The organism is Corallococcus caeni (genome assembly GCF_036245865.1).
In the GTDB taxonomy this organism is placed as follows: Bacteria; Myxococcota; Myxococcia; order Myxococcales; family Myxococcaceae; genus Corallococcus; species Corallococcus caeni.
In genome coordinates this window covers 744,772-802,442 of sequence record NZ_BTTW01000004.1, presented here as the reverse complement: position 1 = coordinate 802,442, position 57,671 = coordinate 744,772, and the positions used below count along the sequence as shown (strand labels likewise).

General features: G+C 70.6%; 15 protein-coding genes and 1 tRNA gene (2 of these 16 only partly in view). 9 read left to right on the top strand and 7 right to left on the bottom strand.

The window, feature by feature from the left end:
• Positions 1–882, top strand: partial view of an NADP-dependent oxidoreductase gene (locus AABA78_RS21330; RefSeq protein ID WP_338265103.1) — the 3' portion only. The gene continues 93 nt to the left of window position 1, outside the view; only the last 882 of its 975 coding nucleotides appear in the window; its start codon lies off the left edge, out of view; its stop codon occupies positions 880–882.
• 3 nt (positions 883–885) lie between these two features.
• On the opposite strand, the gene AABA78_RS21325 is transcribed toward AABA78_RS21330, so the two are convergent.
• Positions 886–1,191, bottom strand: a complete 306-nt coding sequence (locus AABA78_RS21325) for a hypothetical protein (RefSeq protein ID WP_338265100.1) — start codon at positions 1,189–1,191, stop codon at positions 886–888.
• 213 nt (positions 1,192–1,404) lie between these two features.
• Here AABA78_RS21325 and AABA78_RS21320 point away from each other — a divergent pair, with 213 nt between their 5' ends.
• The 5 genes from AABA78_RS21320 to AABA78_RS21300 all read left to right on the top strand — a co-directional run bounded on the left by AABA78_RS21320 (position 1,405) and on the right by AABA78_RS21300 (position 39,207).
• Entirely contained in the window at positions 1,405–14,439 is a 13,035-nt protein-coding gene (locus AABA78_RS21320) for a non-ribosomal peptide synthase/polyketide synthase (RefSeq protein WP_338265098.1), read from the top strand.
• A gap of 49 nt (positions 14,440–14,488) precedes the next feature.
• Positions 14,489–26,128: a non-ribosomal peptide synthetase gene (locus tag AABA78_RS21315; RefSeq protein ID WP_338265096.1), complete on the top strand. Its 11,640-nt coding sequence runs from the start codon at positions 14,489–14,491 to the stop codon at positions 26,126–26,128.
• Positions 26,129–26,162: 34 nt separating this feature from the next.
• Positions 26,163–27,824: a class I adenylate-forming enzyme family protein gene (locus tag AABA78_RS21310; RefSeq protein ID WP_338265095.1), complete on the top strand. Its 1,662-nt coding sequence runs from the start codon at positions 26,163–26,165 to the stop codon at positions 27,822–27,824.
• A 62-nt stretch (positions 27,825–27,886) separates the two neighbouring features.
• A complete protein-coding gene (locus AABA78_RS21305; protein ID WP_338265093.1) occupies positions 27,887–28,597 on the top strand; it encodes a cupin domain-containing protein in 711 nt (236 codons plus the stop codon).
• Positions 28,598–28,620: 23 nt separating this feature from the next.
• A complete protein-coding gene (locus AABA78_RS21300; RefSeq protein WP_338265092.1) occupies positions 28,621–39,207 on the top strand; it encodes a non-ribosomal peptide synthetase in 10,587 nt (3,528 codons plus the stop codon).
• 17 nt (positions 39,208–39,224) lie between these two features.
• On the opposite strand, the gene AABA78_RS21295 is transcribed toward AABA78_RS21300, so the two are convergent.
• Positions 39,225–39,310, bottom strand: a tRNA-Leu gene (locus AABA78_RS21295).
• 158 nt (positions 39,311–39,468) lie between these two features.
• On the opposite strand from AABA78_RS21295, the gene pabB reads away from it, so the two are divergent.
• From pabB to AABA78_RS21280, 3 genes are all read left to right on the top strand, one after another.
• Positions 39,469–41,598, top strand: coding sequence for an aminodeoxychorismate synthase component I (gene pabB / locus AABA78_RS21290; RefSeq protein WP_338265090.1), 2,130 nt, complete (start codon positions 39,469–39,471; stop codon positions 41,596–41,598).
• A gap of 156 nt (positions 41,599–41,754) precedes the next feature.
• Entirely contained in the window at positions 41,755–43,401 is a 1,647-nt protein-coding gene (ffh, locus tag AABA78_RS21285; protein ID WP_171413653.1) for a signal recognition particle protein, read from the top strand.
• A 172-nt stretch (positions 43,402–43,573) separates the two neighbouring features.
• Positions 43,574–45,688, top strand: coding sequence for an Ig-like domain-containing protein (locus tag AABA78_RS21280; protein WP_338265089.1), 2,115 nt, complete (start codon positions 43,574–43,576; stop codon positions 45,686–45,688).
• 32 nt (positions 45,689–45,720) lie between these two features.
• On the opposite strand, the gene AABA78_RS21275 is transcribed toward AABA78_RS21280, so the two are convergent.
• The 5 genes from AABA78_RS21275 to AABA78_RS21255 all read right to left on the bottom strand — a co-directional run.
• A complete protein-coding gene (locus AABA78_RS21275; RefSeq protein ID WP_338265087.1) occupies positions 45,721–46,821 on the bottom strand; it encodes a TIGR04552 family protein in 1,101 nt (366 codons plus the stop codon).
• A gap of 138 nt (positions 46,822–46,959) precedes the next feature.
• A complete protein-coding gene (locus tag AABA78_RS21270) occupies positions 46,960–47,442 on the bottom strand; it encodes a toxin-antitoxin system YwqK family antitoxin (protein WP_171436414.1) in 483 nt (160 codons plus the stop codon).
• 204 nt (positions 47,443–47,646) lie between these two features.
• Positions 47,647–48,555: a hypothetical protein gene (locus AABA78_RS21265; RefSeq protein ID WP_338265086.1), complete on the bottom strand. Its 909-nt coding sequence runs from the start codon at positions 48,553–48,555 to the stop codon at positions 47,647–47,649.
• A 236-nt stretch (positions 48,556–48,791) separates the two neighbouring features.
• Positions 48,792–50,930 (bottom strand): adventurous gliding motility protein GltJ, encoded by a 2,139-nt coding sequence (gene gltJ / locus AABA78_RS21260; RefSeq protein WP_338265085.1) that lies wholly within the window; start codon positions 50,928–50,930, stop codon positions 48,792–48,794.
• Positions 50,931–51,066: 136 nt separating this feature from the next.
• Positions 51,067–57,671, bottom strand: partial view of a tetratricopeptide repeat protein gene (locus AABA78_RS21255; protein WP_338265084.1) — the 3' portion only. 5,671 nt of this gene lie beyond the right edge of the window; 6,605 of the gene's 12,276 nt are visible here — the last part of the coding sequence; its start codon lies beyond the right edge, outside the window — the gene reads right to left on this strand; the stop codon is at positions 51,067–51,069.

The following is a 57,671-nucleotide window of genomic DNA, read 5'->3' as shown; positions in this document are numbered from 1 at the left end:
ACCTGCGGAGATGATGAAGTCCTCGTCCGCGTCGCGGCGGCGGGGATCGGCGCCTGGGATTGGATGGAGCGAGAGGGCCAGATGGCCGAGATGCTCCCGGGAGGCCCGAAGTTCCCCTACGTCCCCGGAGCCGACGGTGCGGGAGAAGTCGTCGCCGTGGGCAAGGGCGTGAAGGACCTCCAGGTGGGCGACCAGGTCTACGGCTCCGCGTTCCTGAGCACCAAGGGAGGGTTCTACGCGGAATACGTCGCCGTGAAGGGAGACCAGGCTGCGCGGATTCCCAAGGGGCTGAAGGTGGAGCAGGCGGCGGCGCTCGCCGCGGATGGAATCACCGCGTTGCGGGGACTGGAGGACCATCTCCAGCTCAAGTCAGGGCAACGCCTGCTCATCTTCGGCGCCAACGGAGGCATTGGCCACATGGCATTGCAGTTCGCGAAGAGGATGGGCGCGAAGGTGCTGGCGGTGGCGTCGGGCGAGGACGGGGTGGATCTGGCCCGGAGGCTGGGAGCGGACGCGGTCGTGGATGGCCGCAAGGGAGACGTGGACAAGGTCTGCGATGAGTTCGCGAAGGAAGGCTTCGACGCGGCGCTGGTCCTGGCGAGTGGCGACGCCGCGGAGAAGGCGCTCCAGCACGTGCGAAAGGGAGGGCGCGTCGCCTGGCCGAACGGAGTGGAGCCCGCGCCCAAGGTCCCCGAAGGCATCCAGGGCATCCCCTACGACGGCATCCCCGGCGCGGACGTCCTGAAACGCATGAACGCGCTGATTGAAGCCGGGCCCTTCCACCTGGAGATCGGCCGCAGCTACGCCCTGGAGGAAGCCGCGAAGGCGCAGCAGGAGGTGCTCAAGCACCACCTGGGCAAGTACACGCTCCGGATCCAGTGACCCTCAGTGCGGGCCCGTGTCCTCCGTGGGGGTGCTGAGCATCCGCACCGCCACGGAGCGGCATTCAGAACAGACGACCCCGCTGCGCTCCCAGTGCACCTGAGCCTCCAGCTCACCGGGGTCCGCGGAACCCTCATCCAACCGCCGGACCAACGCCGCGAGCGCCTCCGCGGGATCGCCAGACAAGTCATCCGAGGGGTCGAGGATGTCCTGCTCCCCTTCCAACACCAGGCTGAAGCGATAGTAGACGGCATGGGCCGCGATGACGCGCCCGCACGTCGCACAGGTCTTCGCTCGCGGTCCGGTCATGGTGACCAGGATAGCGGCGAAGAACCCGGGCCGCCTGAACGAAAGACAAACTCCAAAGCCCAACCGTAGAGCGCCAAAACGAGTGGAATCCACCAACGTCCATTGGAGGTTGGAGGAAGGACACGACTTGCCTAAGGTCCGGATTGACAGCAACAGCTGAACTCCAAGGTGCTTGGCCAAATCGGTCCGGGCCACGCATGAGGAAGCCTGAGAATGAAGCCCTCCGTTGCTGCCGCTGGCATCTCGACACTGTCCACCCTGCTCGAGGAACGCACGGAACAGGGCCCCACCACGCCCCTGTTCACCTTTGTCGGGGACGAGGACGGCGAGCAGGAGTCGATGGACAGGGCCACGCTCCTGCGGCGGGCACGGGCCATCGGCGCGGACCTCCAGCAGCACGCAAGGCCCGGCGCGCGAGTGGTGCTCATCTACCCTCCAGGACTGGAGTACGTCACCGGCTTCTTCGGCTGCCTCGCGGCGGGCATGGTGGCGGTGCCTGCATATCCACCGGATCCGCTCCGGCTCGAGCGCACGCTGCCGCGACTGCAAGCCATTATTCAGGATGCCCAGGCCACGGTGGTGCTCACCACCGCATTCATCGCCTCCATGGCGGAGGCCCTCTGCGAGTTGGCGCCGGAGCTGAGGGCGCTGCGCTGGGTCGCCACCGACGCGCTACCGGAGGGAGCGGAGGCGGGCTGGCGAAGGCCGCCGCCGCGGGCGGCCTCGCTGGCCTTCCTGCAGTACACCTCCGGCTCCACCGGGACGCCCAAGGGGGTGGAGCTCACACACGCCAACCTCCTCCACAACCTCGGCCTCATCCACGGCGCGTTCCGCATGCGCGCGGACAGCGCGGGCGTCATCTGGCTGCCGCCCTACCATGACATGGGGCTCATCGGCGGCATCCTCGGCACGCTGTACGGAGGCTTCGCCACCACCCTCCTGTCGCCGCTGACCTTCCTGCGGCGGCCGATGCGCTGGCTGGAGGTGCTCTCCGCCACCCATGGCACCATCAGCGGCGGGCCCAACTTCGCCTTCGACCTGTGCGTGCGAAAGACGACCGAGGCCGAGCGCGCCTCCCTGGACCTGAGCCACTGGGAGGTGGCCTTCTGCGGCGCCGAGCCCATCCGCCCGGAGACCCTGGAGCGCTTCGCCCGGGCCTTCGCCCCCAGCGGCTTCCGCCGCGAGGCCTTCTACCCCTGCTATGGCCTGGCCGAGGCCACCCTCATCGTCTCTGGCGGTGAGGTGGGCGCGCTCCCCGTGCGGCAGTCCCTGGACACGCGCAGGCTGCGCGAGGGCCGTGCCGAGCCGGCCGGGCCCGGGCAACCGCACAGCCAGACCCTGGTGGGCTGCGGGCACTCGCTCCAGGACCAGGAAGTGCGCGTGGTGCACCCGGAGACGCTCGTGCCCTGCGCTTCCGGCGAAGTGGGCGAGGTGTGGGTGAAGGGCCCGAGCGTGGCCCAGGGCTATTGGGGCCGTCCCGAAGACACCGCGCGCGACTTCCAGGCGCGCACCTCCGACGGCGCCGGGCCGTTCCTGCGCACCGGGGACCAGGGCTTCCTCCAGGGCCAGGAGCTCTTCATCACCGGCCGCATCAAGGACCTCATCATCGTCCGCGGTCGCAACCACCACCCCCAGGACATCGAGCTGACGGCGGAGCAGGCTCACGCCGCGCTGAGGCCGGGGTGTGGTGTGGCCTTCTCGGTGGAGGTGGAGACAGAAGAGCGGCTCGTGCTGGTGTGCGAGGTGGACACGCGCCGGCAGCCCGTGGCGGTCGAGGAGGTCGCGCGCGCCCTCAGCCAGCAGGTGGCCACGGTGCATGAGCTGCGGCTGCACGCGCTCACCCTCATCGCTCCTGGCAGCCTGCCCAAGACCTCCAGCGGCAAGCTCCAGCGCCGGGCGTGCCGCGCGGCCTTCCTCTCGGGAGAGCTGCAGGAGGTGGCCTCCTGGCGCGAGCAGCAGGCCGACGTGCCCGAGGTGGCGCCCGCCACCCGCACGCGCGACGCCGCCGGGCCCGAGGCGCTACCGGCGACGCCAGAGGCCCTGGAGGAGTGGCTGCGGCTCCGGCTGGCCCGCCGGCTGAATGTGGCCCCACCGGCGGTGGCGCGGGATGAGCCGCTCACCCGCTACGGCCTGGATTCGCTGGCGGCGGTGGAGCTGACGTACGAGGTGGAGCAGGGCCTCGGCGTGGCGCTGCCCCTGCATGTCGTGCTGGGCGGGTCCACGCTGGCCGAGCTGGCGGGGCGGCTCGCCGGCGCGCGCCGGGACTCCACCGGCGCCCTGCCTCGTGCCTCCCGCGAGCAGTCCCTGCCCCTGTCCTTCGCCCAGCAGCGGCTGTGGTTCCTCGACGAGCTGGAGCCGGGCGGCGCGCTCTACAACATCCCCGCGGCGGTGCGGCTGCGCGGCGTGCTGGATACCTCCGCCCTGGAGCGCACCTTCGCCGAGCTGGTCCGCCGCCACGAGTCGCTTCGCACCACCCTCCACTCCGAGCACGGACTCGCCTCCCAGCGCATCCACCCCGAAGCCCACGTGGCGCTGGCCCGGGTGGACCTGGGCGCGCTTGCCCCCCAAGAGCGTGAGGCCGAGGTGCTGCGCCGGGCCTACGAGGAGGCCCTGCGCCCCTTCGAGCTGACGCGCGGCCCGCTGCTGCGCACCACCCTGCTGCGCCTGTCCGACACCGAGCACGTGCTGGTGCTGTGCATGCACCACATCGTCTCCGACGGCGGGTCCATGGGCGTGCTGGTGCGCGAGGTGGCCTCCCTCTATGCGGCCTTCCGCCAGGGCCTGCCCTCACCCCTTCCCCCGTTGCCCGTCCAGTACGCCGACTACGCCCTCTGGCAGCGCCAGTGGCTGCAGGGTGAGGAGCTGGAGCGACAGCTGTCCTGGTGGAGGAAGCAGCTGGCCGGCGCTCCCGCTCACCTGGACCTGCCCACCGACAAGCCGCGGCCGCCGGTGCGGGACCACCGCGGCGCCAGCGTCCCGGTGCGAGTGCCCGCCGCGACGTGGGAGGCGCTCAAGGCCCTGGCCTGGCAGGAGGGCGTCACCCCCTTCATGCTCCTGCTGGCCGCCTTCCAGGTGCTGCTGCACCGTCACTCAGGGGAGGAGGACCTCAGCGTCGGCGCCCCCATCGCGGGCCGCTCCCGCCCCGAGACGCAGGGCCTCATCGGCTTCTTCGTCAACACGCTCGTGCTGCGAACGCGACTGGAGGGCAACCCCTCCTTCCGCGAGCTGCTGCAGCGGGTGCGAGAGACCACACTGGGCGCGTTCGCCCACCAGGATGTGCCCTTCGAGAAGCTGGTGGAGCAGCTTCGGCCCGCGCGCGACCTGGGCCGCGGCCCCCTCTTCCAGGTCATGCTCGTGCTCCAGCCGGACCCCCTGCCGGCCCTCTCCCTCCCCGGGCTGACGCTGGACCCCGTGGAGCTGGAGAGCCGCACCGCGCAGTTCGACCTCAAGCTCTCCCTCGCCGAATCCGCGCGGGGACTGACGGGCTCACTGGAGTACGCCACCGACCTCTTCGAGCCCGCCACCGTGGCGCGCCTCGTGGGCCACCTGCGGCTGCTGCTGGAGGGCGTCCTCGCCCGGCCCGAGCAGCGCATCGCCGAGCTGCCCCTGCTCACCGAGGCCGAGCGCCACCAGGTGCTGGTGGCATGGAACGACACCCGCGCGTCCCTGGCCACCGACACCTGCATCCACCACCTCTTCGAGGCCCAGGTGGCGCGCACACCGGAAGCACCGGCCCTGGGCTTCGAGGGCGCATGGCTCTCCTACCGCGAGCTGGAGGAGCGCTCCAATCAACTGGCCTGGCACCTGCGCTCGTTCGGCGTCGGCCCCGAGGTGCGCGTCGGGCTGTGCGCGGAGCGCTCCCTCGAGTTGGTGGTGGGCCTCCTCGCCATCCTCAAGGCCGGCGGCGCCTACGTCCCCCTCGACCCCGCCTACCCCCGCCAGCGCCTGGAGTGGATGCTGGAGGATGCGCGTCCCGCGGTGCTGCTGGCGCAGCCCGCATTGATGGCCCACCTGCCGGAGGCGCCGGGGTCCTCCGTGGTGTCCCTGGCCCTCGGGGACGCGTCGCTGCGCGCCCTGCCCACGCACCCGCCCTCAGCCCTGGCCGCTCCCGACAACCTCGCCTACGTCATCTTCACCTCGGGCTCCACCGGCCGCCCCAAGGGCGCCATGAATGCCCACCGCGCCGTCTGCAACCGCCTGCTCTGGTTGCAGCAAGTCGATGGGCTGGGCCCCGACGACGTCGTGCTGCAGAAGACGCCCTACAGCTTCGACATCTCCGTCTGGGAGTTCTTCTGGCCGCTCATCGTGGGCGCGCGCCTCGTGATGGCCCGCCCCGGTGGCCACCAGGAGCCCGACTACCTGCTGCGCCTCATCCATGAGCAGCACATCACCACCACGCACTTCGTGCCCTCCATGCTCCATCCCTTCCTGGAGCAGCCCGGCCTGGAGCGCTGCTCCAGCCTGCGGCGGGTGGTGTCCGGCGGTGAGGCAATCTCCCCTGAGCTCGCCTGGCGTTGCCTGCGGCGGCTGCCCTCCGCCCAGCTGTACAACCTCTACGGCCCCACCGAGACCGCCATCGAGGTCACCGCCTTCCACTGCCAGCCCCAGCACGGCCGCCGCTCCATCCCCATTGGCCGCCCCATCTCCAATGCCCTCATGCGCATCCTCGACGCGCACCTGCGGCCGGTGCCCGCGGGCGTGCCCGGAGAGCTCTTCATCGGCGGCATCCCGGTGGGCCGCGGCTACATCTCCCGCCCGGAGCTCACCGCCGAGCGCTTCGTGCCGGACCCGTTCTCCTCCGAGCCGGGTGCCCGCCTCTACCGCACTGGAGACAAGGCGCGCTGGCTGGCCGATGGCGACATCGAGTACCTGGGCCGGCTCGACTTCCAGGTGAAGGTGCGCGGGCTGCGCATCGAGCTGGGGGAGCTCGAAGCGGCCCTGGAGCAGCACCCCCAGGTGCGCCAGGCCGTGGTGGTGGTGCATGAGGGCGCCTCGGGCGACAAGCGGCTGTTGGCCTACGGGGTGCCGCCCTCGGGTGGACAGCCACCCTCCTCCCCCGAGGTGCGTGAGTTCCTCAAGACGAAGCTGCCCGAGTCCATGCTCCCCTCGGCCTTCGTGCCCCTGGAGGCCCTCCCGCTGACGGCCAGCGGCAAGGTGAACAGGAAGGCGCTGCCCGCCCCGGACCTGTCCCGCTCCGAGCCGCGCTCCGCCTACGTCGCGCCCCGCGACGACGTGGAGCAGCGCCTGTGTGACAGCTGGGCCCAGGTGCTCGGGCTGAAGCAGGTGGGCATCCACGACAACTTCTTCGAGCTGGGTGGCGACTCCATCATCAGCCTCCAGGTCGTCGCGCGTGCGCGCCAGGCCGGCCTCGCCCTCTCCACCCGCCAGCTCTTCCAGCATCAGACGGTGGCGCAGCTCGCCCGGGTGGTGGAGTCCGCATCCCAGGCGCTCGGCGAGCAGGGCCCCGTCACCGGCCTGGTGCCACTCACCCCCGTCCAGCGCCAGTTGCTGGCGCACGACGCGGCCCACGTCCACCACTTCAACCAGGCCGTGCTCCTGGCCTCGCGTGAGCCGCTGGAGGCCGCGCTCCTGGAGAGGGCGCTCGCGCGCGTGGTGGCCCACCACGACGCCTTGCGCCTGCGCTTGCGCCGGCACGAGGGCGAGTGGATGCAGGACAACGCCAGCCCCGACGAGGCGTCCGTCCACCTGCTCCAGGTGGACCTCTCCTCCACACCCGCTTCCGAGCAGCCCGCCGCGCTCGAGGCCGAGGCCTCGCGCCTGCAGGCCCGCTTCGTCCTGGCGCAGCCGCCCCTGCTGCGCGCCGCCCTCTTCCTGCTCGGCAACGGCCAGCAGCGCCTGCTGCTCGTCGCGCATCACCTGGTGGTGGATGCTGTCTCCTGGCGCGTGATCCTCGAGGATCTCGAGTCCGCCTATCTCCAGGCGGTGCTCCCCCCCAAGAGCACCTCGTTCCAGTCCTGGGCTCGCCGCATGGAGGCCCATGCCCACTCCAAGGCCCTGCTGGCCGAGGCGCCGCTCTGGTTGGACGCGGCCCGCGCACAGGTGGCCCCGCTCCCCACCGACGCCTCCGGCCCCAACACCCACGCCTCCGAGCGCTCCGTCTCCGTCCGCCTGGATGCCGAGGAGACGAAGCTGCTGCTCCAGGAGGTGCCCGCCGCCTGGCGAGCCCACATCAACGACCTGCTGCTCTCCGCCCTGGCCCGCGCCCTGGGCGAGTGGACCGGCCAGTCCCACATCCTCGTCCACCTCGAGGGCCATGGCCGCGAGGAGCTCTTCGACGACGTGGACCTCTCACGGACCGTGGGCTGGTTCACCTCCTTCGTCCCCGTGCTGCTGCCCGTCCGCGCGAGCGGCTCTGTCGGTGAGGACCTGCGCGGCGTGCGCGACGGACTGCGCCGCCTGCCCCACCACGGCCTGGGCTTCGGTCTGCTGAAGTGGCTGGGGCCAACGGACATCGCCCAACGGCTCCGGGCGCTCCCCGCGCCGCAGGTTGCCTTCAACTACCTCGGCCAGCTCGATGGCACGGTCGCCGCCAGCCGTCTGTTCTCCATGAGCCCCGAGCCCACGGGACCTTCCGCCGCGCCTTCGGACTCACGCCCGCATGCACTGGAGATCAACGGCTCCGTGCTCGACGGGCAGCTCCAGTTCTCCTTCGGCTACAGCACCCACCTGCACCACGCGGCCACCATCGAGTCGCTGGCGCGGCGCTTCGTCCACCACCTGCGCGCCCTCATCTCCCTGCGCGCCTCCGAGGACGCCCGCCGCTTCTCCCCGGGCGACTTCCCCCTCGCGGGCCTCTCCCAGCAATCGCTCGAGTCGCTGCTGCGGCAGACCGGGCCCGACCTCGAGGACCTCTACCCGCTCTCCCCCACCCAGCAGGGCATGCTCTTCCACGCCCGGCTCGCGCCCCGCGGAGGCCACTACTTCGAGCAGCTCACCTGGGCCATCCGCCCACTGGATGTCGCGGCGCTGAGGCAGGCCTGGGAAGCCGTGGTGGCACACGAGGCCGTGTTGCGCACCCGCTTCGTGTGGGAGGGGTTGGAGCAGCCGCTGCAGGGGGTGTCCCCGAAGGTGGAGCTGCCCTGGCGGGAGCTGGACTGGCGGCAGGTGCCAGCCTCGGAGCAGCCGGCCCGGTGGGAGTCCTTCCTCCGCGAGGACCGGGAGCGTGGCTTCGACCTGGGACGGGCTCCGCTCGCGCGGCTGACCGTCATCCGGATGGCAGAGGAGGACTGGCACTGCGTCTGGAGCTTCCACCACCTGCTGCTGGACGGCTGGAGCGTGGGCGTCGTGCTGCGGCGGCTCCTCGGTTCCTACGAGGCCGCGGCGCGAGGACAGGCGCTCCGGCTGGAACCCGCGCCGGCCTTCCGCGACTACATCGCCTGGCTGGGGCAGCAGGACACGGCGAGCTCCGAGCCGTGGTGGCGCAAGGCGCTGGCGGGCTTCACCGCGCCGACGCCGCTGCCAGGGGCGAAGCCGGTCCCAGCGGGCGCGGCGGTCGCGGAGGGAGGAGAGCGGGTGCTGAAGCTGCCCGCGAACGTCACGGCGTCGCTGCAGGCCTTCGCGCGGCGGCACGAGCTGACGGTGAGCACGCTGGCGCAGGCCGCGTGGGCGCTGGTGCTCTCCCGCTACAGCGGCGAGGAGGACGTGCTCTTCGGCGTCACCGTCTCCGGCCGTCCGCCGGAACTGCCCGGTATCGAGGAGAGGGTGGGTCTGTTCATCAACTCGCTGCCCGCGCGCGTCCAGGTGGAGCCGGGGACGGAGGTGGTGCCCTGGCTCCAGCAACTCCAGGCCCGGCAGGTGGAGCTGCGGCAGCACGAGCACTGCCCGCTGGTGCAGGTGCAGTCGTGGAGCGACGTGCCACGCGGGACGCCGCTCTTCGAGTCGCTCTTCGTCTTCGAGAACTACCCGCTGGACGCGGCCCTGACGGAGCGCGCGTCCGGGGTGGCCATCACGGACGTGCGCATGCGGGAGCGCACCCACTATCCGCTCGTGCTCGCGGTGGTCCCGGGCGCGGAGCTCCGCCTCCAGCTGGCCTTCGACACCGCCCGTCATGACGAGGCGACGGCCGCGCGGCTGCTGGAGCACGTGCGTCTGGCGCTCGAGGGGCTTGCGTCGGGTGAGGCGCGCCGGTTGCGCGACCTCTCCTTCCTCCAGGAGCAGGAGCGCCAGCAGGTGCTGGTGGCGTGGAACGACACGCGCGCGCAGTACCCGCGCGACACGCCGCTCCCCCGCCTCTTCTCCCGTCAGGCCGAGCGCACTCCCGACGCGGTCGCCCTCGTCTTCGCCGACGAGCACCTGACGTACCGCCAGCTCGACTCCCTCTCCAACCAGCTCGCGGGCCACCTGCGCTCCCTCGGCGTCCGCCACGGTTCGCGCGTCGCCCTCTGCCTGGAGCGCTCCTTCGAGTTGGTCGTGGGCCTCCTCGCCATCCTCAAGGCCGGGGGCGCCTACGTCCCGCTCGACGCCTCCCACCCCCGTGAGCGTCTGGCGTTGATGCTCCAGGACGTCGGCGCCCACCTGCTGCTCACCCAGCCTCGCTTCGCCGACGCACTCTCGCCCCTCTTCCCCTCCTCCTTCGTCTTCGGTCCCGACTGGCGCGCGCGGCTCGCCGTCCAGCCGGACTCTTCCCTCGACGTGCCCGGTCTGGGCGGCGACAGCCTCGCCTACGTGACGTTCACCTCCGGCTCCACCGGCCGCCCCAAGGGCGTCTGCATTCCTCACCGCGCCGTTGCGCGGCTGGTGCTGGGCGCTTCCTACATGTGCTTCGGGCCCCAGGAGGTCTTCCTCCAGCTCGCACCCGTCGCCTTCGATGCCTCCACCCTGGAGCTCTGGGGCTCGCTGCTGCACGGCGCTCGCCTCGTGCTGCCGCCTCCCCACGCCCTGTCACTGGAGGAGGTCGCGGGCCTGTTGCGGCGCCACGGCGTCTCGGCGCTCTTCCTCACGACGGCCCTCTTCGCCCAGATGGTGCAGCACCACGGCGAAGCACTGGGGGGCGTGCCGCAGGTGCTGGCGGGTGGCGAGGCCATGCCCATGGCCCGTGCTCGCGAGCACCTGCTGCGCATGCGCCCGGGCACGCGCTTCTTCCACGTCTACGGCCCCACGGAGAACACGACGTTCTCCACGTCCCAGCCCCTGGCGCCCGCGACCCCTGTCGGCGCTTCGCTCCCCATTGGCGGCCCCATCTCCAACTCCACGGCCTACGTGCTGGACGAGTCCCTGCACCCGGTACCCGTGGGCATGCCCGGCGAGCTGTACGTTGGCGGCGAGGGCCTGGCCTGGGGCTACCTCCACCGCGCGGACCTCACCGCGGAGCGCTTCCTCCCCGACCCCTTCGGCACGGAGCCCGGAGCGCGCCTCTACCGCACGGGTGACAAGGTGCGCTGGCTGGCGGACGGGACCCTGGACTTCCTGGGCCGCACCGACTTCCAGGTGAAGCTGCGCGGCTTCCGCATCGAGCCGGGCGAAGTCGAGGCCGCGCTCCGCCAGTTGCCCGGAGTGCGCGACGCCCTCGTCCAGGTCCGCGAGGACGTGCCCGGAGACAAGCGCCTCGTCGCCTACGTCGTGCCGGGCACTCCTGCCGCGCTCACCGCGGCCGAGCTCCGTGCCGCCCTGCTCGAGCACCTGCCCGAGTACATGGTGCCCGCGGCCTTCGTGCGTCTCGAGTCCCTGCCCCTCAACGCCAACGGCAAGGTGGACCGCGAGGCCCTGCCCGCGCCCGACGCGTCCGCCGTGGCCCGCGCCCCCTCGCGCCCGCCTTCCACGGACACCGAGCACCGGCTCGCCGCGCTCTGGGCCGACGTCCTCAAGCTCGACACCTTCGGCGCGGAGGACGACTTCTTCGCCCTGGGGGGACACTCGCTGCTCGCGACCCAGGTCGTCTCCCGGGTCCGCGCGACGTTCGGCGTGGAGCTGCCGCTGGCGGAGCTCTTCGCCGCACCGACCGTCGCCGCGCTCGCGGAGCGTGTGGAGGCCCTGCGTCAGCGCGGAGCACCTTCCGCGCCGCCACTGGTGCCGGTGCCGCGCACCTGGCCGCTGCCGTTGTCCTTCGCCCAGCAGCGCCTGTGGTTCCTTGATCAGCTCCAGCCCGGGAGCGCTTTCTACAACGTGCCCGGAGTGGTGTGGCTGGAGGGCGAGCTGGACCTCCGTGCCTTCGAGCAGGGGCTCACCGCGCTGGTGGAGCGCCATGAGGTGTTGCGCACCACCTTCCCGCGCAACGGCGATGTGCCCGTCCAGGTCATCCATCCCACGGTGCCGCTGCCCCTGCCCCTCATCGACCTGACGCACCTCGGTCCCGAGGAGCGCGAGCGCGAGGCCCGGCGTCTGGCCCTCGATGAGGCTCAGCGCCCGTTCGATTTGACGAGCGGGCCCGTGGTGCGAGTCCGCCTGCTGCGGCTGGAGCACACACGGCATGCCCTGCTGGTCACGCTGCACCACATCGTCTCGGACGGCTGGTCCGTGGGCGTGATGGTGCGAGAGCTGGCGGCGCTCTACCGGGCCTTCATCTCCGGCCAGTCGGCCCCGCTTCCCCCGCTGCCCGTGCAGTACGCGGACTTCGCCGCCTGGCAACGCCAATGGCTCCAGGGCGAGGTCCTCCAGTCCCAGCTCGACTTCTGGCGCAAGCAGCTCGCCGACATGCCCGCCGCGCTGGAGCTGCCCACCGACAGGCCTCGTCCGGCCATCCAGTCCTTCCAAGGCAGCTCGCTCCCCGTCAGCCTGCCCCGGCCCCTCTCCGACTCCGTGCAGGCCCTGGCCTGGCAGGAGGGCGCCACGCCCTTCATGGTGCTGCTGGCTTCCTTCCAGCTCCTGCTCTCCCGCTACTCCGGACAGGACGACATCGTCGTTGGCTCCCCCATCGCCAACCGCAACCGCGCCGAGACGGAGGGCCTCATCGGCTTCTTCGTCAACTCGCTCGTCCTGCGTGCCCGCATCGACGCTCGCGCGTCCTTCCGCGCCCTGCTGCGTCAGGTGAAGCAGTCCACCCTGGCCGCCTACGAGCACCAGGACGTCCCCTTCGAGAAGCTCGTCGAACAGCTCCAGCCAAGGCGTGACCCGAGCCGCTCGCCGCTCTTCCAGGTCATCTTCGCGCTGCAGAACACGCCCACGGGCGCGATGGAGCTGTCAGGCCTGCGGCTGCGCCTCCAGGAGCTCGAAGCCACGACCGCGAAGTTCGACCTCGACTACAGCCTGACGGAGACGGCCGAGGGGCTCACCGGCACCCTCGGCTACAGCACCGACCTCTTCGACGCGGCCACCATCTCCCGGATGATGGAGCACCACCGCGTGCTCATCGAGTCGCTGTGCGCCGAGCCCGACGCGCCCCTCGACACCCTCTCACACCTGACGCCCGTGGAGCGCCAGCAGGTGCTGGTGGCGTGGAACGACACGCGCGCGCAGTACCCGCGCGACACGCCGCTGCACGTCCTCTTTTCTCGTCAGGCCGAGCGCACTCCCGACGCGGTCGCCCTCGTCCTCGGCGACGAGCACCTGACGTACCGCCAGCTCGACTCCCTCTCCAACCAGCTCGCGGGCCACCTGCGCTCCCTCGGCGTCCGCCACGGCTCGCGCGTCGCCCTCTGCCTGGAGCGCTCCTTCGAGCTCATCGTCTCCCTCCTCGCCATCCTCAAGGCGGGGGGTGCCTACGTCCCGCTCGACGCCTCCGACCCCCGCGAGCGTCTGGCCTTGATGCTCCAGGACGTCGGCGCCCACCTGCTGCTCACCCAGCCTTCCTTCGCCGACGCACTCTCGCCCCTCTTTCCTTCCTCGTTCGTCTTCGGCCCTGACTGGCGCGCGCGGCTCGCCGTCCAGCCGGACTCTTCCCTCGACGTGCCCGGTCTGGGCGGCGACAGCCTCGCCTACGTGATGTTCACCTCCGGCACCACCGGGCGTCCGAAGGCCGTTGCCATCGAGCACCGCTCCGTCCTGCGCCTCTTCCACGGCATCCACTACGCCCACCTCGGCCCCGAGGAGACCTTCCTCCTCATTGCCCCCATCTCCTTCGACGCCTCCACGCTCGAGGTCTGGGGTCCGCTGCTCTTCGGGGGCAGGCTCGTCGTCTTCCCGCCCCAGTCCCCGGGCGACCTGAAGCTGCTCGCCCACGTGCTGCGCCACCACGGCGTCACCACCCTGCACCTCACCGCGGGCCTCTTCGCGCAGATGGTGGACCTGGAGTTCGACAGCCTGCGGGGCCTGCGGCAGCTGCTCACCGGCGGCGACGTCGTCTCCGCCCCTCACGTCCGCCGCGCCATCCAGGAGCTGGGCATTCCCGTCACCGCCTGCTACGGCCCGACGGAGAGCACGCTCTTCACCTCCTGCCACCGCATGACGCGGCCGGAGCAGGTGGGCACCTCGGTGCCCATCGGCCACCCCATCGCCAACACCCGGGTGTACCTGCTCGACACGCGGCTGCGGCCGGTACCCGTGGGCGTGCCGGGGGAGCTCTTCATCGGCGGCGACGGCCTGGCGCGCGGCTACCTTTCGCGCCCGGAGCTGACCGCGGAGCGCTTCATCCCCGACCCCCTCTCCTCGCGGCCCGGAGAGCGCCTCTACCGCACGGGAGACCTGGCGCGCTGGCGGCCGGACGGGGTGCTCGAGTTCCTCGGCCGTATCGACAACCAGGTCAAGGTGCGCGGCTTCCGCATCGAGCTGGCCGAGGTGGAGGCCGCGCTGCGCGCCCACCCGGCGCTCCGCGAGGCGGTGGCCGTGGTGCGCGAGGACGCTCCGGGCGACAAGCGGCTGGTGGCCTACGGCGTGCCCTCCCCGGACCAGCCAGCCCCGGACGCGGATGCGCTGCGCGCCTTCCTCGCGCAGCGGCTGCCCGGCTTCATGGTGCCCTCGGCCTTCGTGGCGCTGGAGGCCCTGCCGCTCACCCCGAACGGCAAGGTGGACCGGAAGGCCTTGCCGGTGCCGCAGGCCCTTCGCAGCGAGGAAGGCTTTGTCGCCCCCCGGACGCCCCTGGAGCAGGAGCTCGCCGCGATCTGGGCGGAGGTCCTCGGCCTGGACAAGGTCGGCATCCACGACAACTTCTTCAGCCTTGGCGGCCACTCGCTGCTGGCGACGCAGGCCATCTCCAGGCTGCGCGCGCGCTTCGGGGAGGAGCTGCCCCTGCAGGCGCTGTTCGAGGACCCGACCGTGGCGAAGATGGGCCAGCGGCTTGAACAGCGGTCAGCCCCCAAGCCGCAACCCGATGAGCCGGCGCGGACGGAACAGGAGTGGGTCGAGGAGCTGCTCTAGCCCCCTTCCCGCCCCGCGCGCCCATCACCTCCTTACGAAGGAACCCGCCTTGTCACCGTCCGACACCGCCGTCCGCACCACGCTTGACGACATCCTGACCGAAATCGCCGCGGCCGGAGCAACGCTCGCGGTCGATGGGTCGAACCTCCGACTGGGCGCGCCCAAGGGCAACATCAGCAGTGAGCTGCGCGAGCGCATTCGCGCGAACCGCGAGGCGCTGATCGCCTTTCTTGCCGCGCGCAACGCGACGAACGAGGCGCGAGTACCGCTGGTACGCGTCGCGCGCGACAAGCCGCTTCCGCTCTCGTTCGCCCAGCAGCGGCTGTGGTTCTTGAACGAGCTGGAGCCAGGCAACCCGTTCTACAACGTCCCGGTGGCCGTGCGGATGCGCGGACGGCTCGACATCGCGGCCCTGCAAGCAAGCCTGAACGAAGTCGTGCGACGCCATGAAGCCCTGCGCACCCGCTTCGTCATGAGCGACGGCACGCCGTTCCAGCAGATCGTGCCGCACCTGACGCTGACACTGGCGCAGGAGGATCTGAGCGCGCTGCCCGGCGGCGAGCGGGAAACCCAGGCGCTGGCGCGGATGCAGGAGGAAGCGCGCACGCCATTCAATCTGGCCGAAGGACCACCGATCCGCTTCAGGCTGCTGCGGCTGGAGGCGGCGGAACACCTGATGCTGCTCACCCTGCATCACATCGTCGCCGACGGCTGGTCGATGGGTGTGCTGGTGCGTGAGCTTGGCGCGCTCTACGCGGCGTTCACCCAGAACCGTCCTTCGCCCCTTCCCGAGCTGCGGATCCAGTATGCGGACTTCGCCCAGTGGCAGCGCCAGGTGCTGTCCGGCGAGGAGCTGGACAAGCAGGTGGCGTACTGGAAGGCCCGGCTGGACGGGGCGCCGACGCTGCTGGCGCTGCCCACCGACCGGCCGCGGCCGGCGACCCAGAGCCACCGTGGCGCCACGCATTCCTTCGAGGTGCCGCCCGCGGTCACCGCGGGTTTGCGCGCGCTGGGCCTGCGCTCCGGGGGGACGCTCTTCATGCCGTTGGCCGCCGCCCTCAATGTCCTGCTGGCGCGCTACAGCGGTCAGCACGACGTCTGCATCGGAACGGCCATCGCGAACCGCACTCGCGGCGAGCTCGAGCCTTTGATTGGCTTCTTCGTCAACACCCTGGTGCTGCGCACGCGCCTGGAGGACGACCCGAGCTTCCTGGACCTCGTGGAGCAGCTGCGGCGCACGGCGCTGGAGGCCTATGCCCACCAGGACCTGCCCTTCGAGCAGCTGGTGGACGTCCTGGCGCCGGAGCGGCATCTGAGCCACACGCCGCTGTTCCAGGTGATGCTGGGCCTGCAGAACGCGCCCATGGGACGGCTGGCCCTGCCAGAGCTGGTGTTGGAGCCCGACGCGGCGCGCAGCCAGACCGCCAAGTTCGACCTCTTCTTCGACTTCGCGGAGGCGGGCGAGCGGCTGCGGGCCTTCATCGAATACAGCACCGACCTGTTCGACCGCTCGACCATCGAACGCATGGCGCGGCACTTCCTGGTGCTGGTGGAGGCCGCGGTCGCGCGGCCCCAGACGCGCATTTCACGGCTGCCGCTGCTGGAGGGAGCAGAGCGGAAGCAGCTGCTGGCGGCGTGCAACACGGCGTCGCGCTACGAGGTGGAGGGCACGCTGCACGGGCTGTTCGAGGCGCAGGCGGCCCGCCGGCCCCAGGCGGTGGCGCTCACCCACGAGGGCCACTCCCTGGCCTACGGCGAGCTCAACGCGCGCGCCAACCGGCTGGCGCACCACCTGCGCTCCCTGGGCGTCGGGCCCGACATGCTGGTGGGCCTGTGCGCCTCACGTGGCATCGACATGCTGGTGGCCCTGCTCGCCATCCTCAAGGCCGGCGGTGCCTACCTGCCGCTGGACCCGGACTACCCCGCGCAGCGGCTGCTGGGCATGCTGGAGGACGCACGGCCCGCCCTGGTGCTCACCCAGGAGTCCTTCGTGGAGCGACTGGCCGGCGCGCGCCAGCCGCTGTGGTGCCTGGACAGGGATTGGCCGGCGGTGGCGGGACTCCCCGACGTCAACCTCCCGCCGCTCAGCGGGCCCGGGCACCTCGCCTACGTCATCTACACCTCCGGCTCCACGGGCAAACCCAAGGGGGCACTGCTGCAGCACGGCAACGTGCTGCGGCTCTTCCAGGCGACGTCCCAGTTCGACTTCAGCGAGCGCGACGTGTGGAGCTTCTTCCACTCGCTCGCCTTCGACTTCTCGGTGTGGGAAATCTGGGGCGCGCTGCTGTATGGCGGACGCGTGGTGGTGGTGCCCGACGCGGTGAGGCGCTCGCCGCCCGCCTTCCTGGAGCTGCTCTCCAAGGAAGGCGTGACGGTGCTCAACCAGACGCCCTCGGCCTTCTACCAACTGCTGGAGGCGGACGGGCAGCTGAAGCTGCCGCTGGCACTGCGAAGCGTGGTGTTCGGCGGCGAGCGGCTGGACTTCCAGCGGCTGAAGCCCTGGTACGAGCGGCACGAAGCCGACGCGCCGCTGCTGGTGAACATGTACGGCATCACCGAGACCACGGTGCATGTGACGCACCATGCGCTGGGCCCGCGGGACGCGGAGAAGAGCGCGAGCCTGATTGGCGTGCCCATTGGAGACCTGCGCGCGTACGTGCTGGACGCGAGGCTGGAGCCGGTGCCGCCGGGAGTGGCGGGCGAGCTGTACGTGGCCGGGGCCGGGCTGGCGCGCGGGTACCTGAGGCGGCCGGAGCTGACGGCGGAGCGCTTCATCCCCAATCCGCACGGAGAAGCCGGCGAGCGGATGTACCGCACGGGGGATGCGGCGCGCAGGCTGGAGGACGGCAGGCTGGAGTACCTGGGGCGCCTGGACGAGCAGGTGAAGGTGCGTGGCTACCGCATCGAGCTGGGAGAGATTGAAGCGGCGCTGTCTTCCGTGGCCGGGGTCCGACACGCGCTGGTGATGGCGCGCGAGGACCGCCCCGGTGACAAGCGGCTCGTCGCCTACGTCGTGCCGAGCGCGCAGGAAGAGGACGCGCAGGACCGCTACGAGCTGCCCAACGGCATCCGCATCGCCCACCTCAACCAGCACGAGACGCGCGCCGTGTTCGAGGAGATCTTCGAGGAGGAGGTCTACCTGCAGAACGGCATCACGCTGGACGACGACTGCGTGGTGTTCGACGTCGGCGCCAACATCGGACTGTTCACACTGTTCGTGCACGACCGCTGTGCTCGCCCCCGCGTCTACTCCTTCGAGCCGGTGCCGCCTGTGTTCGACGTGATGGCCCGCAACGTGGCGCTCCACGCGCCGGGCGCCACCGCCATGCCGTTCGGCCTGTCCGACCGCGAGCAGACCACGCAGATCCACTACTACCGCAACATGTCCGTCAACTCGGGCCTGTACGCGGATGCCCGGACCGAACGGGCGCTCACCGAGCGGTTCCTGAGGAACCAGTCGGAGGAGTCGGGCTCCTTCCTGGACGAGCTGCTGGAAGGCAAGTTCGAGGCCGAGGTCCACCCCTGCCGCATCATCACGCTGTCGCAGGCCATCCGCGAGACGGGCGTGGAGTGCATCGACCTGCTGAAGCTCGATGTCGAGAAGAGCGAGCTCGACGTGCTGTCGGGCATCGAGCCCGGCGACTGGCCGAAGATCCGCCAGCTGGTCATCGAGACGCACGACATCGACGGCCGCGTCGACACCATCCGCCGTCTGCTGGCGGGCCACGGCTTCGGCTGCGTGGTGCACCAGAAGCGCGCCATGCAGGGCACGGGCGTCTACCAGATCTACGCCGTGCGCGAGCGCGACGCGCGGGCCCACGCCCACGGGCGTGCCGCGCCACACGTGGGCCTGCTCCAACGCCGCGCGGCGCCGTTGGCCGAAGCCGAGCAGGTCGCCGGCATGAACCAGGTGTTCGACCAGATCTACGGCCAGACGGCCACGCCGGACGACCTGACCTTCGACCTCTCGGGGTGGACCAGCAGCTATGACCGCCAACCCATCCCGGCCGCGCAGATGCACGAGTGGGTGGACCAGACGGTGGCGCGCATCCGCGCGCTCGAACCGGAGCGGGTGCTGGAGATTGGCTGCGGCACCGGCCTGCTGCTGCACCGCCTGACGCCGTCGTGCACGCGGTACTGCGGCACCGACCTCTCGGGCGTGGTGCTGGACAAGCTGCGCCGCGGCCTGGCCGCGCGCGAGCCCATGCCCTGCGAGCTCTCGCTGCTGCAGCGCCCGGCGGATGCGCTGCGCGACCTGCCCGGCGGGCCCTTCGACACCGTGGTCATCAACTCGGTGGCGCAGTACTTCCCGAGCCTGGCCTACCTGGACACCGTGCTGGAGGGCGCGCTCGGGCAGCTCGGCGCGTCCGGCCACGTGTTCGTGGGCGACCTCCGGCACGCAGGCCTGCTGGAGCTGCTGCACGCCTCCATGGCCCTGCACCAGGCCGAGCCGGACGCCCGCGTCGGCGAGCTGCGGCAGCTGGCGACGCAGAACGCGCGCCGCGAGGCCGAGCTGCTGGTCGACCCTGCCTGGTTCTTCGCGCTGCGCCGGCGCTTCCCGCGCATCAGCGGCATCAACGTCCTGCCCAAGCGCGGCCAGGTGGACAACGAGCTGACGCGCTTCCGCTACGACGTGGTCATCTCCGTGGGCCAGGCCGCGGCCGAGCTCGCGCCGGACTGGCAAGGCTGGGAGAGCGAGGAGGCCGTGCGCCAGCGGCTCACGCGCGAGGCGCCGCCATCCCTGGCCGTGCGCGACATCCCGCAGGCGCGGCTCGCCTCGATGCGCGCGGCGTACGGCCTGCTGCACCGGATGGCCGATGAGGCGACGGCGGCCGAGCTCGCGCGCGAGCTGGACGCCCAGCCCCTTCCGGGCGTGGACCCGGCGCGCCTGGAGGCGCTGGCCGCCGAGCGTGGCTACACCGTGCGTTTCGCGCTCGCCTCGGGCGGCGAGGGAGGGCTGCACGCGGTGTTCCTGCGTGCACCGCGCGCCATCGACTGGTCGGCCCTGTACCCGGCGGCGGGCGCGGACGACGCCTCGCTGCGCGCACTGGCGCACGAGCCGTACTCGGAGGAGCGGCAGGCCGGGTTGCAGCACACGGTGCTGGAGCGGCTGCGCGAGCAACTGCCGGCCTACATGGTGCCGGCGCACGTCGTCGTGCTGGACGCGCTGCCGCTCACGCCCAATGGCAAGGTGAACAAGAAGGCGCTGCCCGCCCCCGACCTCACGCGCGGCGAGGCAGGCTACGTCGCGCCGCGCACGCCCATGGAGGAGGCCACCGCGCGCATCTGGGCGGAAGTGCTGGGCCTGGACCGCGTGGGCATCCACGACAACTTCTTCCACCTGGGCGGCCATTCGCTGCTGGCCACGCGCGTGATTTCCAAGGTGCGCGCGCAGCTGGAGGTGGAGCTGCAGCTGCGTGCCCTGTTCGAGGCGCCCAGCGTGGCCGAGCTGGCCGCGCGCATCGAGGCCGGGCGCGGCACGCGCCAGCGTGTGACGGCGCGCATCGAACCGGTGCCGCGCCAGGGCACGGCGCCGTTGTCCTACGCGCAGAACCGCTTCTGGTTCCTGGAGCAGTACCAGCCCGGAGTCCTGTCCTACAGCATGCCGGTGGCGCTCACGCTGTCAGGTGCCTGGGACGCACAGCGCCTCGCGCGCGCCTTCGACATGCTGGTGGCGCGCCACGAGCCGCTGCGCACCACCTTCACCCACCGCTCCGGCGTGCCCGGACAGGTGATTGCGCCACCAGCGCCCCTGCGCCTGGCGGTGGAGGACTTCAGCGGGCTCGGCTCGACGCAGGCGAACGACGCCGTCGCGCGCAGGATTCGGGAGGAGGCGGCCACGCCCTTCCACCTGGAGCAGGGACCGCTGTTCCGCGTGCGTCTGCTCAAGGCCGCCGAGGGCGAGCTCGTGCTGCTGCTCACGCTGCACCACATCCTCTACGACGGCTGGTCGTTCCGGGTGCTGCTGGAGGAGGTGATGCGGCTTTACGACGGCCTGCCGCTCGCGCCGCTGCCCATCCAGTACGTCGACTACTGCGATTGGGAGCGTCGGCAATTCAGCGGCCCGGCGTTGCGCGAACAGCTCGACTACTGGAAGGAGCAGCTCGCGGGCGCCCCCGACCTGCTGTCGCTGCCCACCGACCGGCCGCGTTCGGCGGCCATGACCTACCGCGGGCAGCTGCACCGCGCCGCGCTGTCGCCCGCGCTGACGCGGCGCCTCACGGCCCTGGGTGGCGCCTCGCGCGCGACGCTGTTCATGGTCATGGCCGCGGCGTTCAAGGCGCTGTTCCACCGCCTGACCGGTCAGAACGACCTGTGCCTGGGCAGCCTGTCGGCGAATCGGTCCTACGGCACGGAGAACCTGATCGGCATCTTCGCCAACATCGTCACGCTGCGCAGCACGGCCCGCGAGGACAGCTCGTTCGCCGACGTGCTGGACGCCACCGCGCGGCAGGTGCTCTCGGTGCACGACTACCCGTTGCCGTTCGAGCTGGTGCTCAAGCATCTGGTGGCCAGCCGCGACGCCTCGTACATGCCCTACGCGCAAGTGGTGCTCAACTACTACGACGACGCGGAGCTGGGCGGCGCGCTCGATGACTTCACCTCGGCCGAGGGCCTGCGCATCGCCAGCCGGTCGAGCGAGCTGGGCGTACAGGCCGACTTCGAGCTCAAGGTCGAGATGCGCATGACGGGCGACCGGCTCCTGGTCGACTACGTCTACAACACCGACCTGTTCGACGCCGCGACCCTCGCGCGCTGGCACCACCACCTGGAGTGCCTGGCCGAGGCCGCATGCGACGCGCCCCAGACGCGCATTTCACGGCTGCCGCTGCTGGAGGGAGCAGAGCGGAAGCAGCTGCTGGCGGCGTGCAACACGGCGTCGCGCTACGAGGTGGAGGGCACGCTGCACGGGCTGTTCGAGGCGCAGGCGGCCCGCCGGCCCCAGGCGGTGGCGCTCACCCACGAGGGCCACTCCCTGGCCTACGGCGAGCTCAACGCGCGCGCCAACCGGCTGGCGCACCACCTGCGCTCCCTGGGCGTCGGGCCCGACGTGCTGGTGGGCCTGTGCGCCTCGCGCGGCATCGACATGCTGGTGGCCCTGCTCGCCATCCTCAAGGCCGGCGGTGCCTACCTGCCACTGGACCCGGACTACCCCGCGCAGCGGCTGCTGGGCATGCTGGAGGACGCACGGCCCGCCCTGGTGCTCACCCAGGAGTCCTTCGTGGAGCGACTGGCCGGTGCGCGCCAGCCGCTGTGGTGCCTGGACAGGGATTGGCCGGCGGTGGCGGGACTGCCCGACGCCAACCTCCCGCCGCTCAGCGGGCCCGGGCACCTCGCCTACGTCATCTACACCTCCGGCTCCACGGGCAAACCCAAGGGGGCGCTGCTGCAGCACGGCAACGTGCTGCGGCTCTTCCAGGCGACGTCCCAGTTCGACTTCAGCGAGCGCGACGTGTGGAGCTTCTTCCACTCGCTCGCCTTCGACTTCTCGGTATGGGAAATCTGGGGCGCGTTGCTGTATGGCGGACGCGTGGTGGTGGTGCCCGACGCGGTGAGGCGCTCGCCGCCCGCCTTCCTGGAGCTGCTCTCCAAGGAAGGCGTGACGGTGCTCAACCAGACGCCCTCGGCCTTCTACCAACTGCTGGAGGCGGACGGGCAGCTGAAGCTGCCGCTGGCACTGCGAAGCGTGGTGTTCGGCGGCGAGCGGCTGGACTTCCAGCGGCTGAAGCCCTGGTACGAGCGGCACGAAGCCGACGCACCGCTGCTGGTGAACATGTACGGCATCACCGAGACCACGGTGCATGTGACGCACCATGCGCTGGGCCCGCGGGACGCGGAGAAGAGCGCGAGCCTGATTGGCGTGCCCATTGGAGACCTGCGCGCGTACGTGCTGGACGCGAGGCTGGAGCCGGTGCCGCCGGGAGTGGCGGGCGAGCTGTACGTGGCCGGGGCCGGGCTGGCGCGCGGGTACCTGAGGCGGCCGGAGCTGACGGCGGAGCGCTTCGTCCCCAATCCGCACGGAGAAGCCGGCGAGCGGATGTACCGCACGGGGGATGCGGCGCGCAGGCTGGAGGACGGCAGGCTGGAGTACCTGGGGCGGTTGGACGAGCAGGTGAAGGTGCGTGGCTACCGCATCGAGCTGGGAGAGATTGAAGCGGCGCTGTCTTCCGTGGCCGGGGTGCGCCAGGCGCTGGTGATGGCGCGCGAGGACCGCCCCGGTGACAAGCGGCTCGTCGCCTACGCGGTCTGCGAGCCCGAGGCGCGCGACGCGGCGCAGCTGCGCGTGGCGCTACAGGGGACGCTTCCGCACTACATGCTGCCCTCGCACATCGTGCTGCTGGAGCGCCTGCCGCTCACGCCCAACGGGAAGGTGGACCGCAAGGCGCTGCCGGCACCCGACATCAGCGGTGAGGAGCGAGTCTACGTCGCGCCGCGCACGCCCACCGAGGAGGCCGTGGCCGCCATCTGGTCGGACGTGCTCCAGGTCGCGCGCGTGGGCGCACAGGACAACTTCTTCGAGCTGGGTGGCCATTCGCTGCTGGCGACGCAGGTGGTGGTGCGGCTGCGCGACACCTTCGGCGTCGAGCTGCCGCTGCGCACGCTGTTCGAGACGCCGCACCTGGGTGCGCTCGGCGCGGCCCTGGACGCGGCCCGGCGCGAGGGCCAGGGGCTGAACGTGCCACCGCTCGCCGTGCAGCAGCGTCCCGCCCGCCTGCCGTTGTCCTATGCGCAGGAGCGGCTGTGGCTGCTGGAGCAGATCGAGTCGCTGGGCGCTGCCTACAACATCACGGGCGCCGTGCGCTTCGTCGGCGCGCTGGACGGCCGGGCCTTCGAGCATGCATTGGCGGAGATCGTGCGGCGCCACGAGGCGTTACGCACGCGCTTCGCGGCCGACGATGAGACCATCGAGCAGCTCGTCGAGCCGCCCGGTCGCTTCGCGCTGGAGCGCATCGACCTGTCCGCGTTGCCGGCGGCGGCGCGCAAGGAAGAGGCGCGGCACGCCATTCACGCGGCGACGGGCAGGCGCTTCGACCTCGCCAAGGGGTCGCTCTTCCATGCCGTGCTGCTGCGGCTGGCGCCCGAGGAGCACATCGTCGTGGTGGTGATGCACCACATCGTCAGCGACGGCTGGTCGCTGGGAGTGCTGATCCGCGAACTGGGTGCGCTGTACAACGCGTATGCCCAGGGCCGGGAATCGCCGCTGCCGGAACTGCCAGTGCAGTACGCCGACTACGCCCTGTGGCAGCGCGGCTGGCTGCGGGACGCGGCGCTGGAAAGGCAGCTGGAGTACTGGAAGCAGCGGCTCGCGGGCGCTCCGGTCGCGCTGGAGCTGCCGCTGGACCATCCGCGCCCGCCGGTGCAGAGCTTCCGGGGTGCGAGCGTGTCCTTCGCCCTGCCCAAGGCGCTGACCGGGCAGCTGCAGGCGCTGGCGCGCGCGCAGGGCGCCACGCTGTTCATGGTGCTGCTGGCCGGGTTCCAGCATCTGCTCTCCCGCTGGAGTGGACAGGAGGACATCGTCCTCGGCACACCCGTGGCCGGCCGCACGGACCGCCGCACCGAAGGCCTCATCGGCTTCTTCGTCAACATGCTGGTGCTGCGCACGGACGTGTCTGGAGACCCGTCGTTGCGACAACTGCTGACGCGCGCCAGGGAGACGGCGCTCCAGGCCTACGCCCACCAGGACCTGCCCTTCGAGAAGCTCGTGGAGCAGCTCAACCCCGTGCGCGACCTCTCTCGCCCTCCCCTCTTCCAGGTGATGATCAACTCCTTCCTCACCGAGGACCCGCAGGGCTTCGTGAACCTGCCGGGCCTGCGCACCGAGGTCCTGGACAGTGACGAGGTGAGCGCGCGGTTCGAGCTGATGCTGCGACTGCATGGGCATGACGACGACGTCGTCTGCCAGTTCGAATACGCCACGGACCTCTTCGACCGCGCGACCATCGAGCGCTTCGGCACGCACTACGTCGCGCTGCTCGCGGCGGCCGTGGCCGAGCCAGACCAGGCGTTGTCCGGCTTCGCGCTGCTGGGCGATGCGGAGCGGCACCAACTGCTGGTCGATTGGAACGCCACCGCGTCCGGACCGGAAGCCGACTGTCTCCACCGGCGGGTCGCGCGGCAGGCACGGCATGCCCCGGACGCCATCGCCCTGGCCTGGGACGACGAATCCCTGGGCTATGGAGCGCTGGATGCGTGGTCGAACCGGCTGGCCCGGTACCTGGGCACGCTGGGCCTCGCACCCGAAAGCGCCGTGGGCCTGGTGATGCAGCGGTCGCCGGCGACGCTCGCGGCCTGCCTGGGCATCCTGAAGGCGGGCCTGGCCTGCCTGCCGCTGGACCCGGCCCATCCGCCCGAGCGCCTGGGCGAGCTGCTTGCCCAGGGCGCGGCGGCGCTCGTGCTCGGCACGGACGGCTACGCCGATGCGCTGGCGCGGGAGGGCTGCCCCGCGCTGGACCTGACCGGGCTGGCGGAGCGCATCGCGGCCTTGCCGGACACGCCCGTGGACAGGGTGGCTCACCCCGGCCAGCTCGCGTGCCTGGCCGTCACCTGGGATGCGTCCGCCGCGGCCCGCCTGCTGATGCTCACGCACCGCGGGTTGGCGAACCAGGTTGCCATGATGGCGCGGCACCCCAGCGCCGCGGGTGAGCCACCCCCAGAGGCCTTCGGCTTCGAGCCGTCCGTGCAGAGCCTGCTGCAGCCGCTCGCCGTCGGCGCCCGGCTGTTGCTCGCGCCGCGGGAGGAACCGGCGGAGGCGGCCGCGCCCGAGGACGTGAGCGTGTACGGCATGGCCAGGCTGCCACCAGACGCGAGGGGTGCGTTCATCGGCCTGCCCGCGCCGGGGCTTCGCGCCTACGTCCTGGACCGGCGGCTGATGCCGCTTCCGCCGGGCGTGTATGGCGAGCTGTACGTGAGCGCTGCCGAATGGGCACGCGGCTACGTGGCACGGCCGGACTCCACGGCACGCGACTTCCTGCCATCGCCCTTCGTGGAGGGAGAGCGGCTCTACCGCACGGGTGAGCTGGCACGCCGGCGCGCCGACGGCGCCCTGGAATTGCTGGAGCCGCCGCGACGGATGCGCATCGCCGGCGGCTGGGTGGAGCTCGGCGAGATCGAGGCGGCGCTGCGGATGCATCCGCGCGTCGCGCGGGCGGTGGTGGCCGCACGCGCGGACGCGCAGGGCCAGCCACGGCTGATTGCCTACGTGGTGGCGGATGCCGCCGTGCCCGCCGATGCGGCGGACGCCGAATGGCACGCCTCGCTCGCGCGGCGGTTGCCTCGGCACATGCTGCCGTCCGCGGTGGTGGTGCTGGCCGCGCTGCCGCGCACGCCGCGCGGCACCCTGGACTGGAAGGCCCTGCCAGCGCCGGGCGGCGGCGCGGAGTACGTGGCGCCGCGCACGCCCGAGGAGGAGCGCCTGGCCGCGATCTGGGCCGAGGTGCTGGGCGTGGAGCGCGTGGGCGCGCAGGACAACTTCTTCGACCTGGGCGGCCATTCGCTGCTGGCCACGCTGATGGTGGCGCGGCTGCGTGAGGTGTTCGGCGTCGACCTGCCGCTGCGCACCCTGTTCGAGCTCCGCACGCTCGCGGCGCTGGCCGAGTACGTCGCCAACGTGCGCTGGTCCGTGCAGGGGGCGCCGCCGCCGGGCGCCTCCGCGCAGGACGCGAACGACGAAGAGGAAGGAATCATATGACCCCGTGGAGGAACGCAATGCCGGGAGGAAACCCATGAGCGATGCCGCATCGGCCATCCCGCCGCTGTCACGCCACGCCGCCGCGCGCGGCTACCGCGGCCGCGGCCCGGAAGACCGGTTGATCGAAAGAACCACGCTGCCCCAGGTGCTGGCGGGCGTACCGGCGCACGGAGGGCCGGCGCTCACCTGGTACGAGGCGGAACGGCGCGTGCTGCACTTCGACGCCGCAGCGCTGCTGCGCCAGGTCCGCGCACTCGCGCACTGGTTCGCGCGTGGGCACGGCATCACGCGCGGCGACCGCGTCATCGTGCTGTCCGCCAACAGCCCGGAGGCCTTCGCCACGCACCTGGCGCTGATGTCGCTGGGCGCGGTGACCGTGCCGGTGAGCAACACCGAATCGCCGCGCGTGCTGCAGCTCATCGCCGACAAGGTCACCCCCCGGCTCGTGGTCACCGGCCGCGAGGTGTCAGCGGAGCTGGTCGCGGCCAGACCGGGCGGCATGGTGGCACTGCCGGCCCTGCCGCTCGCGGCCGACGGCGACGCGGGCTTCGAGTGGCCAGCCCGTGACGTGATGCCCGACGACCCGGCGGTCATCCTGTTCACCTCCGGCACCACCTCCGCGCCCAAGGGCGTGTGCCTGAGCCACTACAACCTGCTGGTCAACGCGGAGGGCCTGTCGCGGATCCATGACCTGGCGCGGCGCCGGGTGCACATGTGCGTGCTGCCGCTGTTCCACGCCAACGCGTTCGGCTTCTCCATGGTGGCCTCACTCTATGCGGGCAGCCATGTCGTGCTCAGCGCCGGCCTGCCGGGCGCGGCGGTGTGGGACATCCTTCGCGCGGAGCGCGTGGACGTCATCTCGCTGGTGCCGGAAATCATCCGCGTGCTCTCGCGCATGCCGGTGCCGCGCGACACGCTGCCCGACCTCAAGTACGTGACCTCGGCCGCCGCGCCGCTGCCCAAGACGGTGGCGCGCGAGTTCGTCGACAGGACGGGCATCCCCATCCACCAGGGCTACGGCCTGAGCGAATGCGTGAACTTCGCCGCCACCCTTCCCTGGGATGTCCCGGACGCCGACCTGGAGCGCTCCATGGGCCACTGGGCGGTGCCGAGCATCGGCCCGGCCCTGTTCGGCTGCGACATCGGCATCCGCCGCGCGGACGGCTCGCCCGCCGGCGCCGAGGAGGAGGGTGAAATCGTGGTGACAGGCCACACCCTGATGCGCGGCTACTGGGACGCCGGGGACGCGACCGAAGCGGCCCTGGGCGAGGGCGCGCTGCGCACCGGAGACCTGGGCTTCTTCGCCCTGGTCGGCGGCGAGCGCTACATCTTCGTCACCGGACGCAAGAAGGAGATCGTCATCCGCTACGGTGAGAACCTCTCGCCGCTGGCCATCGAGGCCGAGCTGGAGGCGCTGCGCGCCGTCGGCCGCTTCGCCGTGACGGGTTTTCCCAACGAGGCGGCGGGCGAGGAGATCGGCCTGTACCTCGTGGTGCCCCGCACGCCTGACAACGAAAGAAAGGTGCTGGACGCAGTGAAGGCCTGCTCCGTCCGCTACCGGCCGCGCGTGGTCCTGTTCGGCGCCGACCCCATCCCGGCGACGCCGACCGGCAAGGTCAAGCGCGCCGTGCTGGCACAGCGGTTCCAGGCCTACGCCAGGCGCAACTTTGGCAGCGAACCCGTCGTGGGCACCTGACACCCCGGGCCAGTCCGGCCGATTCCAGCACCGTCCCCTTGCCTCCACCGGAGCACCACCTCATGCACGCCGTTCCCCAAGACAGCTTCATTCCCTTTCCGCTCGCGCACGGCCTGCTGGCGGACATGAAGGACGACACGTTCTCCACCCAGCTGTGGGCCTGGTCGGAAGACCGGCTGAAGCTGCCGGCCGGCGCCACGCACATCGGCTACGTCTACGACGGCACGGTGACGCTGGAGCATGCCGCCGGTGAGTTCAAGCTGCGCGGCGGCATGTATTTCTCCGCGCCCGGCGAGGCCGTGGTGCACGGCAGCGGCCGGGGCATTGCCATCTCCCGCCTGGGCTATAACGGCTTCTTCCAGGTTGGCGGTCCGGTGGAGGCGCGCGGGCGCCTCAAGTACATCGACGGCTGCACCGACTCGCTGCTGATTCCCCCGGTGATGATGGGCGACGCCTGCTTCAACCTGCTCTTCTTCCCGCCCGGCATTGATCAGACGCAGCACACGCATCCGTCAATGCGCGTGGGCATGGTGATTCGCGGGCACGGCGAATGCGTCACGCCCACGGAGATCATCCCGCTCATACCGGGCCGCGTGTTCGTCATTCGCGCCGAAGGCCCGCACTCCTTCCGCACCACGGACTCCGAAATGTCCGTGGTCGCCTACCACCCGGACAGCGACTTCGGCCCCACGCACGAAGCGCACCCGATGATCAACCGGACCATGGTCAATGGCCTGTCGGCCCGTCTGATCGACGAGATCCGGACCAAATGACACAGGCGGTCCCTGGGGCAGACATGAGCGCGGTTCAATCATTGCTGGCCGCGCTGCGGCAGGACGGCGTGCGGCTGTGGCTGGAAGGCGGCGAGCTGCGCTACCAGGCGCCCAGGGGCGCGATGACGCAGGAACGCCTCGCGCAGCTGCGCGCGCGGAAGGCGGAGCTGGTGGACTTCCTGCGGCAGGCGGCGGGCGCACAGGCGGCCCCGCTGGTGGCCGCGCGGCCGCGGCCCGAACACCTGCCGCTGTCATACGCGCAGGAGCGCCTGTGGCTGCTGGACCGCCTCGAGAACCTGGGCACGGCCTACCACATCGCCAGCGGCCTGCGTCTGACGGGCCACTTCGACGACCGTGCCTTCGAGCGAGCACTCGCGGAAATCGTGCGCCGGCACGAGGCCCTGCGCACGCGCTTCGCGGCCGGGCAGGACACGGTCGCGCAGGTGGTCGATGCCCCCGGCGGTTTCGTGTCGCAACGGCAGGACCTGTCCTCACTGGGTGAGGCGGAACACGGGCGGGCTGTCCTGGCACAGGCGGGCGCCTTCGTGCGCCAGCGCTTCGACCTGGCGCAAGGGCCGCTGTTCCGCGTGCTGCTGCTGCGGCTGGCGCCGGAGGAGCATGTGGCGGTGGTGGTGATGCACCACATCATCAGCGACGGCTGGTCGGTGGGGGTGCTGATCCGCGAACTGGGCGCGCTGTACACCGCGTATGCCCAGGGCCGGGAGTCGCCGCTGCCGGAGCTGCCAGTGCAGTACGCCGACTACGCCTTGTGGCAGCGCGACTGGCTGCGAGGCGAAGCGCTGGAGAGGCAGGTCACCTACTGGAAGCAGCGGCTCGCGGGCGCTCCAGTCGCGCTGGAGCTGCCGCTGGACCATCCTCGCCCACCGGTACAGAGCTTCCGGGGTGCGAGCGTGTCCTTCGCCCTGCCCAGGGCGCTGACCGGGCCGTTGCAGGCGCTGGCGCGCGCGCAGGACGCCACGCTGTTCATGGTGCTGCTGGCCGGCTTCCAGCATCTGCTCTCCCGCTGGAGTGGCCAGGAGGACATCGTCCTCGGCACACCCGTGGCCGGCCGCACGGACCGCCGCACCGAAGGCCTCATCGGCTTCTTCGTCAACATGCTGGTGCTGCGCACGGACGTGTCTGGAGACCCGTCGTTGCGCCAGCTGCTGACGCGCGCCAGGGAGACGGCGCTCCAGGCCTACGCCCACCAGGACCTGCCCTTCGAGAAGCTCGTGGAGCAGCTCAACCCCGTGCGCGACCTCTCTCGCCCTCCCCTCTTCCAGGTGCAGTTCGCGCTGCAGAACTATCCCGAGGAGGGCTTGCGGCTGCCGGGCCTGCAACTGAGCCGGCTGGACGACGGCACTGTCGCGTCCCGCGCCTCCAAGCTGGACCTGTCGCTGTTCCTGATGGAAAGCGCGGGAGGCCTCGATGCCGTGGTCGAGTACGCCAGCGACCTGTTCGAGGCCGGCACCGTCGACCAGTTCGCTGGCCACTATCGCGCGCTGCTCGAAGCAGCGGCGGCCGATCCGGACCGGCCGCTGGCGGGCATCCCGCTGCTGAGCGAGGCGCAGCGGCGCCGCATCCTGTTCGATTGGAACGCCACCGCGCGCGACCATCCGCGAAGCGGCACGCTGGCGCAGCTGTTCGAGGACCAGGTGAGGCGCACGCCCGAGCGCGTGGCGCTCGTCTTCGAAAACAGCCACCTGACGTATGCCCGGCTGGATGCGCGCGCCAACCAACTGGCCCGCGTGCTGCGCGCGCACGGCGTTGGCCCGGACAGCCTGGTCGCGCTGTGCGTGGAGCGCGGCATCGAGATGGTGGTGGGACTGCTCGGCATCCTCAAGGCCGGCGGCGCCTATGTGCCGCTGGACCCCGGCTATCCGGCGGAGCGGCTGGCGTTCATGCTGGCGGATTGCGGTGCACGGCTGGTGCTGACGCAGGCGAGCCTGCGCGACGCCTTGCCCGAGACCACCATCCCCAAGCTCCTGCTGGATGCAGACTGGCCGCGCATCGCGGAAGAACCGGCCACGCCGGTAGCGTCCAGCACCGACCCGCTGCACCTGGCCTACGTCATCTACACCTCCGGCTCCACGGGCCGGCCCAAGGGCGTGGGCATCCCGCACGCAGGCATCGTCAACCGCCTGCAATGGATGCAGGAGGCCTACGGGCTCGGCGCCGACGACCGCGTGCTGCAGAAAACGCCGTTCAGCTTCGACGTGTCCGTGTGGGAGTTCTTCTGGCCGCTGTCGTACGGCGCGCGGCTGGTGATGGCGCGGCCCGGCGGCCACCAGGACGCGGCCTATCTGCGCGAGGTGATCGCGAGCGAGGCGATCACCACCCTGCATTTCGTGCCGCCGATGCTGGACGTGTTCCTGGGCCAGGCCCACGCCGCGCCATGCGCCAGTCTGCGCCGCGTGGTCTGCAGCGGCCAGGCCCTGCCCAGGGAGCTTCAAGAGCGCTTCTTCCGGCTGCTGCCGGGCGTGGAGCTGCACAACCTCTACGGCCCCACCGAGGCCTCGGTGGACGTGACCTCCTGGGCCTGCCGGCCTGGATCGCCGCAGGCCCGCGTGCCCATCGGCTGGCCCATCGCCAACACGCGGATGCACGTGCTGGACCGGCACCTGAACCCGGTGCCTCCGGGCGTGGCGGGCGAGCTCCACATCGCCGGCATCGGCCTGGCGCGCGGCTACGTCAACCGACCGGAGCTGACCAGCGACCGCTTCATCCCCGACCCCTTCGGCGCGCCCGGCAGCCGCATGTACCGCACCGGGGACCTGGCGCGGTACCTGCCCGACGGAAACATCGACTACCTGGGACGCATCGACCACCAGGTGAAGGTGCGCGGCTTTCGCATCGAACTGGGCGAGATCGAGGCCGCGCTGGCCTCCTGGCCGGGCGTGCGTGACGCGGTGGTGCTGGCGCGCGAGGACACCCCTGGCGACCCGCGGCTGGTCGCCTACGTGCTGGCGCAGCCCGGAGCGCGTCCAGCGCCGGCGGAGTTGCGTGACGCGCTGGCGCGCCGCCTGCCGGAGTACATGGTGCCGGCGCACTACATGCTGCTGGAGGCCTTGCCCCTGAGCCCCAACGGCAAGGTGGACCGCAAGGCCCTGCCGGCGCCCGACACCGGCGCGGTGTCGCGTCGTGCCTACGAGGCACCGCGCGGTGAGGTCGAGGAGAAGATCGCCGCCGTCTGGGCCCGGTTGCTGGGCATGGAGCGCATCGGCCGCGAGGACAACTTCTTCGCGCTGGGCGGCCATTCCCTGCTGGCGGTGCGCATGATCGACGCGCTACGCCGCGACGGGCTGTCGGTGGACGTGCACGGCATCTTCGCCTCGGCCACGCTCGCGCAACTGGCCGCGCGGGCGAACGCGGAAGGCGGCGGCGACAACGTTCCGCCGAACCGCATCACGCCGGACAGCGAGGTCATCACTCCGCCGATGCTGCCGCTGGTGTCCCTGACACAAGACGAGATCGACGCCATCGTGGCGCGCGTGCCGGGCGGGGCGGCCAACGTGCAGGACCTCTATCCGCTGGCGCCGCTTCAGGAAGGCTTCCTGTTCCATCACCTGATGGCGCGGCAGGGGGATGCCTATCTGCAGCAGGCCATGCTGGCCGCCGCGGAACGCAAGGAACTGGACCGCTTCCTCGCCGCGCTCCAGGAGGTCGTGGACCGGCAGGACATCCTGCGCACGGCCATCGTGTGGGAAGGCTTGCGCGAACCGGTGCAGGTCGTGTGGCGGCGCGCGCGCCTGGTCGTGGACGAACTGGAGCTGTCGGACTCCGCGGGCGACATCGCCGACCAGATGCGTGCGCGGCACGATCCGCGGCACTACCGGCTCGACATCCGGCAGGCGCCGCTGCTGCGCTGCGCGGTCGCACACGATGCGGTGAACGGGCGCTGGCTGCTGCAGGTGCTGTTCCACCACTTGATCGACGACGCCACCTCGCTGCGGCTGATGGTGGCGCAGGTCCAGCTCATCCTGGCGGGCCAGCGCGAGCGGCTGGCGGAGCCGGTGCCCTTTCGCAACTACGTGGCCCTTGCGCGGCGTGTGCCTCAGGCCGAACACGAGGCGTTCTTCAAGGCCATGCTGGGGGATGTGGAAGAGCCCACGGCGCCGTTCGGGCTCATCGACACGCAGGGCGAGGGTGTCGGCATTGCCGAAGCGCGGCTGATGCTGGAGCCGAGCCTGGCCCAGCGCGTGCGGCGACAGGCCCGGCTCGCAAGCGTCAGCGCCGCCAGCCTGATGCACCTGGCCTGGGCCCAGGTGCTGGCGCGCGGCTCGGGGCGAAGCGCCGACGTGGTGTTCGGCACGGTGCTGTTCGGACGCATGCAGGGCGGCGCGGGCACCGGGCAGGCCCTGGGCCCGTTCATCAACACGTTGCCGATCCGCATCAGGCTGGGCCGCCAGGGCGTGCGCGAGAGCCTGCTGCTCGCGCACCGCGGTCTCACCCGGTTGCTGGAGCATGAGCACGCCTCGCTGGCGCTGGCACAGCGGTGCAGCGCACTACCGGCGAGGGTGCCCCTGTTCACGGCGCTCATGAACTACCGGCACAACGGGGTTCAGGACGCCGCGGGCCCGTCTGGAGAAGGCGGGCTTCAGGTCCAGGTGCTGGGAACCGAGGAGCGCAGCAACTATCCATTGACCCTGGTGGTCGATGACTTCGGCGAGGACTTCGGCCTGACCGCGCAGGTCGCGGCAGGGGCGGTGATGCCGCAAAGCCTCTGCGAGTCCATGCGGATGGCCGTACAGAGCCTGGTGGAGTTGCTGGAGGCCGGCCCGGAAACGCCGGTCAACCAGGTGGAGGTGCTGCCCGCGCGGGAGCGCCGGCGGCTCCTGGTGGAGTGGAACGCCACCGCCACCGAGTACCCGCGCGACTCCACCCTCCCCGAGGTCTTCTCCCGGGTGGTGGCACTCCACGCGGACAGGGTGGCCGTGGAGTTCGGTGACGTGAAGCTCACCTACCGGCAGCTCGACGCGCGCGCCAACCAGCTCGCGCATCACCTGCGCGGCCTGGGTGTGTCCACGGACTCGCGCGTGGCCATGGCGCTGGAGCGCTCGGTGGAGCTCATCGTCTCGCTGCTGGCCATCCTCAAGGCCGGCGGCGCCTACGTGCCGCTGGATACCGCCTACCCGCGTGAGCGGCTGGCGGCCATGGTGGAGGACTCGCGCCCACGCGTGCTCATCACCACCCGCGCGCTGCGGGAGAAGCTCCCCTCCGAGGGCCTGGTCACCGTGGTCGTGGACGAGGTCTCCCTCCTGGGTGAGCCGGTGCACGCGCCACCGCGGGCGGCCCTGCCCCAAAGCCTCGCGTACATCGACTTCACCTCGGGCAGCACGGGCCGCCCCAAGGGCGTGGGCACGCCCCAGGCGTCCGTGCTTCGCACCCTCTTCGGTGTCGACTACGCGCACCTGGGGCCCGACGAGACGTTCCTGCTCATCGCCCCCATCTCCTTCGACGCCTCCACCCTGGAGCTCTGGGGTCCGCTGCTGCATGGCGGCCGCCTCGTCGTCTTCCCGCCGCATCCGCCCTCCGACGTGCGGGAGCTGGAGTCGGTGCTGGTGAAGCACGGGGTGACGACGCTGCACCTGACCGCGGGCCTCTTCACCCAGGTGGTGGACCACCACCCCGGGGCCCTTCGCGGCGTGCGCCAGTTGCTCACCGGCGGCGACGTCGTCTCCGCCCCGCACGTCAAGCGGGTGCTGGAGGAGCTGCGCATCCCCGTCACCGCCTGCTACGGCCCCACCGAGACCACCCTCTTCGCCTCCTGCCACCGCATGACGGACGTGGCCCACGTCGGGGCGTCCGTCCCCATTGGCCGCCCCATTGGCAATACCCAGGTGTACGTGCTGGACGCCGCCGGCCAGCCCGTGCCCGCCGGAGTCACCGGAGAGCTGTTCATCAGCGGCGATGGCGTGGCCCGTGGCTACGTGGAGCAGCCCGCCCTCACCGCCGAGCGCTTCATCCCCGACCCCTTCAGCGCCACTCCGGGCGCGCGCATGTACCGCACGGGCGACCTGGCCCGCTGGCGCGCGGACGGCGTGCTGGAGTTCCTCGGCCGCGCCGACGCCCAGGTGAAGGTGCGCGGCTTCCGTATCGAGCTGGCCGAAGTCGAGGCCTCGCTGCGTGCGCACGCGTCCGTGAAGGACGTGATGGTGGTGGTGCGCGAGGACGTGCCCGGTGACAAGCGCCTGGTGGCCTACGTGGTGTCCGGCACTTCCATGCCGGACACCGCCGCGCTGCGGGTTCACCTGCGGCAGCGCCTGCCGGAGTACATGGTCCCGGGGGCCTTCGTGGTGCTGCCCGCGCTGCCGCTGACGCCCACCGGCAAGGTGGACCGCAAGGCCCTGCCCGTGCCGGATGCCGCGCGGCCCGCTGCTCCCACCCAAGAGGAGGAGCCACCGGCCAATCCCGTGGAGCAGCGGCTGGCGGAGCTCTGGTGTGACGTCCTGCGCGTGCGCACCGTGGGCCGTCGGGGCAACTTCTTCGAACTGGGAGGCCACTCGCTGCTGGCCATGCAGTTGGTGGCGCGCATCCGTGCCGCCTTCGACGTGGAGCTCAGCGTGCGCACCCTCTTCGAGGCGCCCACCGTGGCCGCCCTCGCGGAGCGTCTCCAGGGCTCCAGCGCTGGCACCCGCATGCCCGCGCTGGTGCGGGCGCTCCGGGAGGGTCCGCTGCCGCTGTCCTTCGCGCAGCAGCGCCTGTGGTTCCTCGACCGGCTGGAGCCGGGGAGCCCCTTCTACAACATGCCCACCGCGCTCTGGCTGGAGGGCACCCTGGACGTGGGCGCGCTGGAGCACGCGCTGACGGAGCTGGTGCGCCGCCATGAGGTGCTGCGCACCACCTTCCAGACGCAGGCCAGCGGTCCCGTCCAGATCATCCATCCTCCCGCGCCGTTCCCCCTGCCGGTGGTGGACCTGTCCGCGCTCCCTGAAGACACGCGCGAGGCCGAGGCCCGGCGTCTGGCCCACCAGGAGGCCCGGCGTCCCTTCGACCTGGAGCGGGGCCCGCTGCTGCGCGCCATGCTGCTGCGGGTCTTCGAGTCGCGGCACCTGCTGCTCCTCAACGTGCACCACATCGCCTCGGATGGCTGGTCCATGGGCGTGCTCGTGCGCGAGCTGGCGACGCTCTACGCGACCTCCCAGGAGGGCGCACCGTCCCCACTGCCCGAGCTGCCCGTGCAGTACGCGGACTACGCGGTGTGGCAGCGCGGCTGGCTGCGCGACGAGGCGCTGGAGGCGCAACTGTCCTGGTGGCGCGAGCACCTCACCGGCGCAGCGCCCATGCTGGAGCTGCCCACCGACTTCCCACGGCCCGCGGTGGCGAGCCTGCGCGGCGCCACCCACCGTCGCGTGCTGCCGCGCGAGCTGGCCGGGGCGCTCCAGGCGCTGTGCCGCCGCGAGGGCACCACCCTGTTCATGGCACTGCTGGCGGGCTTCCAGTGGGTGCTGTCGCGCTACTCGGGCCAGGAGGACTTCGTCGTCGGCACCGACATCGCCAACCGCAACCGGGCGGAGACCGAGGGCCTCATCGGCTTCTTCATCAACCAGCTCGCCCTGCGCGCGCGGGTGGGCGGCAACCCGTCCTTCCGCGAGCTGCTGGGCCGCGTCCGGGAGGCCACGCTTGGCGCATACGCGCACCAGGAGCTCCCCTTCGAGGAGGTGGTCAAGGCGCTCAACCCCCAACGCGACCCGTCAGGAGCCCCGCTGTTCCAGGTGAAGCTGGTGCTGCAGAACCAGCCCGCCACCGAGCTGACGGTGCCCGGCCTCACCCTGCGCGGGGAGGCCGTGGACTCGGGCACCTCCCGCCTGGACCTCACCCTGAGCATCTCGGAGACGGCGCGAGGCCTGGACTGTGGCTGCGAGTACCGCACGGACCTCTTCGAGGCGGCCACCATCGACCGGCTGGTGCGGCACCTGGGCACGCTGCTCCAGGCCGCGGCGGCCTCGCCCGAGGCCCCGCTGTCGGCGCTGCCCCTCATGGACGAGGCCGAGCAACGCCAGGTGCTGAGCGACTGGAACACCACCTCGCGCGACTTCCCGCGTGAGACCTGCGCGCACCAGCTCTTCGAGGCCCAGGTGGCTCGCACCCCGCACGCCACCGCCGTGCGCTTCGAGGGCACGGCGCTCACCTACGCGCAGCTCGACACCCGCGCCAACCAGCTTGCACACCACCTCCGCGCGCTGGGCGTGCGGCCCGACGTCCTCGTGGCGCTCTGCGTGGAGCGCTCGCTGGAGACGGTGGTGGCCATCCTCGGCATCCTCAAGGCCGGCGGCGCCTGGGTGCCCCTGGACGCGAGCTACCCCGTGGAGCGGCTGACGTACATGCTGCGCGACTGCGCCGCCCCGGTGCTCGTCACCACCGAGGCCCTCGCGGATGAGCTGCCCTCCAGCGGCGGGCAGCTCGTGCTGCTGGACGTGGATGCGCCCCTCATCGAGGCACGGCCGGGCACGGCCCCCGAAAACCTCACCCACGCCGGCGACCTGGCCTACGTCATCTACACCTCGGGCAGCACGGGCCGGCCCAAGGGCACGCTGTTGCAGCACCAGGGGCTGTGCAACACGGCGCTCAACGCCGCGCGCGCGCAGGGCTTCCACTCCGGCAGCCGCGTCCTCCAGTACGCCGCCTTCGGCTTCGATGCGTCGGTGTTCGAAATCTTCGGCGCGCTGCTGGCCGGAGCCACGCTGGTGCTCGCGCCGCGCGCGCGGCTGATGCCCGGTGCGCCCCTGCAAGGGCTGCTGCGGGAGGAGTTCCTCACCGCTGTCACCCTGACGCCCTCGGTGCTGGCACGGCTGACGCCGGAGGACTTCCCCGCCCTGGAGACGCTCGTCTCCGCGGGCGAGGCCTGCACGCCGGAGCTGGTGGCGCGCTGGGGCTCCCGTGTGCGGATGCTCAACGCCTACGGCCCCACGGAGGTCACCGTGTGCGCCACCGTCTCCGAGCCGCTGCGGCCCGGGGAGCGGCTCACCATCGGCCGGCCGTGGGCCAACGTGCGGGTGTACGTGCTGGACACGGCACTGCGGCCGGTGCCTCCCGGAGTCCCTGGCGAGCTGTGCGTAGGCGGCGTGGGCGTGGCCCGGGGCTATCTGAACCAGCCGGAGCTGACGGCGGAGCGGTTCACTCCTGATCCGTTCAGCCCGGAGCCCGGCGCCCGCCTCTACCGCACCGGGGACCGGGCGCGGTGGCTGACGAACGGCACGCTGGAGTATCTCGGCCGCCTGGATGCGCAGGTGAAGCTGCGCGGCTTCCGGATCGAGCTGGGCGAGGTCGAGTCCGCGCTCCTCCAGCACCCGTCGGTGCGCGAGGCCGTGGCCACGGTGCGCGAGGACGCGCCCGGGGACAGGCGACTGGTGGCCTACGTGGTGGCCTCGGAGGGCGACACGCTGGACGTGGCCACGCTGCGCCAGGACCTCAAGCAGCGACTGCCCGAGCACATGGTGCCCGCGGCCATCGCCGTGCTCCCCGGCCTGCCCCTGACACCCAATGGCAAGGTGGACCGCAAGGCCCTGCCCGCACCGCAGCGGTCCGAAGTGCCGGCCGCGGCCCTGCTGTCACCCCGAGACGCACGGGAGCTGCAGTTGGTGGGGCTGTGGGAGTCGGTGCTGGGCGTGCAGCCGGTGGGCGTGCGCGACAACTTCTTCGAGCTGGGAGGCCACTCGCTGCTGGCCGTGCAGCTGATGGCCGCGGTGGGGGCAGCGACAGGTCACCACCTGCCGCTGGCCGCGCTCTTCCAGGCGCCCACGGTGGAGCAGCTCGCCGCGCTGCTGCGCCGGGAGGATCCGGAGGCCTTCTCGCCCCTGGTGCCCTTCGGAGTGCCAGCCACCGGTGACGCTAGGCCCTTCTTCTGCGTGCACCCGGTGGGAGGCAACGTGCTGTGCTACGCCGAGCTGGCTCGGCTGCTGGGGCCGCAACAGCCCTTCTACGGGCTGCAGGCGCGAGGTGTGGATGACAGCAGCCAGCCGTTGGGCTCCATCGAAGAGATGGCCTCTGATTATGTGAAGGCCATCCAGTCGGTGCAGCCGTCCGGGCCCTACTCCCTCGGGGGCTGGTCCATGGGGGGCCTCATCGCATACGAGATGGCGCGACAGCTGCGCGAGCGCGGCGAGCAGGTGGCCCTGCTGGCACTCATCGACGCCTACGTCCCGACGGCAACGGTGGCGAAGGAGCCAGAGCCGGACCGGGTGGGGCTGGCGGCGATGTTCGCGAGAGACCTGCTGGGTGCGTCCCTGGCTGAGCTGAGCGTGGACCTGACGCCGCTGGCAGGCCTGGAGCCGGAGGCAATGCTGGAGCGGCTGCTGGAGCTGGCGGCGGGCGCGGGCATCCTTCCTCCTGGGAGAAGCTCCAAGCACGTGCGGGCACTATTCCGGGTCTTCGAGGGCAACCTGCACGCCTCGCGGCGCTACACGGCGCCAACCAGCGAAGGCCGGACGGTGCTCTTCAAGGCAACGGACAGCGCGGATGGGTTGCCCGAGGACGGAGGCTGGACGGACCTGGTGGGTGACACCCTCGAGCGGCACCTGCTGCCCTGCGACCATTACAGCCTGCTGCGGGCTCCGGCGGTGCGCGAGCTGGCGGGATGGCTCCGCGATGCGCTGAAGTCCTCGCGATAGCGCTGGCCGGTGGGAAGTGCACGAGCCGGGGATCGAACCCGGACGACCCTTGCGAGTCAGCGGATTTTAAGTCCGCTGCGTCTGCCAGTTCCGCCACTCGTGCGATGGAAGGAAAGATAGCAGACCCCGCAGCCCAAGCGAGGCACCAGCGCAGGCCGCACCTTGGTCCTTGGGCCGCAAAGTACGGCTGCCCGGCGGCCGTGCTCGGACGGCCCCAGAGAGGTGCCTCGCTGGAGGCCACCGAGGGGTAAGGTGCGCGCCGTGCGGCTGCGGACGCTCATCATCGACAACCACGACTCGTTCACGTTCAACCTCTTCCAACTGCTGGCGGAGGTCGGCGGGACAGAGCCCCTCGTCGTGAAGAACGACGAGGACTCGTGGCGCGAGCTGCGCGACCTCGCGTTCGACAACATCGTCCTCTCCCCCGGTCCCGGCCGTCCCGACCACCCGGCGGACTTCGGCGTCTGCCGGGATGCGCTCCTCGAAGCGGACGTCCCCATCCTCGGCGTGTGCCTGGGCCATCAGGGCATGGGCCACGTCCACGGCGCACGGATCCAGCACGCACCAGAGGTCATGCACGGACGGCTGAGCCCCGTGCGCCACACGGGGACGGACCTCTTCCAGGGCCTGCCGCAGGACTTCCCGGTGGTGCGCTACCACTCCCTGTGCCTGGCCCGGCCGCTGCCCGAGGAACTGGTGGAGACCGCCTGGACCTCCGATGGCGTCCTCATGGCCCTGCGCCACGCCTCCCTCCCCCGCTGGGGCGTCCAGTTCCACCCGGAATCCATCGCCACCGCCCACGGGCGTCAGCTCCTCGCCAACTTTGTCCGCCTGAGCCACGAGCACCGTCGCATCCCGCGCCCCGCAGCTCCGGAGGAGGTCAGGCCTCCAAGGCCCAGTCCTCCGCCCGAAGCCTTCCGGGTCCACCACCGGAAGCTGCGGCTCGATGTCGACCCGGAGCAGGCCTTCGTCACGCTCTTCGGAGGCAAGGACCCCGCCTTCTGGCTGGACAGCAGCCGCGTCGAAGCCGGCCTGTCACGCTTCTCCTTCATGGGTGACGCAACCGGGCCCCACAGCGCCGTCATCCACTACCGGGTGAATCCACGCCAACTCACCGTGCGCCGGAGTCAGGGAACGGAGGAGCACGCCACGGAGCTGTTCGAGTTCCTCCAGCAGGAACTGACGCGGCTGCGAACGCCCCCCACGGGCCTCCCCTTCGACTTCCAGGGTGGATTCGTGGGCTCCCTCGGCTACGAGCTCAAGCACGACTGCGGCGCGAACGCCCCGCATCCCTCACCGGATCCAGACGCCAGCCTCGTCCTGGCGGACCGACTGCTGGCCTGGGACCACCTTGAGCACACGGTGTATCTCGTGGCGCTCGCCCCGGAACACGAGGCGGCCCAGGTCCAGTCCTGGTTCGACGCCACCGAAGCCACCCTGCGCGCCCTCCCGCCCCTCGCCCTCCTCGAACCAGCCCCTGGAGCTCCCTTCCCCGTCCGCCTCGCCAGGAATCGCGAGACGTACCTGGCAGACATCCAGCACTGCCTGGAACAGCTCCACGAGGGAGAGACGTACGAGGTCTGCCTCACCAACAAGCTCCTCGCCCGGGCCCACGTCGACCCACTGGACCTGTACCGGAGCCTTCGCCAACTCAACCCGGCCCCCTACGCCGCGTACCTCCGCATGGGACCGCTGGGCATCGCCTGCTCCTCCCCCGAACGCTTCCTGCGAGTGGACGCCGAGCGCTGGGTCGAATCGAAGCCCATCAAGGGCACCCTGCGCCGCGGGGCCACCCCGGACGAGGACGAACGCCTTCGCCAGCAACTGGGCGCCCAGGAGAAGGACCGGGCGGAGAACCTGATGATCGTGGACCTCGTGCGCAACGATCTCGGACGCGTGTGCGAGGTGGGCTCGGTCCACGTCCCCCGGCTCATGCACGTGGAGTCGTACGCCACGGTGCACCAGCTCGTGAGCACCATCCGGGGCCACCTGCGCGAGGGGCTCACCGCCGTGGACGCGGTGCGCGCCGCCTTCCCGGGAGGCTCCATGACGGGCGCCCCCAAGGAGCGCACGATGGAGCTCATCGACCGGCTGGAGCGGGAGGCCCGGGGGGTGTACTCGGGCGCCATCGGGTACTTCTCCGTCACCGGCGCGGCGGACCTGAACGTCGTCATCCGAACGGCGGTGGTCCGCCCCGGCGAGGTGAGCATCGGCGCGGGCGGGGCCATCGTGGCGCTCTCTGACCCGGCGGCCGAGCTGGACGAGATGCTCCTCAAGTCGCGCGTGGTCCTGAAGGCCCTGTGCACGGCGCTCGGGTGCCCGGACTGGCTGCCCGAGCCCGACAGCGAGGCGGAAGCGGCCCCCGGGCCCCGGACGGCCGCGTCGGGCTGAGCCCCGGGAGGGGTGGGAGGCCCTCTGGGACGGGGCTCCCGGGCCGGGCGGCGGCATTCCGGGTAGCAGGGAAAGCCCCTCGATTCCTCCACTGCTGGACGGCCGGGGCTTCCGTGACCGTCGCATCCGGCGGGACGCTGTTATAAAGCGCCCCCCATGCTTGAGACCGTCACCAAGGGCTTCCGGGCCGCCAAGAACCGCCTCGCCGGCAAGAGCGAACTCACCCCCGAGCTGGTGGACGAGTCGCTGCGAGACATCCGCGTCTCCCTGCTGGAGGCCGACGTCGCCTTCGACGTGGTGAAGAAGTTCGTCGCCCGCGTCCGCGAGAAGGCCGTGGGCGAAGTCGTGCAGACGTCCGTCACGGACGCGGGGGGCCAGAAGCGCAAGGTCAGCGCGATGGACCACTTCATCAAGATCTGCCACGACGAGCTGGAGGCCCTGATGGGCCCGGTGGACACGAGCCTCCACCTGAAGCCCAAGGGCCAGCTGTCCGGCATCATGATGGTGGGCCTCCAGGGCTCCGGTAAGACGACGACCACGGGCAAGCTCGCCAGCCGGCTCCTCGCGGAGGGGCGCAAGCCGCTGCTCGTGGCCGCGGACATCTACCGTCCCGCCGCCGTGGATCAGCTCAAGGTGCTGGGCGAGCGGCTGAAGGTCCCCGTCTACCACGAGCCCGGCGTGCAGCCGCCCGAGCTGGCGAAGCGGGGCTACGCGGCCGCGCGCGAGCAGAAGTGCGACGTGGTGCTCATCGACACGGCGGGCCGGCTTGCCATCGACGAGACGCTGATGACGGAGCTGGAGTCCATCAAGTCCAACGTGCAGCCGGACACCATCCTGCTCGTGTGCGACGCGATGATTGGCCAGGACTCGGTGCGCACGGCGGCCGAGTTCGACCGGCGCCTCACGCTGGACGGCTTCATCCTGACGAAGCTGGACGGTGACGCGCGCGGCGGCGCGGCGCTGTCCATCAAGGAAGTGACGGGCAAGCCCATCAAGTTCCTCGGCATGGGCGAGTCGATGGACAAGCTGGAGGAGTTCCGTCCGGAGGGCCTCGCGGGCCGCATCCTGGGCTTCGGCGACATCGTCGGCCTGATGAAGGACTTCGAGAAGGTCGTCGACGAGAAGAAGGCCGAGGACGACGCGCGCAAGCTGCTCTCCGGCCAGTTCTCGATGAAGGACTTCGTCGAGCAGATCCGCATGGTCCGCAAGATGGGCCCGCTGAAGGACCTGCTGGAGAAGTTCCCCCTCTTCGGCGACCTTACCGAGCACCTGAACCCGGACGAGAAGGAGCTCACGAAGATCGAGGCGATGTACGACTCGATGACGCAGAAGGAGCGCCTGCGTCCGGACATCATCAACACCAGCCGCATCAACCGCATCTCGAAGGGCAGCGGTCGCAAGCCGGAGGAGGTGCGCGAGCTGCTGCAGAAGTTCGGGATGATGCAACAGGTGATGGGCACCATCGGCCAGAACCCGGGCCTCTTGGGCCGCATCCCCGGCTTCAAGCAGTTGGGGCAGCTGGGCCAGATGAAGAACATGGACCTGGGCAGCATGTTCGGGAAGGACCCGAAGGCGCTGGAGAAGGCCATGTCCGCGATGGGCGGAGGCATGGGCGGAATGCCCATGCAGCTGCCGCAGATCGCCCCGGGCTACACCCCGCCCATGGGCCAGGCCGCGATGGCCAAGGCCCGCCTGATGGGCTACGCGCCCCCGTCCGTGAGCAAGCCGGACGACCGCGACGCCATCAAGGAGCGGCGCAAGAAGGAGAAGGAGAACAAGAAGAAGAACCGCAAGAAGAAGTAGCCCGCGGCCTTCGCGGTCCTCCCCTGCCCGCGCGTCCCCACCGAAGCCCGGGGGCGGCGGGCAGACGTGTTTCCGGAGCCTCCCGGCCCGGACGCCTGTCCTGTTCCGTGGACACCCGTGGCAGTGTTCTCCCTCGGGACCGAACGGACCCGACCTTGCAGAACACGCCCACATGTCCAATCTGAAACTCTGGTTGTTGCTGAGCTGCGTCGGCCTGAGCCCCGCATGCATTGACGTTCCGCCGCTGGAGGACCCGCCCAAGGAGGAGCCGCAGACGGACCCTGACGCGGACTTCGCCTTCACGGCGACTCCTGCCCAGGAGCAGGTTCTCCCGGGAGGAACCCTGGACTGTGACGTCCAGCTCGCATGGACTGACACCACGGGAGGTGCCGTCACCTGGAGCCTGGTGTCCCCGCCCGCGGGCATCGAGCTCCAGGCGTTCACCCTGCCCAAGGGAGAAACGCGCGCGACCCTGAGCATCCGTGTGGGAGCGGGCACGGTGCCCGGTGCCTACACGCTGACGCTCCAGGGCAAGAGCGGCACGATCACGAAGCAGGCCACGGTAGCCGTGACGGTCGGGAAGCCCGGTGACCTGGTGGTGAACTGGGTCGTGCCCGCGCCTGGGAAGGCGTACACGCGAGGCCCCCTGCTCCTCCAGTTCACGGTGGAAGGAGGCGCGGCGGAGCAGGTGGAGATCCTGAAGGACACCACGGTGCTCGTGAAGCCCACGGGGAGCCCCTATTCGTTCACCTGGGACACCACCACCGAGGCCGAGGGCTCGTACCAGTTGTCCATCCGCGCGACCCGCGGCGGAGCAGTCTTCACCAGCACGCCGAGGACGGTCATCGTGGACCGGACCGCGCCCACCGTGGCGTCCTTCCTGCCGGCCAAGGACGCGGCGACCGTGGGCGTCCATGACTCCATCCAGGTCACCTTCAGTGAACCCATGAACCCGCTCTCGGTGACGGAGGCGGCGGTCGGGCTCAAGACGGGTGCGGGTGTAGCCATTCCCAAATCGGTGTCGCTCTCTGCGGACGGCCAGGTGCTGACTGTCACTCCGAGCGTTCCCCTGGTGGCACCAGACACGATCTCTGTCGATCTCACGCTACTCGTGAGCAACACCACGGATCTGGCAGGTAACGGAGTCCAGACCGCTCCGACCTGGAAGTTCACGGCTCCTTCCTGGCTTCCTCTCGGTGGAGCTATCAGCGCGGTGGCTGGCAGGACGTCGGCCGAAGATGTCGTATTGAAGGTGGACCGCGAGGGTCGACCTGTCATTGCCTGGTCGGAACCCGATGGCTCGACCCGGAACATCTACGTTGCCAGGTGGTCCGGTACGGCCTGGGACATGTTGGGTGCGCCGCTGAGCGGTCTGACTGCGCTTGGAACAGATGCAGCGAGGCCCGACCTGGCAATCGACGCCTCCAACCGCCCGGTCGTCGTCTGGGATGAGGCCACTGGCAATGGCGAAGGCCGAGACGTGTTCGCGCGTCGGTGGACTGGAAGCACCTGGACTTCATTGCCATCCATTCCGCTGGTCTCCAGTTCGCAAGAATACGCCAAACAGGCGCGGCTCGTCGTGGGAGCCAATGAAGACCTTGTCTTCCATGCCACCCAGCACGATGAAAACAACTCGAAGGTCCGTGGGTTCAAGCTTCCATCATCAGGCTCGGCATGGATCGACCTGAACCCTAGCCAACCCGCTGACCATTTCAATGCGGGCGGCATCTCAGTAACCGCGTCCGGCACGAGCATCTTCACTGCCTATTCGGTTTACGACGACACAGCCTCACGCAGAGGTGTGGCCGTTCTCGCCAACGACGCATCTCTCCTCGGGGGAACAACGCTTGGAACAGACGTACGAGCGCTTTCGGCCGCAGCGGATGCGACGCAGCGCCCCTGGGTGTCGTGGGTACAATCGCCAACCCAGGCAGAAGCCGATGGCATGCTTTATTGGGCGCGGTGGGAAGGAAGTGGCTGGAGCACCCCCACACTCGCCAGCAACGGTTCTACGGGGAACAATTCGCCCAGCCTCGCACTGGGTGCAGGCACTCCACATGTCCTTGCCTGGAGCGGTGTCATGGCGTCTGAACGCAGCATTCTTGTAAGCCGTTGGATTGACTCCACATGGAAGCCCATGGGAATGCCGCTCAGCGCACTGACGACTGGAGGAACTCCGGCTTTTGGCCCTTCCGTCTCAATGGACGCCAATGGGCAGCCACTCATTGCATGGACAGAGGCGGATGCAACTTCCGCCAGTGTCTATGTTTTCAGGATCAACTACTGACATCATGCAGGGCGAGCCATGTATACGGAAACTCAGCCCTGTCGCTTGGGAACCACAAGCCCGCGGCTTAAGCGATTGAGGACACGGCGCTTCTGCCTTCGCTTGTAGCTCTCATGAGCGTTGTCTCCGAGTTCGTTACGGCGGGCTGTCTCTTCGTCCGCGATCTGGAACTCAACGAGTGCGAAGGTGACCCGTCCCTTTCGGGGGCGGGTGTCACTTTCAGGCGAAGGCAGGTAGGAGTCCATCCGCAGCGGGAGGTCCACGACGAAGTTGAGGACTCGATAGGAACTCCCAGAAAAGGCATTCCCCGTTCGGTCCTCGCGGTCCTCGAAGTCCCGGTCCAGGTGAAGTTGGGGGATAAACTGCTCGAAGTGAGGGTTCTCCTCCAGCAGCCCCTTGAACGGCAGCAGCGTGTTCTCCGTCTGCCCCGGGACGACAAAGTTGAAAGGGAACAGGCGCTGCGTCAGGAAGTAGAGGACCGGCAACAGGTCCTCCCGCTTGCGGGTGATGACGCGGAAGCGCGTGCGGTCATACACCTGGGCCGCCACGGTCTCCTTCTTCGCGATCAGCTTCGTGATCAAGGAGTCCCGCGTCTTGATGGAGTGGGCGAACTCCACGATCGGAAGACCCATCTCCTTCATCTCACGAGCAACGCCCAGCACCTTCTCCGTGACCATCTCCGCAAGCTCTGCTTCCGAAGCCGCGAGTCGGAAGAGCAGGTCCCGCCCTTCGATGTGCTGGATGACGTGCATGACCTTCAGCACAATGCAGGCGATGCGCCGATAGCGGGCCAGGCCCTTCGCTCCCGACGCGAAGAGGAACAGGTCGTGAAGCTCCTTCGGCTCCGCGACGGCCTCCGCGACCCGGTAGTCAAAGGTCTTTCGAAGGTATTCCACGGCATCCGCCAGGACCGTCCGGGCCCACGCATCGTCGTAGGGCCGGGACACGTCGAGCTGGCAGAGGCGCAGGAAGCGATCCACTTCGTCCCGCGTCTGGAAATGCATGCGGCGCCAGTCGATCACCGACCCGCCACGAAGGATGAGGCGGATGCGTTCAAGCTCCCGAAGCCCCATCTGCTCCACGGTGCAGACGGGGATGGTGGGGAGAACAGGGGCGAGAGAAGGTGCCTTCACAGGCACCGTTCCTAGTAGGCCCTGACGCGGAGGGAAAGGGCCTCATTCGCCCCCAAAGCTCCCTCCCTCCAGCGGTCCTCTTCTCAGCTGAGGGGGGCCTGCCCCTACAAACCAGGCAGGCCACCTGCCATCCAGGCGCTACCGGGATGCGACTTCGTGACCGTCCGCGAACTGCGTCTGACGGACGACCTTTCCGTCCTCGCTGAGTTCCTGGACCGTGCCGTTGCGGAAGCCCTTCCGGTACTGCTCGATCATCTTCGGCTTGCCATTGGCGAAGAACTGCACGCGAGTGCCGTGATAGTCGCCTTCGGCGAAATCCGTTTCCCCGGTCTTGACGCCGTTGGCGTCCCAGAACGTCCAATGGCCCGAGCGGAAGCCGTTCAGGTACTGCCCTTCCGACTGCTTCTGCCCGTTGGGCCAGTAGTCCACGTAGGCCCCATGGATCACCGGTTCGCCCGCCTTCTTGGCCGCCTTGACGCAGTAGACAGCTTCATCCTTGCCCGACTTGCCTTTCTGAACCGAACCCGCGGGGCAGGACAGCTGCGCATCCGCGGCAAGGCTCGTCGCGGAGAACGCCAGCATGGACGCGATGAGAAGTTGAGGAGCCTGCTTCAGAAACATGGATGTTTCCTTTCCTTGCGAGACAGCAAGAGGCCGTTCAGGGCCGCCACCATCAAGAACGCTCAATCACTCGGCAAATTCACCCTCGCTTTTCGGCGAGCGCCATCCACCGACAACCTGTTCCCCATTCAAACAGAAAGCCTCGTCCCAACCCACGGGACGAGGCTTCATGACTGAGCTGGGCCTACAGCGGCCCGCTGAGTGCTACTTCGAGAGCTGGCTGCAGATCTCGTTGCCGCCCGTGAAGTACAGGCCCAGCGAGATGGTGGAGATGGCGCCAGGGCAGAAGTTCATGATCATCGTCGCGCTCTTGCCGTCGGCGGACGGGGTGTAGCCAGAGGGACGAATGAGACCCGCACCATCCTGCTGATTCCCGTTCACCGTCACGTAGAAGAGGCCCTGGAGGTTGGACTTCTGGGCGGGGAAGGTACCCGTGTTCTTGGCATAGGCCTTGACCTCGGCCCGGAGGGTATCGCCGGAGGCGCAGAAGGCCGGAGAAACGACGTCGGCACCCCAGGTCAGCTTCTTGATGCTGTAGATGATCGGGCCGGTGGAGGAGCTCGCGTTCCACACAGGCGTCTTACCGCCCTTGGCAGGATCGAAGTTTTCGCACGTGGGCGCCGGCACCGCAGTGCAGGTGGTGCCGCTGCAGTAGCTGCCGTACGCGCACGCCGCCTGGCCCTCACCGGAGCAGGTCGTCGCGGCCGGGCTGCACACGCCCGTGGTGGTGTTGCAGGTGTTGCCGGCGGCGCAGTCGGCGTCCTTGGTGCAGCCCGTGTTGGAGCCGGGCTCCTCGCAGCGCTTGGACACGGTGCCGCAGACCAGGCTGGTGGAGTCGTCCGAGTTGCACAGCTGGTTGGTCTGGCACTGGCAGACCTTCTGCGTGTTCGTCGCACCGGCCAGCGGGGCGCAGTTCTTCTCCGCGTCGGGGCAGTCCGAGCCGCTCTCGCAGGTGTCCATGCACACGCCGGCGGCCGTGTTGCAGAAGTTGGAGGAGCAGTCGGTGTCCGACGTACAGGTCTCCGCCGTCGTCGCGTCATCGCCACAGGCCGTCAGGGCCAGGCTCATCGAGCTCAAAGCGGCGAGCATCACCATCATCTTGCGCAGCTGCATTCGGAACTTCCTCCTGGATTGGTTACGTCGCCCGGTGTCTCCGGCCACCTGACTCCAGACACCGGGAATGAAGTCGAGCGGGCTTTAGTCCCCTCGCTCCAGACGTGTCAACGAGTGTTGACCGACCTTTCCACGCCTGCTCCCCAAGGAAATTCACTGTTCACGAAAGCGCACAATCCCGTCGCACCTCACAGCGACATCGCCGTCATATGTGACGGCGATGTCGCTCCTGGACTTCAGAACGTGAACGGGAAGTCGATGGGGTCGCCCTGCTTCTGGTGCTTCGGGAACGACCAGCTCTTGATGAGCCCCGTGATGCACGTGGCCATGTAGCTCGAGCGGAACTCGTCCGTGCGGCACGAGACGGCGGTCGTCTTGCCGCTCGTCTGGACCGTCCAGCGCATCACCAGCTTGCCGCTGAGCGATGGGTCCTTCTGCTTCTGCTCGTTCACGCACTTCACGATGGACGGCTTGTTGTTCAGCACCACCTGCATGATGTCCGACTGCTGCAGGCGCTCCAGCGTGCCGCCTCCCGGCTCGGGCGGGATGTACGCCGTCGCCGTCGGCTTGCTCGCGGGCTTCGTGGCCGCTGGCTTCTTCGTGCCGAACAGCTCGTCGAAGTCGTCATCCCCGCCCCCGGAGTTCGACGACGAGGACGACGAGGACGACGAGGAGGAAGGCTTCGACACGGTGATCGCGTCGCCCTCGTCCTCATCCCGCTGCGAGCCGCGGCTTCCGCCGGAGCCCGTCTTGCGATGGTTGCGCGAATCCACCCGCGCCACCGCCGTTCCCATGTTGGGCGTCGTGCTGGCGGGCTTCACCTCCGCCGCGGGCGGAGGCGGGGTGGGCGTGGCGGCCGGAGCCGTCGCCACGGCCGGCGGAGGCGTTCCACCGGCCGCGGGCTGGGTGCCAGCGGCGGCGGGCGCTCCGACGGCAGCGGTCGCCGCGGTGCCTTCCGTGGGCGTCGCGGCAGGCGTCGCCGCGGGCTGGACCGCCGCGGCGGGAGGCGTCTGCACCGCGGCGGGAGGCGGCGGCATGGGCGGCAGGTCCGCCTTGGGCGTCGGCGCGGCCGCGACCTGGACCGGAGCCTCCGTGGGACGCTCGGACGAATTGCCGCGCGCGACGAAGACGACCGCGGCGCCCGCCATCACGAGCACGCCCGCCGTCACCGCGACCAGCATCCCCGTGCGGCCCTTGCCGCCCGCGGGTGCCGCCGCAGGCGGCGGATAGGCCGCCGGATACCCGGGAGGCGGATATCCCTGCGGCTGCTGCCCATAGGGCATCTGCGCCTGCTGCGGCGCATACGCCACCGGCTGCTGCGGCGCGTACTGCGGAACCGGCTGCTGCGGCGCATAGCCCTGCTGCGGCTGCTGCGCGTAGGCCTGGGGAGCGGCCATGGCCGGCGCGGGGGCCATCATGGCCCCCGGCATCGACGGCGAGGACACCGGCTCCGGCGGCGGCATGGGCACGTCCAGGAGGCGCGACTGCGACAACGGCTCGCGCTCCAGCGACGGCGCCGGACGCGGCGGCGGCTTGCTGAGGGCGTCGTTCTCCTCCTTCACCAGCGAGGCCAGCACGCTCGCGGCGGAGGGCTTCCAGCCCACCGGCTCCTCCGCCACGGCCGAATTGCCACCCGTGCCCGGACGAGCACTGCCCGCGCTGAAGGCGGACTCCACCGGACCGGCGGGAATCGTCGGCGACGACGTGGACACGGGCGCGGGCGCGACGATGACCGGCTTGGCCGGGCGCGGCGCCAGCACCGACGCCAGCTCCGCCGTCTCCGACAGGGGAATCCAGTCGCTGAAGCCCGAACGCCAGCAGAGGTTGTCCGGGCCCACCTCGCCGCGGTCCCAGGCGTCCTTCACCTTCTCCACGGACCAGGGGCCGACCTGCTTCTCGTCGATGGCGACGTACCACTCGTGCGCCGCGGCGGCGGCCTTCTCCTCCGCCGTCGGCTCCGCGGCTTCGGCTTCCGCGAGCTTGCGCACGGCCTCTGTCTTCGCGGCCTTGGCCTCGGCCTCCGCTTCGGCGGCCTTGACCTTCTGCGAGCCCGTGCTCAGGACCTGGTCGAAGACCGCGCCGATCTCATCCTCTTCCACGTCCGTGAAGAGGCCGCCCTCCGGCGGGGTGCCCAGCGTGGCGGGCAGGCCCGTGTTGGACGACTCCACGATACGTGGCGCGTTCGCATCCGCGCTGCTCCTGGCCTCCGTGGCCGCGGTGGCCTCCGCCCCGCCCTCCTTCGCCGCCGATGCACCGGCGGGCCTCACCAGGATGGTGTGACCACACTTCTTGCAACGAAGTTTGACCCCCTTCGGGCCAACCTTGTCGTCGCTGATCATGTACTGCGCGCGGCAGCTGTCGCAGACGAAACGCATCGTTCCCGTAAGCCTCGAAAATGACGGGCGAAATCCCGTCTGAATCGTAGAAGTGCCCACCGGCGGAGATCAAGGACACCTGCCTTGAACGCCCGCCTGCTTTCAACGCGTGAACCCTCGCGGCGGTCTGAGGGCCCTACTTTCGCACCTGGACTTCGACGTGTGTGCCAACGGCCACACGCAGCTCGTGCAGGTCCTCGGAGGTGGCGAACACCAGCAACTCCCGCAGCTTGGTGCGAGGGGCGACGCGGAACGCGGACCCCGTCTCGCCCTGCACCATGCGGCGCACGGGCTCCAGCTCGCCCGCGGCGAAGAGGCCCGCGCGCGACGCGGTGAGCTCCGCACCCTCCAGCCACGTGCGCACATCCTGCGGCGTCGCCGTGGGCAGGTAGGCCCTCGCGACCTTCGCCAGGGCGGCCCGGTCCGGCTCGCTCAGGCTCTTCTGGAGCAGCTGCCGCTCCACGTCCACCAGCCGCGGATCCACCGTGTAGCGCACGTTGCCCACCACCAGGCTGAGCGCGGCCTGCACCACGGCCTCCAGCCGCTCGGGCGCGACGCGCTGGCTGAACGCGAGCTCCGCGCGGGCCAGGGCCAGCGTACGGCCCAGGAGGTAGTACACCTCCTTCTGCCCCTGCTCCGCGAAGTACTTGCCACCCACACGCACGCACGCGGGATGCGTCTGGAGCAGGTCCACGTTCACGAGCGGCTCGGGGGCCGGTTCGTTGGAGCGCTTCGCCAGCCGCTCGCGCGTGGCCACGAGGAAGGGCGAGTACAGCTCCACCGCCTCCATGCCGAAGAGCCGCGCGACGTAGCGGTAGTGGTTGACGTGGTACTCCTGCGCGGTCGCCACGTCGATGCGGTGGCGCTTGGGCACCAGCTGGTACTGCGGGAAGGGCACCGCGTACAGGTGGCCCGCCTTCTCGAAGAGCAGGCCCAGGAGCTCCGACAGCGGCCCGCGCACCTTCGGGTGGAAGAGCGCGGTCTGCCACAGCCGGTCCGTCAGCGGACGCTGCGCCAGCTCCTTCTTCTTCGCATAGGGCCCCAGCTTGGTGAGGATCTCCTGCTCGTCCTCGCCCGCCTCGCCCAGGAGGCCCGACACCGCCTGCGCGGCGAGCCACGCGGCGTCGTAGTCCTTGCGCACCGCGGACAGGCGCACCAGGTTGCCCACCACCTTGCGCGGATTCTGCGTGTTCGGCAGCGCGCGGCGCAGCGCCACGATGGCCTCTTCCTCGCGGCCCGGCATCTGCCCGGCGACCTCCGCGAACGTCTCCTGGATGGCCGCGTCGTCCGGCAGGCCCTTCGCCGCGACGCCGTAGGCGGCCACCGCGCCTTCCGGGTGCTTGAGCACCTGGAGGTACAGGTCGCCCAGCGCGCGCCACAGCGTCATGCGCGCAGGGTGCGTGTCCGGCGTCTTGGGCAGACGCGCGAGCATGCGCGTGTAGTTCTCCTCCAGCACCTTCCACTGGCGCGCGCCGCCGAGCATCGCCTCCAGCGCGCTGAAGGCCTCCACGAAGCGGTGGTCCAGGTCGAGCGCGGCGTTGAAGGCCTGCGCCGCGCCCTCCACGTCCTTCAGCTCGTCGCGGCGGATCTCGCCGAGCGCGAACCACACGCGCTTGGCCTTGTGCGGCTCCAGGGCGAGCGCGGGCAGCGCCAGCATGCGGCCCAGCACGTCCGCGGCCTTCTGGCCCTGACGCGTCTCGCGCAGCAGGCGGTAGAGCGCGTCCATCACCTCCGGCGCGTCCGGCTGCGTCCTGAGGGCGCCGGTGAACGCGTCGATGGCCATGTACGGATCATGCAGCTCGTCGCGCGCGATGCGGCCCAGCTCCAGGTAGACCTTGACCTTGGCCTCGCCCTCCAGGCTGTTGACGAGTTCCTGGCGCAGCTCCGCGGACTTCTCGTAGTTGCCCGCCTTGTCCATCAGCGCCACCAGCGCGCGCAGCGTCTGCTCGTGCTGCGGGTCGATGGCGAGCGCCTTCTCGAAGTGGTTCTGCGCGCGGTCCGTCTGGCCGAGGGCAGCGTGCACGTCCCCCAGCTGCCAGTAGACCTCCACGACCTCCAGGTCCGTCAGCTCCTCGCGGTGGTGGATGAGGATGGTCTGGAAGACCTTGAGCGCGTCCTCGTACCGCTTCGCCTGCACCAGCAGGTTGCCGTAGCCCTCGAGCGCGGGCAGGTACGTGGCGTCCAGGCCGTAGGCCTTCTCGTACGAGGACAGGGCCTTGTCGCGGCGGCCCAGCTTCTCCGTCACGTAGCCCAGCCGGTAGAGCTGGCGGCAGAGGTCCTGCGCGATGGCGGCGTCCTTCTCCGCCATGGCCTTCTCCGCCATCTTGCGCGTGACGATGTCCAGCATCCGCTCCGCGGACGCCCAGTCCTCGCGCGCGATGTAGACGTCCGCCAGCGGGCGCGCCGCCTCCAGGCTGTCCGGGATGTGCTTGAGCGTCTCCTCCCAGTAGGGCGTCGCCGTCTCGCGGTCCTCGCGCGTCTCCGCGTGGTAGCGCGCGACGTCCAGCAGGGCGCGGCCCTTGGCGGCAGGGTCCTCCGTCTGCTGCGCCTCCTGCAAGAGCGTCTGCTCGTAGCCGCCCCAGTCCTTCTCCTGCTCCTGGATGCCCTTGAGGGCGCGGATGGTGGGCAGGTGGCCCGGGTCGATGGCGAGCGCCTGCTGGTACGCGGTCCGCGCGCTCGCCATGTCCGCGAGCATGTCCTCGTTGATCTTCCCCAGGCGGTGCCACAGCTCCACCGCCGCGGGGTCGCTGCCCACGACCTGCGCTTCCTTCTGCAGCATCTCCAGCGCGAAGGGCCAGTTGCCGCTGCGCTCATAGAGCTTGCCCAGGGCGTGCAGCGCGGGACGGGACTCGGGGTCCGTGGCGAGCGCCGCGTGGTAGCTGTTCACCGCGCGGTCCACGGCCTTGAGGTTCTGGTACTGGACGTTGCCGATCTCCACGTACAGCTCCGCCTGCTCCTGCGGGCTGGTGGCGAGCGCGAGCTGCCGCTCGTACGCGAGGATGAGGTCCTCCCACCGCGACTGCGCGCGGCGCAGGCGGATGAGGGACTTGATGGCCTGCGCGTTCTGCGGGTCGATGGAGAGCACGCCCTCCACGCACGCGTCGGCGTTGGCCGGGTTCTGGTACGTGTCCTCCCAGATGGTCGCGCTGCGGAAGAGGACGCGGACCTTCTCGCGGTAGTCCTGGGACAGCTCCAGCATCCGCTCGTAGATGGCGAGCAGGTCCGCCGGATGATCCAACCGCGTGTGCAGCCGCTCGAGCGCCTCCAGCGCCTCGCGGTTGTACGGGTCGAACTCCAGCGCCATGCGGAACGCGGAGACCGCGGACTCGTCGTCCTTGAGGTCGCGCTCGTAGACGGTCGCCACCTCCACCTGGATGCGCGCACGCTCCTCGTTGGACGCCGCGAGGTCGCGGGCCCGGAGCAGCGTGGTGGCCACGTCGCGGAACGCGTTCCCGCGACGGTAGAGGTTCGTGAGGACGCCGAGCGTCTCCAGGTCCGGCTCCAGCTCCAGCGCGCGCAGCAGGGCGCTGGCCGCCTCGGTGGGGTCGTCCAGCGTCTCGTCCCAGACGCGGGCGATCTCCTTGAGGATGCCCTTGCGCGCCTCGATGGAGCCCGCCGCCTCCAGCTTCTGCTCCAGCGCGACGACGTACTCGCGGTCGCGGCCGCGCCGCTGGAACACCGCCGCCAGCCCGTCCAGCGCGGTGGCGTTGGTGGGGTCGAACTCCAGGATCTTGCGGAACGCGGCCTCCGCGGCCTGCGGATCATCCAGCCGCGAGTCGTGGATGCGCGCGAGCGTGGCGTAGATGCGCTCCGCGAGCGGGCCGCGGGGCAGCTCGTCCGCGACCTCCTCGTAGACCGCCGCCAGCTCCTCGTGGCTGCCCGTCTCGTCCGCCAGGCGCTCCACTTCCTCGCGCAGCGCGTCCTCGGCCGCGTCCAGCTGCAGCGCGCGGCAGAGCGCCAGGAAGGCCACGTCCTTCTGGCCCAGGCGCTCCTCCTGCACCCGGGCGATCTCCCGCAGCGCCGCCATCTTCTCCTCGTCGGTGACGAGGTGGGGCATGTAGCGATCCATCACCGTGGCGTACGCGCGCCAGTCGTTGTGCGTGCGGTACAGCGTGCACACGCGCTCGTAGGCGGTGCGGTTGGCGGGGTCGAGCTCCAGCACCTTCTCCAGCGCGCCGGCGGACAGCTCCGGCTTGCCGCCCTGCCCTTCCCACAGCTCCGCGACAGTGAAGTACGCGGCGACGGCCGGGTCGCGCTCCTCCGCCGCCAGGTGCACCTGGACCTTGAGCTCCAGGGCGCGCACGGCGTCGTTCCACGCGCGCAGGGACACGGACAGCGCGTACACGCGCTCCAGGTCGGAGACGGAGTGCGGCTCCACCTCCAGCGCGCGGCGGGCCGCGTCCAGCGACTCCTCTCGCCGGCCCATGCCCGCGAGCACCTCCGCCATCCGCAGGCGCAGCGCCTTCACACCGTCGCTGCTGTCCTGCAGCGGGATGAGGCGGCGCAGGATGCCCACCAACTCCTCGCGCTGGCCCGTCTCGTCGTACAACTCGCGCAGGGTGTCCAGCACGCCGCGGTGGCGTGCGTCGCGGTCCAGCGCCGCCTTGAAGAACGGCACCGCCGCGTCCGGCTGCTTGAGCAGGCGGTACACCACGCGGCCCAGCCGCTCGTTGAGGCGCACCACCTCGCGAGGATCGAGCGTGATGGCCAGGCGGCCCTCGAGCAGCTCACGCAGGTCCTGCGGCCGGCCCGCGCGCTCGTACAGCGACTCCAGCGAGGAGAAGACCTGCTCGTTGCGCGGGTTCTTCGCCAGCAGCTCGCGGTACAGGTCGATGGAGCGGCCCAGATCCGACAGCCCCTCGGCCGACACCTGCGCCATCTTGCCCAGCACGCGGTCCCGCTCGCTGCCGGAGACCTTGTCCGCCTGGAGCTTCAGGATGGCGTAGAGCTTCTCGGACGCGCCCGCGCCCTCGTAGATGCCCTCCAGGAGCCGCGCCGAAGCGAGGTGTCCCGGCTCCAGCGCGAGGATGGCCTCGTAGGCGCTCGCGGCGCGGTCCGGGCTGTCCATCCGCTCCTGGTAGAGCTGTCCCAGGCGGAAGAGGAAGCCGATCTTGTCCGCAGGAGTCGTCGCGCCGGTGGCCAGCGCCTCCAGCACGCCGGCCAGCTCCGGCCACGCCTCCAGGTGCAGGTAGAGGCGATCCAGCGCGACGAGCGAGGCCTGTTGTACCGACGCGTGCAGCGTGCGCGCACGCTCGAAGTAGGACACCGCGCGGTCCGGATCGCGCAGGCGCGTCTCCAGCACCTGGCCCAGCTTGAGGCACACCTGAGCCGCGTCGGCGGCCTCGGCGATGCGCGGCAGGGCCTCCTCGTAGAGCACCACCAGCTCGTCGTAGCTGCCCGCGACGTCGGTGGCGTTCTCCAGGCGGCGGCGGACCTCGCTGTCGTTCGGGTCCTCCTTGAAGCCGCGGTAGAGCGCGAGGAAGGCCAGCTCGCCTTCGCCCTGCGTCTCGCGCAGCGTGGCCAGCTCGCCAAGCAGTTGCTTGCGCTCGACGGCGTCCGGCGACACGCCCACGCGGGTCTCGATCACCTGCGCCAGCCGAGCGACGTCACCGCTCCCGCGGAAGGCGCGCAGCAGCGTCTCCACCGCGAGCAGGTTCTGCGGCTCGCGCGCCACGATGGCTTCCATGCGGCCCACCGCGCCCGGGTGGTTGGGCTGCACGGACAGCACCTCGCCGTACAGCGACAGCGCGCCCGCCTTGTCCAGCAGCTTGGACTCGCGCACCGTCGCGAGGCGGAACTTCAGCTCCAGCCCCTCCTCCGGCGGCATCAGCGCGATGCGCCGCGCGAGGACGTCCGCGAGCTCCGGCCAGCGCTCCTGCTTCTGGCAGAGCGCATCCATCCGCGCGAGCGCGACCGCGTCGTCTGGCTGCAGCTCCAGGAGCCGCCGGAACGTGGCCAGCGCGCCCAGTGGGTCCTTGAGCTGCTCCTCCTGCAGCACGCCAATCTGGTGGAGCACCGCCGCGCGACGCGCCGGCTCCTCCGACAGCGCGAGCTGACGGCGCAGCACCTCCAGCAGCTCCGTGGGACGGCCCTGCGAGGCGACGAGCCGCGCGGTGCCATCCAGCGCCTCGTTGTCCGTGGGCTTGAGCTCCAGCACGCGCTTCCACGACTGGAGCGCCTCGGCCGGCTCCCCCAGGTCCACCTGCATCCGGGCGAGCGCGCGGTACAGCTCCGCCCTGGCCGCGTCGCTGGCCTTGGGGGCCACCTCCGCCAGCACCGAGCACAGCTCCTCCGGCGCCTCCGCCTTGTCCACCAGCGCGACGCACAGCTCCAGCGAGCGAGGGTCCTCTGGCAGCTCGCGCAGCGCGCGCGTGGCGGTGAGGAACGCCATCTCCGCGTTCTCCAGCGAGCTGGCGTAGATCTCCGCGATGCGGCGCAAGAGCGCGGCCCGCTCCTGCGGCACGGCCTCCGCGGAGGCGCGCGACTCCAGCATCTCCACCTGCTTCAGGTGGTTGCCCACCGACGCGAAGATGGGCTCCAGGGCGCTCGCCGCCGCGCCACGCAGCGGGCTCTCCGAACGCGCCAGCTCCTCCAGCGCGCCCACCGCGCCCGGGTGGCCTGCGCGCCGCGCGAGCACCAGCTTGTACAGCTCCAGCGCGCCGCGCGGATCATCCAGGCGCGACACCTTCAGCCGGCCCAGGCGCACGCGCAGGTCGGACGCCTCTTCCTGCGCGTCGCGCG

What these genes read in the sequence shown, in the direction of transcription:
- AABA78_RS21325 (WP_338265100.1), bottom strand. Translation starts at nt 1,191, where the DNA reads ATGACCGGACCGCGAGCGAAGACCTGTGCGACGTGCGGGCGCGTCATC.
- AABA78_RS21320 (WP_338265098.1), top strand. Translation starts at nt 1,405, where the DNA reads ATGAAGCCCTCCGTTGCTGCCGCTGGCATCTCGACACTGTCCACCCTG.
- AABA78_RS21310 (WP_338265095.1), top strand. Translation starts at nt 26,163, where the DNA reads ATGAGCGATGCCGCATCGGCCATCCCGCCGCTGTCACGCCACGCCGCC.
- AABA78_RS21305 (WP_338265093.1), top strand. Translation starts at nt 27,887, where the DNA reads ATGCACGCCGTTCCCCAAGACAGCTTCATTCCCTTTCCGCTCGCGCAC.
- AABA78_RS21300 (WP_338265092.1), top strand. Translation starts at nt 28,621, where the DNA reads ATGAGCGCGGTTCAATCATTGCTGGCCGCGCTGCGGCAGGACGGCGTG.
- ffh (WP_171413653.1), top strand. Translation starts at nt 41,755, where the DNA reads ATGCTTGAGACCGTCACCAAGGGCTTCCGGGCCGCCAAGAACCGCCTC.
- AABA78_RS21280 (WP_338265089.1), top strand. Translation starts at nt 43,574, where the DNA reads ATGTCCAATCTGAAACTCTGGTTGTTGCTGAGCTGCGTCGGCCTGAGC.
- AABA78_RS21270 (WP_171436414.1), bottom strand. Translation starts at nt 47,442, where the DNA reads ATGTTTCTGAAGCAGGCTCCTCAACTTCTCATCGCGTCCATGCTGGCG.
- AABA78_RS21265 (WP_338265086.1), bottom strand. Translation starts at nt 48,555, where the DNA reads ATGCAGCTGCGCAAGATGATGGTGATGCTCGCCGCTTTGAGCTCGATG.
- gltJ (WP_338265085.1), bottom strand. Translation starts at nt 50,930, where the DNA reads ATGCGTTTCGTCTGCGACAGCTGCCGCGCGCAGTACATGATCAGCGAC.